The sequence below is a fragment of the Microbispora bryophytorum genome (genome assembly GCF_006874465.1).
Taxonomy (GTDB): domain Bacteria; phylum Actinomycetota; class Actinomycetes; order Streptosporangiales; family Streptosporangiaceae; genus Microbispora; species Microbispora bryophytorum.
This window is the reverse complement of the sequence record NZ_VIRL01000031.1, coordinates 1-56014: the sequence shown is the minus strand read 5'-3', so window position 1 is coordinate 56014 and position 56014 is coordinate 1. Positions and strand designations below refer to the sequence as shown.

Below are 56014 nucleotides of genomic sequence, written 5' to 3'. Positions count from 1 at the left end.
GATCCTCCTGCGACGGGTGGACGATGCGCCGCACGATCTCGCCCGGCGAGATCCAGGGCAGCGGCAGGCCACGGTTCGCGAGCCGTATGCGGGCCCACGGCAGAGGCTCGGGGCGCCGCCATCCGCCCGGGCCGCGCGCCACGACGTACGCCGCGACCCCGAAGACCAGAGAGACCGGCTCGACCTGGCCGTGCGCGGAGGCGACGAGGATCGCGAGGGGGTTGCAGGCGTACTGGAAGGCGCGCAGTTTCTCGGTCCGTGCACCCGCCAGTTTGCCGACCAGCGGGATCAGCACGACGTCGGCGACGACGGTGACGATGCGGCCGGCGTACTCCCACGGGATGCCCAGCCACAGCAGCAGGCCGTACATGTACGGGATCGTCGGGAGGAAGTGCCATCCGCCGTTGCTCTCCAGCACCGGATCACGGTGGTCGAGGATCGCCACGCCGGCGGGCTGGAAGCTGTTGACGTAGTCGACCGGCTGCCAGTGGGTGTCCCTGGCCGACAGGACCATGATCAGCACGCGTACGGCGATGCCGAGCGTGAGCGTGACGGCCAGGGACGGCCGCCAGCCCTTCCATTGGGCGGCGAGCGCGAGCACGACGCCGGCGACGAGGACGATGCTGGTGGGGATCGCGTATTCCATGACGAGCCAAGCCTGCCCGACGAACGGCGAACAGGCGACTCGATCCCCGATTCGGCCATCCGGCCGTCGCGATCCGTCACGATTCGGGGTAGTGTGACCACGGAGCGTTACATCCAGGAGACTTCATGAAAATTCGCCTGTGGACCACCCTCGCCGTGGCCGTGATCGTCGGGATGCTGATCGGCCTGCTCGCCCCCACGCATGGGGGCGACCGGCGCGGCGGGTAGGGGGGTCGTCCCCGCCGGACCGGTCGCCTGATCATGGGCGCGCGACTCGCGTCGGTCCGCGCTTGCATCGCCTGGGACGGTGAGGGATCCGGTCCGGCGGGCCGCGCCCGGATCCCTCTGACCTCCCTATGGCCGTCGGCAGGTGGACGAGTCAGAAGCCCGCGGTGATCCTGGTGAAGTCCCAGTCGTTCTGCGCGATGCCGCTGCAGTTCGACACCACGCCGCCGCCCGGGCAGCCGCGGTCGCGGTTGACCGCCCAGAAGGCGAGCCGACCCAGGCCCTTGGACTTGGCCCAGTCGCGGATCTGGGTCCAGGTGGCCACCGAGGTGAGCTCCTGCTGGTCGGACAGGCCGTTCATGCCCGAGATGCCCATGTGCGCGTACGCCTGGGCGTCGCTCCAGCCCCAGGCCGCCTTGAGCGCGTTCTTCAGGCCCTCGGACGCGTTGACCGTGTTCTGGTACATGTTCGCGCCGCCGCCGAAGTCGAACGGCATGATCGTGTAGTTGTCGATGTTGACGCCGAGCGCCTTCGACTGGTTGATCAGCCGCGTGCCCCACCAGGTCGGGCCGGTCGTGCTGGTGCCGAAGGTGACGACGACCTTGACGTTCGGGTTGTTCTGCTTGACGATCTTCAGTCCGCCGAGGATGCGGTCCTGGACGGCCTCGTTCTCGAACTCGTCGCTGTTCTCGATGTCGAAGTCGACCGCGGCCGGGTTGTAGGCGTTGACGACCTGCTGGACGGCCGAGGCGAAGGCGGACGAGCTGGAGCAGTTGGGGCCGAGCTTGTTGCCCGACCAGCCGCCGAAGGAGATCTGGACGTTGCCGCCCGCGGCCTTGATCTGCGAGATCGCGGAGGCGTCGGCGCTGCCGGACAGCGGGCGGGAGCCGTCCCAGGCCGGGGTGCAGCCGCCGCCGGAGAGCATGAAGGCCATCGTGAACTGCTTGACCCCGGTGGCGTTCATGACCGTGGCCGGGTTCGGCGGGTTGCCCCAGCCCTCATACAGGTACGGCGCGCCGGGGAGCTTCCCGCCGCTCGTGGGGCAGCCCGTGGTGGCGCCGGTCACCGACCCGCTCGCCGCGGACTCGCCGTTCGAGTTGTACGCCTTGACCGTGTACGTGTGGGTGGTGCAGGTGCCGAGGCCGGAGATCGTGGCACCGGCGCCGCCGACGGTCGCCTTGACCGAGGTGCCCTCGTAGACGCGGTAGCCGGTCACCGTGCCACTTGACGCCGACCACGACAGCGAGATCGACGAGTTCGTGGTGCCGGTGACCGACGGGTTGCCCGGCTTGCCCGGCGCGCCGGACGGAGGCGTCGGGCTCGGGGACGGGCTCGGGGACGGGTTGCCTCCGCCGCTGACCTTCTTCCACAGCGCCGGGACGATCGGCGGCTCCCAGCCGGTCAGGGATGTGTGCGCCTGGATGCACTCGTAGTCGGCACCGTTGTAGGTCACCCGGGCGCCGATGGCGTACCAGGTGTTCGGGGCCCAGGCCGGATAGGCCAGCATGACCACGCTGTTCGGGGCCGCCGAGGCGGACGCGGCCGTTCCCGCGACCAGTCCTGCGACGGCCAGGAGGAGGGAGGCGAGCAGGGCGAGGGCCGCCCTGGCGGGCCGGCCCGTACCGAAGCGAAGCTGCATTCTTCCTCGCAATGGTGGTTGGGGGGTTGGATGGGGGGTCGGATGGGAGGTTGGGTGGCGGATCGCTTCAGGGCGTCGAGATACGCCCTGTGGAGGCGGGAGAACTCGGAGCCCGTGTGCCTGTCCCAGTCGACGGACCACGCCATGAGGCCGCGCAGTCCGGGGAAGACGCCGTGCGGCCGGTGGGAACCGCAGCCCGTCGCCTTCGCCCGGCAGCCGAAGCAGCCGAAGGCGCTGTGCACCTCGGCCGTGCTCGTGTAGCCGTCGCCGGCGTACGGCGCGGGCGGCACACCGCGTTCGGGCCGAGCCTCGGTGCGACCCCGCCCATCGCGGCGAGCGCACGCCAGAGGTGCCTGGTTCGCATGGACACAACCTCTGTGGGGGTGAACGGGGAGGTCATGGGAGTCCGTACGGCCGGCGCCTGACGGGTGCGGCCAATCGGAACAGCACCGGCCCTACTGCGCTGAAGGGCGTCTGGTGGCGGGATGCGAGAGGAAGACGCTAGGGGTGAGGAAGGGCCATTTCCGGCTCCCGATCTTTCTCTTAGGAAAGTTTCCTAACAGTTGTACGGATCGTAGCTTCGCGGTCGCTGGTTCACAAGACCCAATCTGACAGCGTTCCTAACGAACCTTGTCATCGCCGGTCTACGTGCTGAGCCGGGTTATGCGCGCGTTAGGGCCGGCTACTCGTCCGTTGGGGTGAGTACGGTCAAAGCGAGCGCGGTCAGCGCAGGATCGCACCCTCGCGGACGGCGTGCCGGCCGTCGCTCTGCACGTTGACGAAGTCGACGAGGCCGACCAGCTTCTGCAGGTCGAAGCCGGCGTCGATGCGATCGTGGTCGGCGGGAAGGTAGACCGACAGCGGATAGTGGCGGCCGGTGGCCGCACCGAGCGCGTCGAGTTGCGCACGGAACTCGGCCAGCAGGGCCGTCAGGTTCCGCCTGTCGCCGATGCCCGTGTGGTTGCCCAGGTGCCCCTCACCGCCGGGCCATTCCCAGTCGACGTCGACGCCGTCGAAGACGCCCGCCGCGCTGCCCGGACCACCCCTGCCCCCGGCGCCCGGAAGATCACCCCTGATGTACGCGTCGAGGCACGACTTCACGAACCTCTGCCGGGTGGCGGCGGTCCGCGCGACATCCGAGAAGTATTTGGAGTAGGTCCAGCCGCCGATCGAGATCAGTGCCTTCAGGCCGGGGTGGCGGGCCTTGAGCTTCTTCAGCTGGTTGAAGTTGCCGGCGAGCGGGGCGTCCGGTGGGTCGGCCACGCCGTCCAGCGACTCGGCGGCCGTGAAACCGCGCTGGTAGTCGGCCCAGGCGTCGCCCGCGCCGTCACCCTGGTCGGGGTCGTTCGGGTCGGGCGCGAGCGGCCGGGTGACCCCGGTGAGACAGGTCAGCGAGCCGGGGTCGATGTTCGCGAAGGCGTAGAGGACGTGGGTCAGCCTGCCCGCCAGCCCGCTGGTGTCGAGGTCGCGCACGGTGGACGTGGCGCCGTACGCGCCGCGCTGGGGGACGTAACCCACCCTGATGCGGCCCGGCGAGGGGGACGGCGACGGCGTGACGGTCACGGTGACGGTCACCAAGGGCACGGGAGGAGCGGCTTGCGCCGGTGCTGCCTGCGCCGGTGCGGCCTGCGCCGGTGCTGTCTGCATGGGGGCGGCGGCCTGCGCGGGGGCGACCGTGGCCCGCGCCGGTGCGGCGGCGGCCGGCCGCACCACGACACGTGACCTGGCCTGCGTCTGGCTGAGGGCCCCGACGGCGGTCCCGGCGGCGGTCCCGGTGGACTCGGTGGCGGACTCGGTGGCGCGGGCCGGGCCGAACCAAGCGACGAACAGCGCGGACAGCACGGCGCTCAGGACCACGACGGCGAAGGTGCCACACGTGATCGCTCCCATGGTGGGCTCCGAACAGGGACGAGCCTCCGCGACGGACGCGGAGGAGAGAAGAGGAATGTCGCCGGAGCGTAGTGGCGGCGCCGTCGGGCGGACAAGGAGCGCAGTCTTAAGCCCGGGTTATGCGCGGCTCATGTCGCAGGCGGGCACGTTCCAGTGGCGCCACCTGCGGTGATCCATGATGCCTCACTTGTCTGCACGTTTCACCCTTCGCGGCTGCCCTCGGCGAGGCGGCCGAAGCCCTACCGGCGACCCTGCCGGCCCAGCGCCGACCCAGCGCCGACCCAGTGTCAGTACGGTGCCAGCCCTGCCAGCCCCGTGCCAGGCTCGTGCCAGCGCGGGCGGCGACCGTCGGAGCATGACGTACGCGATAGAGACTCACGGCCTCGTGAAGAGATACGGCGACAAGGCCGCGCTGGCCGGGATCGACCTCGCCGCGCCGCCAGGCTCGGTGCTCGGCGTGCTCGGCCCGAACGGCGCGGGCAAGACCACCGCGGTCCGCATCCTCGCCACGCTCGTCTCCCCCGATGGCGGCCGGGCGGCGGTCGGCGGGCACGACGTGGTGAAGGCACCGGCCGAGGTGCGGAAGCTGATCGGGCTGACCGGTCAGTACGCGTCGGTGGACGAGAAGCTGACCGGGCGGCAGAACCTCGTGATGATCGGGCGGCTCCTCGGCATGCGCCGGGCCGAGGCCCGGGGCAGGGCGGCGGCGCTGCTCGCGGAGTTCGTGCTGGAGGACGCCGCGGACCGGGCGGCGGGCTCCTACTCGGGCGGCATGCGACGGCGGCTCGACCTGGCCGTCAGCCTGGTCGGCCGGCCGTCGATCGTCTTCATGGACGAGCCGACGACCGGGCTCGACCCGCGCGCCAGGGCGGACCTGTGGCGGATCGTGCGTGAGCAGGTGGCGAGCGGGGCGACCGTGCTGCTCACGACGCAGTACCTGGAGGAGGCCGACCAACTCGCCGACGAGATCGTGCTCATCGACCACGGCGTGGTGGCCGCGCGGGGCACGCCTCGCGAGCTGAAGGCCAGGGCGGGCGACCGGCGGCTGGAGATACGGCCGGAGCACGACGCGGAGAAGGCGGAGCTGATCCTCGCCGAGGTCACCGGGCAGACCCCGCACCGCGGCGAGAACGGGCTGCTCAGCGTGCCGTTGCTGGACTCGGCGGTGAGCCCGGCCGTGTTCCGGCGGCTGGAGGAGGCCGGGGTCTCCCTCGCCGAGCACGCCGTGCGCCGGCCCACGCTCGACGAGGCGTTCCTCGCCCTCACCGGCACTACGACCTCGGGAAGGACGCGATGACGGCTGCATCGGCGACACGAGTAGGACCGACCGACGACAAGCGTAGGGAGAACGCGATGACCGCCGTACCGTCCACGACCGGGCACCGGGGCGCGCTCGCGCAGGGCATGACCCTCGCCTGGCGGAGCCTGGTGCCGCTGCGGAACGAGCCCGGCCGGCTCGTCCAGTTCCTGCTTCAGCCGGTCTTCATGGTCGTGGTCTTCGTCCTGATGTTCGGGGCCATGTCCGGCGACACCGAGCACGCCGCGCGCTTTCTGCTGCCCGGCGTGCTCGTGCAGGTGGCCCTCATCTCGACGAACGCCACGGGCATGAACCTCGCCGAGGACATCGTGAACGGCGTGTTCGACCGGTTCCGGAGCATGCCGATCGCCCGCTCCGCCCCGCTGGTCGGGCGGGTGACCGCGGACGCGCTGACGACGGCGGTCACCATCGCGGTGGCCCTGCTCGCCGGGATCGCGGCCGGGTTCCGGATCACGGCCTCGCCCCTGGGCACGCTGGCCGGCCTGGCCCTCCTGCTGCTGTTCACGCTGGCGCTGAGCTGGGTGTCGGCATGGCTGGGGCTGAAGGCCAAGTCCGTCGCCTCGATGCAGGGCGTGGCGACCGCCGTCCTGCTGCCGCTGACGTTCGGCAGCAGCGCGTTCATCCCCCCGGCCAACCTCCCGGGCGTGCTGCGCTGGTGGTCGTCGGTCAATCCGGTCTCGCATCTGGCCGACGCCGTCCGCGCGCTGCTCACCGGCGCTCCCGTGGGACCGCACGTCTGGGTCACGCTGGCGTGGGCCGCCGCCGTCACCGCGTGTTTCGTCCCGCTCGCCGTGCGCGCCTACACCCGGAGGATCCGGTGAACGCCCCGGTGAACCGCTTCCTGTCTCCCGCCCGAACGAGCCGGTGAGCTCCCGGACGGGCTCCTGCCGGGCCGTCGAGACGGCGGGACGCGGAAGCTTGGGCGGGGGCACCGGGGGCGGGTGGAGGTGGCGGGGTCGAGCTTCCCCAAGTACGCCCGGCACTCCGGCAGCGCGCGGATCACGATCGGCGCGCCGTCCTACCTGCTGCTGCCGGTGGCGGGCAGACCGAGGTCCTCGCGCGGCGACGCGCGGCCTCGCTCGTAGGCGGCGTCGAAGTCCAGGCCCGCCGCCTCACGCGCCGTCGTGACCGCCTCGGCGGCCTCAGCGTCCGCCCGCCAGCCCTGGTGCGCGGCGTCGGCCGCGCCGAAGAGCGTCGCGGAGCGCGTCGCGTCGCCCCCTGTCAGGGCGATCATGGCCAGCCCGGCCAACACCGTCGCGAGGACCGGCGGGTCGGGGGCGGTGCCGAGGGCGCACAGCGCCTCGTGGTGCCGCGCGAGCGCGCCGTCGAGGTCGCCCCTGGCCAGCAGAGTCCTGCCGTACTCCGCGTAGGCCGACGCGAGTTGCTGCGGGACGGCGGGGTGGGCCTCCAGCACGGCCAGGACCTCCTCGTACGCCGCCACCGCGGCGTCGAGATCGCCCCGGCTCCGCGCCACCTTCGCCTCGCCCATGCTCACCTGCACGAGCGCGTACGGCGAGACGCGGGAGGACACGTGGGAACGGGCGGCCGCCACGTCCGCCGCCGCGCCCTCGGCGTCGCCCGCCAGAAGGCGCAGCTCGGCCAGGCGGGTCAGCGTGGAGATCGTGTCGTCCGGGCTGGCCCATCCGGCGGTCAGCCCGGCGATCTCGTCGATCAGGTCCGCCGTCGGCGCGCCCCGGCGGGCGCGGAGTGTGGCCAAGGTGAGCAGGGCCTCGCTCAGCCCCCAGCGCTCTCCCAGCGTCCGGAACCTGCGCACCGCCTCCGCGACGTCCTGTTCACTGCCGCCCGGCATGCCGAGGGACCCGCCCCTGATCATCAGCGCCGAGCCGGCCAGCCAGGGATCGCCGGAGCCGGCATAGGCGTCGAGCATCGCGGCCGCCTCCTCCCTGCGTCCGGCCATCGCCGTCACGACCGCCCGCAGGATCGGCAGCATCGGATGCACCGGGCCCTCGCGGAGGGCCTCGTCGATGAGGTCGCCGAGCTCCCGGCGGATCTCCTCGACCCAGGCGGGCTCCGTCCAGATCGCGCCGAGCCGGGTGACCGTGACCGCGAACCGGCACCCGGCGTAGGCGCGCACCAGCCCGGCCGGCGGGCCCTCGGGGACGAGTTCGAGGACCTGTCCGGCCCAGGCGGCCGCCTGTCCGCGATGTCCGCGCAGCCACCAATACCAGCTCAGCGTGCCGCACAGGCGCAGCGCGGTCTCCGCCTCCCGGAAATCGACGGCCCAGCGCAGGGCGGCGTTCAGGTTGTCCTGCTCGGCGGTCAGCCTGGCCATCCACTCCAACTGGCCGGCTCCGCGCAGGCGCGGCTCGGCCTCCTCGGCGAGCCGCAGGAAGTGCGCCGCATGCCGCCGCCGGTAGCGGTCGAGCTCACCGCTGTCCGTCAGCCGCCGCAGCGCGTACGCGCGGAGCGTCTCCAGCATCCGGAACCGGCCGTCGCCCGGCGTCTCCAGCAGGGACTTGTCGACCAGGGACGGCAGCACCGCCACCACGTCGAGGCCGTCGCCCCCGCAAACCGGCTCCGCGTCGTCCAGCGTGGCGCCGCCGGCGAACACCGCGAGCCGCTCCGCCAGCGTCCTCTCCTCGGGCGTGAGCAGGTCCCAGCTCCACTCGACCACCGCGCTCAGCGTCCGGTGCCGCGGCAGTGCCGTACGGCTCCCGCCGGTCAGCAGGCGGAACCGGTCATCGAGGCGGGCCGCGAGCCTCTCGGGGCCGAGCGCCCTGATCCGCGCCGCGGCGAGCTCGATGGCCAGCGGCATCCCGTCGAGGCGGCGGCAGATCGTGACGACGTGCGGGGTCGTGTGGTCGTCCAGGGCGAAGCCGGGGCTCACCGCGCGGGCGCGGTCCACCAGGAGGCGTACGGCGGGATACTCGCCCGCCTCGCGGGGGGTGACGCTGGTGACGCCCTCCGGAGGCAGGCCGAGCGGCGGGATCGGGGCGAGCATCTCCCCCGGCACGCCGAGCGGCTCGCGGCTGGTCGCCAGCACACGCACCCCCGGGCAGCGGCGCAGCACCAGCTCGGCCAGACCGGCCGCGGCGTCGATGACGTGCTCGCAGTTGTCGAGGATGAGCAGCACCTCGCGCCCGGCGAGGGAGGCGACCAGGAGCTCGGCCGGGTCCGGCGGGTCGCGCCGCCAGTCCCCGCCCACCCGCGGCTCGGCGTCGGCGCCGAGCGCGTCGAGCACGGACCGCACGACGTCCGCGGGGTCCGTCAGGGGGGCCAGCTCGGCGAGCCACGCGCCTTCGCCGTGCCCGCTCTCGCCGTAGCTGCGGGACCCGCCCGCATCGTCGCCGTCCTCCCCGGCGGCGCCTTCCCCGGTGGCGCTTTCGCGGGCGGCGCTGTCTCGGGCGGCGCTTTCTCCGGCGACCCGATTCGCGGCGGCGGCGTCGCCGGAGGCGCGCAGGGCGGTCTCGACCGCAAGGCGCGTCTTGCCCGCCCCTCCCGCCCCGACGATCGTGACCAGCCGGGACTCGCGCAGCAGGGCCGCGAGGTGCGTGACCTCCTCCTCCCGGCCCACGAACGTCGTCGGCGGCGCCCACACCCTGCCCGCACGCCGGCCCGCGCCGTCGACGCTGCCACCGGGGGTGCCGGAAGTGCCCGTGCCGGAAGTGCCTGGGGCATCTGGCGTGCGGGCCGGCCGCTCATACGCCGGCGTGGTCTCCCGTCCGCGCAGCACGTCGAGATGGGCGGCCCGCAGCTCCGGGCCCGGATCGACGCCGAGTTCGTCCGCGAGCGCCCTGCGGACCCGCTCGTACAGGGCCAGCGCCGCCGCCTGCCTGCCCGAGCGGGCGAACGAGCGCATCGCCAGGGCGGACAGCCGCTCGCGCAGCGGATGGGCGGCCACCTCGGCCGACAGGTCCACCTCACGCCCGAGCGCGAGGTAGGCGGCGGCGCGGGCCTCGACCACGGCCAGCCGCCGCTCCTCCAGCCGCGCTGCCGCGGCCGCCAGGTAGGCCACCGCGCGCAGGTCGGCCAGGGCGGGCCCGCGCCACAGCGCCAGCGCCTCGTCCAGCTCCGCGCACGCGTCGTCCAGCTCCGCGCCGGGAACCTCGCCGTCCGCCATCCGGTCCGGCAGCGCGCCCGTCGCGTACGACAGGGTCAGCGCGGTGAACACGTGGGCGTCGACCTGCCCCGGCTCGACGTCGAGCACGTAACCGCCGTCGCGCCAGACCACCGCGCCGGGCCGCCCGAGCGCCGCGCGCAGGCGTTTCACCAGCGTCTGCAGCGCGTTCGCGGCATTGGCCGGCGGGTCGTCCTCCCACAGCGCGTCCACGAGCCGGTCGGCGGGGACGAGACGGCCGGGCCGCAGGGCCAGCAGGGCGAGCAACGCGCGCACGCGCGTGCCCGCGACGGCGACCGGAGCCCCGTCGTCGTCGAGAACCTCGAGCGCGCCGAGGAGACGAACCCGCACGCCGGTCAATGCTGCCAGGCACCCGGGACCCCGCCGTCACCGGCCTGTCCCCCGGTCACCTTCAGATGGCGCCCACGAGGGTGACGACGCCCGCCCCCACCAGGGCGAACGCCCACATCCTGTCGAGGTTGAACCAGGCCCGCCGCAGGACGGCCACGCCGAGGAACTCGTACACCACGACGGCGACGACGGTCGCCGTGAGGAACATCGCGAGCGTGTGCACGCCGGCGACGAGCATCCCGCCCGACAGGACGTGCCCATGGTGACTCGCCGGTATGCGGGTCAGCACGGGCAGCAGCATCAGGCCCGCGCCGTGCACCGACGACATCAGGAACGACCAGGCGGCCAGTTGCGGCAGCGACAGCCGCATGCCGACCCAGCGGAAGTGCCGCCGGGCGAGCAGATGCCACAGGCCGAACCCCACGAGCACGACGCCCGCCCCGATCGAGAGGGCCGTGGCCGTCACGATCGACCCGGTCGCCGACACGGCGAGCACCACCAGGGCCACCGACGCGAGGTGGCCCAGCGCGATGACCGGCAGCGACTGCAGCAGCAGGTCGCGGCTGCGCTCCTGCAACCCACGGGCGACGGCGAACAGCCAGCCCATCGCGGGGTTGATCCCGTGGAAGGCGCCGAGCAGGATGACCGCGGTCAGCGTCACGGATAGCAGTAGGAGTCGGAGGACGCGTCGCCGCCCTGTAGCCGGGTCTGGTGCACGCGGAGGCCGCGGAAGTCGTCGCCGTGCGGGAAGAACCGCTCGTCCAGTGTGAACGGCTCGGCGTCGATCTTCGCCATCCAGGCGCCCACGCCGTCGGGGTAGAACTGGTCGTCCCAGGCGCCGTACAGGGAGTTGGTGACGTAGACCCGGCGGCCGTCGCGGCTCACCTCGACCATCTGCGGCCCGCCCGCGAGCCGCTCGTCCGGCGCGGCCGGGTGCGCGTCCCGCCGCACGATGCCGCCGAGGCGGACCGAGCCGATCTCGACCGGCTTGAACGGGTCGGACACGTCATACTGCTTGAGCTCGCCGGTGCCCCAGCACGACACGTACAGGCGCTGGTCGTCCACCGACAGGTCGATGTCGGTCACCAGCGGCGGCACCGCGCCGAACGGCTTGAGCACGTCGGGCAGGTCGTCGGGCGAGGCGGGCTCGGCCGGGATGGTGATCACCTTCTGCGCCGCCCAGCGGGAGCCGTCCCCGTGCCTGACATCTCTGTGCCACAGCCATACGGAGGCCGACAGGTCCTCGACGCTGACCACGACCCCGGCGAATCCGTACGTCTTGGTCGGATCGTGGGCGGGGCGCAGCTCCAGTGTCATCTGGTGTTGGTCGCCGAGGTCCACCTCCTGGACGTGCCGGCGCTTGCGCAGGTCCCAGAAGTGCAGCTTGTGGCCGTATTTACGGCCGAGCAGCAGCTCGCCGACAACGCCGTCCTCGATCATGGAGGGCGTGCCCCACTCGGAGGTGACCATCACGTCGTGGTTGATGTGCCACCAGAAGTCGTACGCCAGATACTGCGGGCCGCGGTCCACCTCCCACCGGCCGAGCACGTCGAACGAGTTGTGGTCGAGGATCGCGATGCCGCCGGGGCCGTCGTCGCCGTAGCCGCCGAGCGCGCTGACGTACAGGCCCTCCGGGCCGCAGTGCACGGTGTGCGGGCGGGAGTAGCCGGCCCGCTTGCCCAGCTCCTCGGCCTCGACGATCTTCACGAGCTGCGGGCTGACCCGGTCCTTGGTGTCGTAGACATAGATCCGCGACGACCGCAGGCCGGGGACGATCAGGTAACGCCGCTCGACGTGCGGGTGCGGCGCGTACGGGCACAGCGCACTGCTGCAGGCGTTCCAGCCGAAGTGGTGCAGCTCGTCGCCCGTGTACGGCAGGTCGGTCCAGCCGACCACGGTCCCGTACGACGGGGAGCCGGGGTCGGTGTCGAGCACGGCGAGCGCGTCGGGCCGCTGGGCCGACCGGTCGAAGGCGGCCACGTAGGCCAGTTTCTCCGGCGGCGCCTCGGCGGCGTCCCTGGGCGAGGGGTAGAAGGTGGGGTCAGGCTTCCACAGCGTCATGCATCCCAGAATTCTCCCGAGTTCCCTACCAAGTCAATAGGAATCTACCGGCTGTGACCGACGCGTGGATAGGGCTATAACAGGACATGCAGTTTCGTGACGGGAGCGGGCATGTTCTTCGGGATCACCAATATCTGGACCTACATCGCAGGATCGTTCCTGATCATCCTGCTGCCCGGGCCGAACTCGCTGTTCGTGCTGTCCACCGCCGCCCAGCGCGGTGTGCGGCAGGGCTATCGGGCGGCGGCCGGGGTCTTCGCCGGCGACTCGGTCCTCATGTTCCTGTCGGCCGCGGGGGTCGCCTCGCTGCTGAAGTCCACACCCGTCCTGTTCTCGATCGTGAAGTACTCAGGCGCGATCTATCTGGCGTGGATCGGCTTCGGCATGCTCCGCGACGCCTGGCGCTCCCTGCGGGCCTCCCGGAGCGGGGCGCCGCAGGTCGTGGAGGCGGCACAGATCACGGAGGCGGCCCAGGTCGTGGAGGCGGCTCAGGAGGCCGTCCCGGCGCCGGTGGGCAGCCCGATCCGTAAGGCGTTCACGATCAGCCTGCTCAACCCCAAGGCCATCTTGTTCTTCGTGGCGTTCTTCGTGCAGTTCGTGGACCCGTCGTACGGCGCGCCGGCGCTGTCGTTCCTGATCCTGGCGCTGATCGTGCAGGTCTTCAGCGTGACCTACCTGAGCACGCTCATCTTCGGCGGCACGTTCCTCGCGGGCCATTTCCGGCGTCGTCGCAGGCTGGCCGCTGGGCTCACCTCGGGGGTCGGCGCGCTCTTCCTCGGCTTCGGCGCCAAGCTGGCCACCGCGACACTGAGCTGACGCCGCTCCCCGGCCGGCGCGCTCATTCGCCGTGCAGGTCGGCGAGGGCGTTCTCGAAGGCGTCCATCGCCCGCTGGACCCAGTCGTATCCGGCCGACGGCAGCCACGCCATCACCCGGGCGACCCCGGCCTTCTCGCACTGCTCAAGCGCGCCGGGGTCGGCCGGCGTGGACAGCATCACGACCGCGATGTCCCTGCCCGCCTCCTCGGCCCTCCGGAACAGCTCGGGGACGCGGTCCAGGATCCCGGGGCCGTAGTTGGGCAGCCACGCGTCGCCGTAGGCGAGCACGCGGTCGAAGACGCGCGGCCCGGCGCCGCCCACCAGGATCGGCGGGTAGGGCCTCTGTGCCGGTTTGGGCCATGACCAGACCGGGTCGAAGGACACGAAGTCGCCGTGGAACTCGGCCTCGTCACGGGTCCAGATCTCCTGCATCGACTGCACGCGCTCCCGCAGCACGGCGAAGCGGCGGGCCGGGTCGACGCCGTGGTGGCGCAACTCCTCGCGGTTCCATCCGGCGCCGATGCCGAACTCGAACCGCCCGCCGGTCAGGTTGTCCACGCTCGCGACCATCTTCGCCAGGCCGAGGGGCTCGTGCTCGGGCACCAGGCAGATGCCCGTGCCCACACGCAGCCGGGTCGTCGCCGCGCCCGCGGCCATCGAGGCGACGAACGGGTCGTACGTGTGCCAGTAGCGCCGCGGCAGGTCACCGCCCCATTCGTCCTTCGGCGTCTGGCCGTCGGGCGGCACCGGGATGTGCGTGTGCTCGGTGAACAGCAGCGCCGTGTGGCCGCGCTGCTCGACGAGCCGGGCCAAGACATCAGGACGAACCGCATCATCCGTTGCGAAGTAGCCGAAACCTGAGTCCATGCCGTCAACGTAACCCGCGCCCACCGGCCGCCGGGGAAAGCGCCCAGCGGCCCCGGGTAAAGCGCTGACCAGGGATTTCCCATCTACCATGACGTCCGCGAGACGTGTGTCGTACCGTTGTGGAGCGCGAGGACGGTTCGCGCATTCGGCCTCCGCAAGCCTGACGGTCAGGTACGGTAAGCCACCGACGAGGCCGCCTCACTCGGGTGTTTCCATCCGCTATGTCCGGGTAGGCGCGTTGCCCAACTACAGCGTCGGTCTCCTCCACCGGCCCGTTGGAGTCACCATGAACCACACACCCTTCGCATTGCCACGGCTCACCGCTCTGATCAAGCAGGCGGTGCCCCGGCTCCTCGAAGGCGTGGTGGCTCCCCTCGTGGTCTTCTACACGGCCCTCGCGGTGCTCGGCCTGCGCGGCGCGCTGATGGCCGCGGTGTCCTGGGTCTACCTGGGCGTCCTGTGGCGGATCATCCGGCGTCAGCCCGTCCCCGGGACGATGATCATGGCGGCGATCGCGATCACTTTCCGCACCGTGATCGGCCTGTGGACCGGCAGCCCCGTCCTCTATTTCATCCAGCCGGAGCTCGGCACGATCTGCATCAGCATGGTGCTCCTGGCGTCGGTGCGGATGCGCCGCCCGCTGGTGCAGCGGCTCACCCTCGACTACATCCACCTGCCGTCGTTCGTGCTGCGGCACGAACGCGTCCGCATCTTCTTCGCCCGGATCACCCTGCTGTGGGCGTTCGTGCTCCTGGGCAACTCGGCCATGAGCATCTGGCTGCTGCTGCACGAGTCGATCGGCGACTACCTGATCATCCGCACCGCCGCCGTCGCCGTCGTCACCGGCCTGGCCTTCGTGGCGTCCGTCTGGGCGTTCCGCCGGGTCCTGCGGCGGCTGCACACCGAGGCCCCGGCGATCACGCGTTAGTCCTCCAGCCTGTGCGTGCGCACCGCCTCGTCGCCGCGGGAGTGCCAGGCGTGGAACGCCAGCGCCGTGACCTTCCATCCCTCGGCCTGCCGTACGAGCCCGAGCCGGTAGACGCCCCACACCTCGAACATGCCGCCGCCCAGCGCGGCGTCGAGCAGGTTGTAGGAATACCCCTTGGTGGTCACGTGCGCCTCGGCGCCGTCCACCGTCACCGCGAAGTTGCTCACGCTGTGGAAGCTCTGCTTGCGGGCGTGCAGGCCGGTGCGCCACCCGTCCACGAGGGCCTCGGCGCTGATCCGGGCCGGTCCCCCGCCGTTGAGGCTGCTGAAGTCCGCGTCCACCTCGTCGTCGAACAGCTCCAGGCACACCGGCCAGTTCTTGGCGTCCACCGTGTCGAAGACGGCGGTGACGACGTCCACGATCTCGGCCCGGTCCACCAGTGCGGCGATCTCATCCATGGCCACCATCCTGCCCTACGCGATCTGTGATAGGCACGGTTCCCATGAGTACCGCACTGGTCACGGGCGCCTCACGAGGTCTGGGCGCCGTCATCGCCGAACGGCTCGCCGCGGACGGCCGGCACGTCGCCGTCAACTACGCCAACGACACGGCGGGGGCGCGCGCCGTCGTCGACCGCATCACGGCCGCCGGCGGCTCGGCCCGCCTGGCCCGGTTCGACGTCACCGACGAGGAGTCCGTACGGGAGGGCGTGGCCGCGCTCGGGCGTGTCAAGGTCGTCGTCAACAACGCCACCGGACCCCAGCCGCTGATACCGGTCGAGAAGCAGACCTGGGAGGACCACCTCGGCCAGCTCCGCTTCTTCGTCAAGGCCCCGCTGCTGATCCTGCAGGCCGTGCTGCCCGGCATGCGCGAGGCCGGTTCCGGCCGGATCGTCAACGTGGGCAGCGAGGTCGCCGATCTCGGCAACCCGGAGTTCGGGCACTATGTCGCCGCCAAGGCCGCGATGCACGGGCTCACCCGGTCGTGGGCCCGGGAGCTGGGGCCGTACGGGATCACGGTGAACACCGTCGAGCCGGGCTGGATCCCGGTGGAGCGCCACGCGGACGTCCCCCCGGACGACTACACCGGCTACCTGCGCGACGTCCCGCTGGGGCACATGGGCGTGCCGGCGGACGTGGCCGAGACGGTGGCGTTCCTCGCCTCCCCCGGCGCCCGGTTCGTCACCGGCCAGCGGCTCGCCGTCAACGGCGGCAGGACGATGAGCTGACCCGGCCCACGCCGCTGAACATCGACAATCCTGCGATTCACGAGCGGTTTCGGCACAAAATCGGTTAATGTCCGTTCATGTCCGGCGCGTATTTTCCCCGAATCCAGACCGTCACGGGCGCCGTCCCCGTCTCCGAGATCGACGGGCCGGTGCTGCCGTACGAGCACCTGCGCACCGACACCCGCTGGGGGATCGGCGTGGACTCCGATCCCCGTCGCTGGCTGGACGAGGAGCGATACGTGCTGGCCGAGGTCAAGGACCTCGGCAGGGAGCAGGCGCTGGGCCTCGTCGTGGAGCACAGCTGCATCGGGATGGCGCGCGACCCCGCGGCGCTCGCCCGGATCTCGATGGCCGCCCGGGTCCCGATCGTGGCCGCCACCGGGTTCGCCGCGCAGCCGTTCGCGGGTGAGGCCATCACCCGCTACGACGTGGAGGACCTCACCGCCGACCTGCTGCACGAGATCGGCGCCGGACTCGACGGGACGGGCGCGCGGCCGGGCGTCATCGTCGCCGCCGCGTGGGACGAGACGCCCACGCCCGCCGAGGAACGGGCCGTCACCGCCGTCGCCCGCGCCTCGCTGCGCACCGACCTCCCGGTGGCGACGGGCGGCCTGGAGCTGCTGGAACTCCTGCTCTCGCAGAACGTCCCCGCCCGGCGTCTGTCCGCCCGCGCCGGCGACCCGCTGGTCCAGCGCAAGATCGCCGAGACCGGAGCGTACGTGAGCGTGGACGACGCCGAGGACGTCCTCACCCTCCTCGACGGCGGGCACGCCGAGCGCATCCTGCTCAGCAACGGCGTGCGACTGCGGGAGCACCTGTCCGGCTACGGCGGGCAGGGCTACGGCCGGCTGTTCTCATCGGTCCTCCCGGTCCTGCGGGAGGCCGGCGTGGACGACGACACGCTGCGTCTCATCACCCACGACAACCCCCTTCGCTGGCTCACCGCCTGACCACGGGCCGCCTCATCCGCCGGCGTCCGCGCGCGTACGGCGCAGGGTGAGGCGGAAGGCGCAGCCCGGAACGGTGGGAGTCCCGGACGTGACGGTGAGGTCGCCGCCGTGGGCCCGCGCGATCTGCCGGGCGATGGGCAGGCCGAGACCGGTGCCCGGCACGTCGCGGTGGCCGCGCCAGAACCGCTCGAACACCCGCTCCCGCTCCTCCTCGGGGATGCCCGTCCCCCGGTCGGTGACCGTGACCACGGCCAGCTCCGGCGTGAGGCCGACTGCCACGGTCACGGACGTGCCCTCAGGGCCGTAGCGGACGGCGTTGTCCACGAGGTTGGCGACGGCGCGGGTCACCGTGGCCTCGTCGACTCCGCACACGGCCTCCTGCGGGCCCTCCAGAGACAGCGTCATCCGCCTGCCCGCGGCCAGGACCTCGGCGTGCCGGAGCACGCCACGCGCCACCTCCATGAGGTCGGCCGGCCGGCGGTCGAGCGTACGGGCTCGTCCGCGGGCCTCGGTCAGCAGGTCGTCGATGATCGCCCGCAGCCGCGTGGCCACGCTCCGCGAGCGAAGCAGCCCGTCGCGGTAGACCTCCAGAGTGGGCCGGGGATGGGCGAGCAGGACCTCGGCGTTGGTCATCAGCACGGTCAGCGGGCTGCGCAGCTCGTGGCTCGTCTCCTCCAGCAGCCGCCGCTGGGTCGCCGCGGCCAGCGCCAGCCGGTCCAGCATCGCGTCGAATTCGGCGGCCAGCGCCAGCACCTCCGGCGGCCCGTGATCGAGCCCGATCCGGCGGCTCAGATCGGTGCCGCCGATGTCCTGGGCGACCTTCCGCACCCGGTTGATCGGCGCCACGGCCCGGCCCGCCCACCACCAGGCCGCCGCGGCCGCGGCCGGGGCCAGCGCCAGGAGGGTCCAGGAGATCCACGGGGAGCGGTGGCCCGAGATGCTGCGCACCTGCTCGGCCCCGTCGAGGGCCTGCGCGACCGTCTCGGTGTCGGTCACCAGGACCACGCCGAACAGCAGTAGCGGCGGGACGTAGAACCCCAGGAAGGCCAGCACGGCCAGCCGTACGCGCAGCGAGCGCCAGTGCCGGCTCACGCCCGCTCCAGGCGGTAGCCGGCGGCGGTGACGGTGGTGATGACAGGCGGATCGCCGAGCTTCCTGCGCAGCCGGCTGAGAATCACCCGCACCGACGCGGTGAACGGGTTCGCGTTGGCGTCCCACACGTGCTCCAGCAGGTCCTCCGCCGACAGCACCCGCCCGGGGTGGTGCATGAAGTATCGCAACAGGGCGAACTCGCGCGACGTCAGCTCCAGCTCGGCACCCCCGCGCCAGGCCCGGTGGGCGGCCTGGTCGAGCTCCAGGTCACCCACCCGCAGCAAGGGACCGTACTGGTCGCCGCGGCGGCCCAGCGCCCGCAGCCGGGCCACGAGCTCGGCGAAGTGGAACGGCTTGACCAGGTAGTCGTCGGCCCCCGCGTCCAGTCCGGCGACACGGTCGCCGACCGCGTCCCTGGCGGTGATCACGAGCGTCCGCCGGGGACGGCGCAGGTGCGGGTCGCCGGCGAGCCGGCGCAGCAGGTCCAGGCCGTCGCCGTCGGGCAGGCCCAGGTCCAGGCAGGCCATGTCGTAGGCGGTGACCCGCAGCGACTCCTCGGCCTCCCCGTACGTCGCCGCCACGTCCACGGCGTAGGACTCGTTGCGCAGGCCGAGCGCGACCAGCTCCGACAGCTCGGGGTCGTCTTCGACGAAGAGAACGCGCATGGCCGGGTCAGCCGGACCGCTCGGCGGTGACGGCGCCCGGCCCGCCGGTGACGGTCATGTGGCGGCCCTCGAACGCGATCTCCACCCGTGGGCCCGTGCCGGTGGGGTCGTCGGGGCGGAACCGCCCGGCTCCCGACGGCACGAACGTCAGCGCCGGCGGCTTCGCCGGGACCTCGGCGGCCTGCACCCCGCCCTGGTCGTTGACCGCGTACCAGGCAAGCACGGGCCCCTTAGCCGTGGTGAGCATGACGTACGTGCGGGTGTCGGCGCCCTTGGCGATCGTGCCGGCCAGGGTGAGGCCCGACACCGCACCGAAGGCACCTTCGAGGGAGGCCCGTTCCCGGCGGCCCTCCTGGGTCCGCCCGTTCAGCAGCGCCAGCACCCGCTGTTCGTGCGCGCGCAGCGCCGCCCCCGTGCCGCCCGACTCCGTGCCGCCCGCCCCGGGCGGCGCCAGAGCGCGGACCGCGTCGGCCCCGGTCGCGGAGACGGTCAGTCTGCCCCCTTCGGCGGCCACCTGGAACCTGCCTCCCCCGTCGAGCCGATATGTCCCGACGATAGCGCCGAGGTCGCCGCCGCGGGCGGCGGCCGGAGGCGTGGGCAGCGGACGGCCGGCCAGCAGCGCCGGCCCCACCGCCTTCAGCAGCGCCTCGGCCGTGAGCGCCGCGGTGTTGGACGCGATGGCGACAGCGCGCCGCTGGGCCGGGATCCAGGCGACGACCGCGTTGTGGCCGACGTCGCCGCCACCGCCGGCGGCGCTCAGGAACCGCTCGCCGTACAGCGACCGGTCGTAGGCGACCCAGCCGGGCGTCTCCGATTTTCCGTCGCCGAGCGGCCACCCCGGCCGGGCGGCGAGCGCGGCCGACGCGGGCGAGACCACCTGGCCGGTGAACAGCGCGTGCGTCCACGACGCCAGGTCCGACGTGGTCATCGCCAGCCCTCCGTTGCCTTCCAGGCCCCAGTAAGGCCCGGGGGAGCCGCCCTGGTGTCCCGGCCTCCCGTCGTCCAGGTATCCGACCGCTCTCGGGCCGGGCGCGGCCGGGCGCCCGTCCCAGAACCCGCCCGCCACCCGCCCGCCGGGGAGCCGCAGAACGGCCGAGCCCAGGTAGTTTCGGTAACCCCGGTCCGACAGGCGCTCGACGACAAGGGCCAGCAGCGTGTATCCGGAGTTGGAGTAGACGTATCCGGTCCCCGGGGGGAAGGCGAGCTTCAGCGTGCCGATCGCCGCCATCGCCGCGTCCGGCGACAGCCGTTCGTAGTCGTCTCCGTGCGTGCCGTTGAGCCCGCTGGTGTGCAGCAGGAGCTGCCCGACCGTCGCCTCGGCCACCGGCCCGCGCAGCCGCGGCAGAATCCTCCCCACCCGGTCGTCGAGCGACAGTTTCCCCTCGTCGGCGAGCCGGAGGATCGCGGCCGCGGTGACCGCCTTGGTCACCGACCCGATGCTGAACACCGTTTCGGGCGTGTTCGGCCGGCGAGCGGCGGCATCGGCCATGCCGTAGGCGGCACGGCACTCGAACGCGCCGTCTTTGAGTATCGCGATCGACCCGCTGAACCCGGCCGCGGCCCAGGCCGTGAACGCGGTGTCCAGCGCGGGGTCGCACGCGGGCGCCCCGGACGTACGCGCCGGCCGCGCGGGCCCGGCGGCGCACGCCGCCGTGAGCAGGGCGATGAGGGTCGTTCCGGCCAAGAATCTACGCATGCGGGAAACGTAGGGAGCACCCCGCAAACCTGGTGTGAACGGAACCCGGGCGGCGGGGCGGCGAGACGACCCTTCCCCGTCAGGAGTCGAAGCCGACGCCGAAGGCGTCGAGGGTGCGCAGCCAGGCGTTGCGGCGGCCCTCGTGCTCGTCGGCCCGGGCGATGGCCCAGCGGGTGAGCTGGATGACGCCCGACCGCACCGGCTCCGGCGGGAAGGGCACCGGCTTGTGCCGCACCATGTGCAGGTCCGTACGCTCGGTCACCCGGCCCTGCAGCAGGTCGAGCATCACGTTCGCGCCGAACCGGGTGGCCCCCACGCCAAGGCCGGTGTATCCGGCGGCGTAGGCGAGGCGCGAGCCGTACGCGGTGCCGAAGAAGGCGCTGAACCGGCTGCAGGTGTCGATGATCCCGCCCCACCTGTGCGTGAAGCGCAGGCCGTGGAGCTGCGGGAACGTCTCGAAGAAGTGCGTGGCGAGCTTCTCGAAGGTGGCGTCGCGCTGGTCGTACTCCTGCCGGACCAGGCCGCCGTTGTGGTAGACGGCGTCGTAGCCGCCCCACAGGATCCGGTTGTCGTCGGTCAGCCGGTAGTAGTGGAACCGGTTGGCCGAGTCGCCGACGCCCTGGCGGCCCCGCCAGCCGATCTCCGCCAGCAGGTCGTCCGGCACCGGCTCGGTCATCAGCACGTAGTCGTACACCGGCACGAGGAAGTGCCTGAGGCGGCGCAGCAGCGGGGGGAAGGCGCCGGTGCCGAGCGCCACCCGTCCGGCCCTGACCCGCCCCTTCGGCGTGTCCAGCTCCAGCACCAGGCCGTCGTCGTGCAGGGAGCGCACCGGCGTGTGCTCGAAGACGCGCACGCCGAGCCGCACGCAGACGTCGCGCAATCCCCACGCCAGCCGCGCGGGGTCGACCATGGCGACGCCCTGCCGGTCCCACACGCCGCCGAGGTAGGTCGGAGAGTCCACCTCGGCCCGCACCTGCTCACGGTCGAGCCGCTCCAGCCGCAGGCCGAGCGAGGCCGCACCGCTCACCTCCTCGTCGAGCCCCGGGAGCTGCCACTCCTCGGTGGCGACCCGCAGCTCGCCGGTCCGTTCGTAGGAGCAGTCGACGCCATATCGGGCAAGGGTGCTCTCGATCTCGTCGAGGTTCTCCCGGCCGAGCCGTTCCAGCGTCGCGATCTCCGCGGGCCAGCGGTCCTGGCCGTTGCCGAGCCCGTGGGTCAGGCTCGCCGCGCAGAACCCGCCGTTGCGGCCGGAGGCGGCCCACCCGACCGCGCGGCCCTCCAGGAGGACCACGTCGAGCGAGGGGTCGCGCTCCTTGGCCATCAGGGCCGTCCACAGGCCGGTGAAGCCGCCGCCGACCACGGCCAGGTCCGCCGTGACGTCTCCCGTGAGCGGGGGCAGCGGCTCGGGCGCGATCGACCGGTCCAGCCAGTACGGCTTGCGCTCCGCGTCAGCGAGAGCTTTCTGCGGACTCACACATTTCACTTCCCCTCGAGATCCCGGGGATCTCACAGGTTCTCAATGGGTCCTACGTCAGGTCCGGCGTCGGGCCACGAGGGCGTTGGCCACGGCGATCAGCACGCCGGCCGCGAAGATCAGCGTGCCCATCACGTTGACCTGGGGCGGGATGCCCACGCGGGTGGCTCCCCAGATCCACAGCGGGAACGTCACCGTCCCGCCCGCGTTGAAGTTGGTGATCACGAAGTCGTCGATGGACAGCGCGAACGCCAGCATCGACCCGGCCAGCACACCCGGGAAGATCATCGGAAGGGTGACCAGGCGGAACGTGGTCCAGGTGCCGGCGCCGAGGTCTCTGGCGGCCTCCTCGAGCGAGCGGTCCAGCGTCATCACCCGGGCCCGCACGGTCACGGCCACGAACGAGATCGAGAACATGACGTGCGAGATCACGATCGTCCAGAAGCCCAGCGGCACGGCGAGGGTGACGAACAGCGAAAGCAGCGAGGCGCCCATGACGATCTCGGCGCAGGAGATGGCCGCGAACATGACGACGTTCGTCGTCGCCGACCCGCGGAACCGGTAGCGGCCCAGCGCCAGGCCGATGAGCGAGCCGAGCACCCCCGCGATGATCATCGTCAGCACGGCGATGAGCAGCGAGTTCACCAACGCCTGGGTGAGGTCGCCGATCTCGAACAGCTTGCCGTACCACTTGAAGGTGAAGCCCTGCCAGGCGGTGTTGTACCGGCCGTGCGTGTCGTTGAACCCGAACAGGATCATGACCGCGATCGGCACGACCAGCCAGGCGATCACCAGCCAGGTGTAGATCTGGAGGCCGCGCCCCCTCAGCAGACCCTGCCTCATCGGGCCGCCACCTCCAGCACGTCCTCGGTGCCCAGCGCCCTGGCGTAGACGAAGATGCCGACGAGCAGCAGCGCCATCAGCGTGAACGACAGCGCCGAGGCCGTCGGGTAGTCCTGCGTGACCAGGTACTGGTTCTGGATGACGTTGCCGATCATGGTGGTGTTCGTGCCGCCGAGCACGGACGCGTTGACGTAGTCCGACGTCGCCGGCACGAACGTCATCAGCACGCCGGCGAATACGCCGGGCAACGACAGCGGGAGCACCACGCGCAGGAACGTCTGGAACCGGCTCGCGTAAAGGTCCTGCGCCGCCTCCAGGACGCGCGGGTCGATCCGCTCCAGCGCCACGTACATCGGCAGCACCATGAACGGCAGGAAGTTGTACGCGAGGCCGGCGATCACGGCGAACGGCGTGGCGAGGACGCGGAAGCCGTCCGGCAGCAGCCCGATGTCCTTGAGCGGGCCGAGCAGGATGCCGTTGTCCGACAGCAGGAACTGCCAGGAGATCGTCCGCAGCACGAACGACACCAGGAACGGCAGCAGCAGCAGGAACAGGTAGACCGACTTGCGGCTGCCGCCCTTGAACGCGATCCAGTACGCCACCGGGAACCCGATGGCGATCTGCAGCGCGGTCGAGGCCAGGCCGTAGAGCAGCGACCGGATGATCTGGTCGTGGTAGTTCGCCAGCCCGTCGGCGTACGAGTGCCAGTTGAAGGTGAAGGCGTAGCCGTCCTCGACGCTGCCCGACTGCAGCGACAGGGACAGCATGACGATCATCGGGACCACGAAGAAGATCGCGAGCCAGAGACCGCCCGGGAAGATCAGCGCGTACGGCGTGAGCGCCGCCCTGAGCCTGCTCATGAGGTGGTGATCGGCTGGAAGACGCTCTCGAACTTCTTGTGCTCCTCGCTGTTTCCGAGGGTCACGTAGGTGCGCAGCTTGGCGTAGTCCTCATCGCTGGGGAACACCAGCGGGCTCTCGGCGATCGTTTCGAGGGTCTTCCTGTCGGCCCCGGACGCCTTGGCCGCGTCGGCGACGATGGCGTCCTTCGCCGCCGGGACCGGGGTGACGTAGTTGATGTACTCCGCCAGGCTTCCCGCGATCGCGGGCTCGTAGAAGAAGTCGATCAGCGTGATCGCGTCGACCGGGTTGGCGGCGGTCTTCGGAATCATGAAGTTGTCGGTCCAGATCGTGGCGCCCTCCTCCGGGACCACGAACTTCAGGTCCGTGCCGTCGGAGAGGTTCTTCTGGAAGATGTCGCCGGACCACGCCTGGCAGATCCAGATGTCGCCCTTGGCCAGCGGGTCAATGTACGACTGGTCGTAATATTTACGGACGATTCCGGAGTCGCGCTGCTCCGTGAGCTTCGCGGCCGCCTTCTCCCAGTCGGCCGGTGTGGACTTGTCCGGGTCGACGCCGATCGCGAACAGCCCGAAGTTCGCGATCTCCTGGGAGTCGGAGAACATGCCGACCTTGCCCTTGTACTTCGGATCCCACAGCGCCGAGTAGCTCGTCGGCGGCGTGTCGACGTACTTCGGGTTGTAGGCGATGCCCGTCATGCCGGACGCCCACGGAACGGTGTAGACGTTGCCCGGGTCGAACGCCTCCTGCGTGTACCGCGGCCCGACGTTCTTCGTGAAGTTGGGCAGCCGGCCGTGGTCGAGCGGCACCAGGTAGCCGAGCTTGATGAGCTGGGTGAGCTGGATGCTGTTGGTGACGACCATCAGGTCGTAGTCGATCGACTGCCCCGCGGCGAGCTGCGGCTGGATCTTGGCGTACCAGCTCGTGGTCTCCTGGATGACCTCCTTGTAGGTCACCGAGATCCCCGTGCGCTTGGTGAACTCCTTGAGCTCGGGCTGCTTGGGGTCCATGTAGAGCGGCCAGTTGGCGAAGTCGACGTGGCCGTTCTTCGCCTTGCCCGACCAGTACTTCTCCACCTCGGACTCCACCTGGGCGGAGGAGGACGGCCTGGCCGTGCCCTTGCCCTGCACGCCGCAGGCCGCGAGGGCGAGCCCGGTGGCCGACAGGCCCGCGAGCCGGAAGGCGTCGCGCCTGCCGAGGCGGCGCTGGGTCATGCCGCGGAGGAGGGCGGCGTCCTGCCTGTATGGGTCGTTCATACGAGATCGTGCTCCGGGTTCGCTGTACCGGGTTCGGGGATTCGTCGCGGGGATTCGACGGGAGGAGTTCACGCGGCGAGCTACCGCAGCGCGTAGGAGTGCCAGGACTGCCAGGAGAGCCAGACGGTGTCGCCGCGCTCGGCGGTGATCGTGCTGTCGTGGGCGTTCTGCTCGAACACCGTGATCTCGGCGCCGTCGCCGAGCGCCACGACGTAGCTGTTGGAGGTGCCGAGGTAGACGACCTCGGAGACCGTCCCCCGCACCACGCTGAGGTCGCCTTCCGGCCGGTCCTTGGCGATCTTGATCTTCTCCGGGCGGACCGTGAGGTCGACCGTGGCGCCGGCCGCCAGTTCGCCGCCCGCGGGGACGAGGATCCGGTCGTTCGCACCGAGCGCGAGCACGGCCGTGTCGCCGACGACCTGCTGCACAGTGCCGCTCAGCAGGTTGGAGGTGCCGATGAACCCGGCCACGAACTTGCCGGCGGGCCGCTCGTAGATCTCCCGGGGTTCGGCGAGCTGCTCCACGAGGCCGTCGTTCATGACCGCGATGCGGTCGCTCATCGTCAGCGCCTCGCTCTGGTCGTGCGTCACGTAGACGAACGTGATGCCGACCTCGCGCTGGATGCGCTTGAGCTCGATCTGCATGGCCTGCCGGAGCTTGAGGTCGAGCGCGCCGAGCGGCTCGTCGAGCAGGAGCGCGCGGGGCCGGTTGACCAGGGCGCGGGCGAGCGCGACGCGCTGCTGCTGGCCTCCCGACATCTCCTTCGGCCGGCGCTTCTCCCGGCCGACGAGGTCCACGACCTCCAGGATCTCGCCGACGCGGCGTTTGATCTCCGCGTCGGCGACCTTCTTCCGCTTGAGCCCGAACGCGACGTTGTCCCAGACGTTCATGTGCGGGAACAGCGCGTAGGACTGGAACACCATGTTGATGTCACGCTTGTTCGGCGGGACGTTCGTGACGTCCTCCCCGTGGAGCCTGACGATCCCCTGGGTGGGGTCCTCGAACCCGGCGATCATCCGCATGCTGGTGGTCTTGCCGCAGCCCGAGGGGCCGAGGAGGGAGAAGAACTCCCCCTCCGTGATGGCGAGGCTCACGCCCTTGACCGCTCGTACGACCTCGCCGTGTGAGACGTACTCCTTGACCACGTTGTCGAGCTCGATGGCGGGCACGGCTCCTGATACGGGGGCAGCCGTGACGGCTGCCCCCGGGCCCGCCTGGATCTCTGTCATTCCAGGCTTATCCCTCTTTTTCGATAGGTGTCCGGCCGGAGCCGGCCGTACCTATTCGCCGATGTAGTGCATGACGTGCTTGACGCGGGTGTAGTCGTGCAGGCCGAAGACGGACAGGTCCTTGCCGTAGCCCGAATGCTTGAAGCCGCCGTGCGGCATCTCGGACACGAACGGGATGTGGGTGTTGACCCAGACGATGCCGAAGTCGAGCCGCTTGGACATCCGCATCGCGCGGCCGTGGTCGGAGGTCCACACCGAGCCGGACAGCCCGTAGCGGACGCCGTTGGCCTTGGCCAGCGCGTCGGCCTCGTCGGTGAACGTCTGAATGGTCATGACGGGACCGAAGATCTCGTCCTGAACCATCTCGTCGTCCTGCTTCAGCCCGTCCACGACGGTCGGGGCGAAGAAGAAGCCCTCGTCGCCGACGCGGGATCCGCCGGTGAGGACCTTCGCGTGCTCGGGGAGCCGCTGGAAGAAGCCCTCGACCCGGGCGAGCTGATCGGGGTTGTTCACCGGCCCGAAGTAGGCGTCCTCCACGTCGTGGCCGCCCAGCTTGGTGGCGGCGGCGGCCTCGGTCAGCGCCGCGGCGAACTCGTCGTGGATGCTCTCCTGCACGAGCACGCGGCAGGCGGCGGTGCAGTCCTGGCCGGCGTTGTAGAGGCCCGCCTCGGCGATCGCCCCGGCGACGGCCTTGATGTCCTTGACGTCCTCGAAGACCACGACCGGCGCCTTGCCGCCCAGCTCCAGGTGGACGCGCTTGAGGTCCTCGGCGGCGGTCCTGGCGACCGACATGCCCGCGCCGATCGAGCCGGTGATCGCAACCATGCTCGCGGCGGGGTGGCCGACGACCAGCGAGCCGGTCTCCCGGTCGCCGGTCACGACGTTGAAGACACCGGCCGGCAGGACGTCACCGAGGATCTCGGCCAGCTTCAGCGTGGAGGCCGGAGTGCTGTCGGACGGCTTGAGCACGATCGTGTTGCCCGCCGCGAGAGCGGGGGCGATCTTCCACACCGCCATCATCATCGGGTAGTTCCACGGCGTGACCTGACCGATGACACCGATAGGCTCATGCCGGATCATCGAAGTGTGGTCGGCGAGGAACTCACCGGCGGTGGGGCCCTCCAGAGTGCGGGCCGCACCGGCGAAGAACCGGAAGTGGTCGGCGGCCACCGGGGTCTCGTCCTCGGCCATGCGGGCGCGGGGCTTTCCGGTGTTACGGCACTCGGCCTCGTTGATCTCGTCAGCGCGGGCCTCGATCGCGTCGGCGACCTTCAGCAGCAGCGCCGCGCGCTCGCCAGGCGTCGTCTGGCCCCATGTCTCGAAGGCGGCCGTCGCGGCGGCGTACGCGGCGTCGACGTCCTCCTGGCCCGACACCGGCGCCTGGGCGTAGGCCTTCCCCGTCGTAGGGTCTACGACGTCGGAGAAACGGCCGCTCGCAGCGTCGACGAACTTCCCGTTCACGAAGTTCTGGAAACGGGTGGTCACCGTTGACCTCCTGTTGGTGGCTGAGTTGTCGCGACTCTGGCAGAGGAAAGAGCCAACGACAAGGGATTTCGTCGCTAAGATACCAAATTGCTACGGAATCGCTTGACGCAAGCCATGGAGCTGACAACATGTCAGACCACAATCGCAACATGTCAAAAACGCTGCCGTAACGCCAGGTCGCTACGGCGATCGAAGCCCGCCAAGAGAGGACACCCCCCGAGGATGACGACTCCGCCTAAGGCTCGCGCGGCTGCCGTGAAGGGTGGGCCGGTGGTGCTCGACGAGATCTCCAAGCAGATCATCGAGCAGCTTCAGATGGACGGGCGAAAGCCGTACGCCGCCATCGGGAAGGCGGTGGGGCTGTCGGAGGCCGCCGTGCGCCAGCGCGTGCAGCGCCTTCTCGACCTCGGTGTCATGCAGATCGTCGCCGTCACCGACCCGCTCACCCTGGGCTTCCCCCGCCAGGCCATGATCGGCATCAAGTGTGAGGGCGACCTGGAGCGGGTCGCCGACGAACTGTCGCAGATCCCCGAGATCGACTACGTGGTGCTCACAGCCGGCTCGGTCGACATCATGGTCGAGGTGGTCTGCGAGGGCGACACCCATCTGCTCGAGATCCTGGGGAAGATCCGGGCGATCTCCAGCGTGCGCGCGACCGAGACGTTCGTCTACCTCAAGCTGCACAAGCAGACCTACTCCTGGGGCACCCACTGATCTGACCCGCCGCGCCCAGCTGTCCGGCCCGTCCGCGCCGATCAGCCGATCCGGGCGACGGCGCGTACGGGAGACCCGTCGGCGGCGTGGAGACGCAGCGGCAGCAGGGAGACCTCGATCGGACGACCGGCGGCCTGGGCCTCCAGGAGCGGGCCGAGGCCGCGCAGGTTCTCCGCGATGACGGCGTGCGCCCCGCACAGCACGCGATGCGCCGGCAGATCGGCGGGAGCCGGGGTGGGGTCGACACTGAGCGCGTCGACGCCCACGGTCCGCACGCCCGAGGCGACGATCCCGCGCGCGGTCTCCGCCTCCATGAAGGGGTGGGCCAGGTAATCGGGCGTGTCCCAGTGCTCGTCCCAGCCCGTCGCGACCAGCAGGACGGTCCCCGGGCCCAGCCGCGCGGCCACCGTGCCGAGCATCGCAGGGGTGATCCGCGCGCGCGGCGGCAGGCCCCGGACGTCGAGGACCGCCGCCGGGCCGAGGAACCGCTCCAGCGGCAGGGCGTCGAGCGTGGGCAGCGCGTCGTCGATGTGACAGGGCGCGTCCACGTGCGTGCCGGACTGCGACCCGAGGTGCAGGCCGAGGACGTTCACGCCGTCGGCCGCCACCGTGAGGGCGGGAGCGATCCGCACCTCCGGATCTCCGGGATAGACGGGCATGCCGCTCACCACCGGCACCGACAGGTCGACGATCATGTGCTTCACCGGGCCTTTCCGAGCGCGAGCAGGCCGATCAGATCGTAGGCCACACCGGGGACGAGCCCAGCCCGCCGAGAGCCCAGCCTGCCAAGAGCCCCCCGGGTCGGTTGAGCCCCCGGGTCGGTTGAGGAGGGTCAGCGCGTCCGCGACATCCCGTACAGATCCGTCCGCCGGTCACGATGGACGTCGTTGCGCGGGCCGGTGGCCTTGTCCCTGGCCGCGACCAGGTCGCAGTCGGCCACCAGCACGGCGGGGCCGTCCCTGAGCACGGGCCCCGCCAGCGGATAGCCGTCCGGCCCGAAGACCGAGGTGCCGCACACCCAGCTCACACCGCGCTCGGCGGCGCAGCGGTCGGCCACGGCGACGAACATGCGGTTGGCGACGGCGGCCACCTGGGCGTGGGCGAGCAGCACCGAGCGTTCCCCGGCCGGGACGGGCGAGACCGGCCAGTTGGTGGAGACGGCGAGCAGGTCGGCCCCGGCCAGGCCCACCGCCCGCACCCATTCGGGGAACTCCAGGTCGTAGCACACCATCATGGCGATCCGGCCGAGTGCGGTGTCCACCACGGGAGCGGCGGCGTCGCCGGGCGCGAACACGTCCTGCTCGTCGTGCCACAGGTGGACCTTGCGGTAGACGGCCCTGGTCCCGGTGGAGTCGACCATGACCTGGCTGTTGCGCAGGACGCCGTCCGCCATCTCGCAGAACCCGCCCACGATGACCAGGTCGTGGTCCTTGGCCAGCCGCCCCCACTCCGTGACGGTCGGGCCGTCGGCGGGCTCTGCCAGATCCCCGGCCTCCTCGGCGCCGGTGAAGACGTATCCGCTGTTGACCAGCTCGGGCAGCACGACCAGGCGGGCCCCGGCCGCGGCGGCCTCGGCGACGGCCTCCGCGGCGGCGGCGCGGTTCGCCTTCGGCTCGCCCACGCGCAGCGGAAGCTGGGCCACGGCGACCCGCGTCAGTGTCATACGTTCCTCCACGGGAGCGCGAGATCGCTTGAGTGTGCCCGACTCCCCCGCATCAGGACAATCGGCGCAGGCACCGAGGTCAGGGACGGCGCTCCAGCACGTTCGCCATCTCGGCCAGGAAGCCGTCCACCTCCTGGATCGCGTAGCCGGGCCGGAACACGACGGTCGCGAACGTGGCCCTCCTGACCTGCTCCGCCGTCAACGGCTCGGCCGCGGTCCCGCGCAGCGTCGCCACCACCCGGTCAAGGAACGCGTCGACCTCCTCCTCGCGGTAGCCCATGCCGAGCCGCCCCGGGCGGAAGGCCACGCGCTCCACCCGGGCCGCCTGCGTCTCCAGCCAGGGCTCCGCGGCGCCGGCGGCCTTCGCGGGGGCCGGGTCCGGACGCGTCCGCTCCTCGGCACGCGTACGGAGGGACGGAGCCGCCGCGGTCCGGGCGGCGGGCGCCTCGACCGCCACGATGAACGCGTCGAGCGCGAAGTCCACCGCCGTCTCGTTGTAACCCCCGAGTTTGACGGCGAATTTCGCGTTCCTTATCTCGTCGCCGGTCACCGGTGGCCCGTCGAGCGGGCCGAGCCCGAGTGTCCGCTCGATCCTGCGCACGAAGTCGTCGACCTGTCCGGGGTCATAGCCCAGGCGCACGGCCATGACACGGGGAAAGCGGTTCACCTCCCACCTCCCTGCCCGTTCCCGACGCCCGTCCATTTTGACGGGAGTCCCGTCAGAAAGGCGAGACCCAAAGATCGTTCGATATTCGTACGACGCGGAGGAACATCCCGATAAGCTCAAAAAACTATGCGGATCGCCAGTCTCTCCTTCCGGTATGGACGGCACGACCCCTGGATCCTGTCCGACGCCGGTCTGGTCCTCGACGCGGGAGACGTGGTCGAGGTCACCGGGCCCAACGGCACCGGCAAGTCGACCCTCCTGCGACTGGTCGCCGGGCTGCTCAGGCCCGTACGCGGAAGCATCGAGGAGCGTCCCAGGGTCGTCGGGTACGCCCCCGAACGGTTCCCCTCCGACCAGCCGTTCACCGTGGCGTCCTACCTGCGGCACATGGCGGCGGTCCGGAGGGTGAGCACGGAGTCGATCGGCAGGTGGAGCGAGCGGCTCGGCATGGATCACCTGCTCGGGCAGCGCCTGCCCGATCTGTCCAAGGGCAGCGCGCACAAGGTGGGGCTCGCGCAGGCGCTGCTCGCCGAGCCGGGGCTGCTCGTGCTCGACGAGCCCTTCGCCGGTCTCGACGCCGCCACCCGGGCCGAACTGCCCAGGATCATCGGGGAGGTCGGCGCGCGCGGCGGGATCGTCGTGGTCAGCGACCACCAGGGTGATCTGCGCGCCTTTCCCGGCCTGCGCCGCTGCGAGGTCCGCGACGGTGCCGTACGGGAACTCGAACCGGTCGAGGAGGCCGGCGAGACGGCCCTGACCGTGCTGGAGGTGGCAGTGGCCGCGTCGAGGGCCTCTGACCTGGTCGATCGCCTGCGCGCCGAGGGCTGCGCGGTGAATATCACCGGCCACACCACGGGGCATATCACCGGGCACACCACGGGGCATACCGCCGGGCGCACCACGGCCCGCGTCGCCGGGGAGGCCGCCGAATGACACCGGTGATCGCGCTGGCGAGGTTCCGCCTGACCGGGTACGTCGCGTCGCACCGGGCGCTGCAACCGCTGATCGCGCTGCTGGCGCTGCTGGCGGTCCTCTACGCCGGCGCCATTCCCGCCGGTCAGGAGATCGGGGCCACCGCGGACTCGGCGGCCATGCTCGTGCCGGTGCTCGCCTGGGCCGCGCGTGGCCTGCTCGACACCGAACCCGACGAGCAGCGCAGCGTCGCCCTGTCCGCGCTGGGGCCGAGGGAGCTGGTGAGCGGCCTCCTGGCGGCGTTCGCGTCGCTGCTCGTCCTGGCCGCGATCGCCGAGACCGCGCTGCTCTTCCGCCTCGTCGGCTCCCCCACCCTCACCGTGCTCCTGACCGGGGTGTGGCTGCACCTGCTGTCCGCGACGGCGGGGCTCACGCTCGGCGCGCTGACCAGCCGCCCGATCCTGCCCTCTCCCGCGGTCTCCACGATCGCCCTGATCCTGGGCTACCTGTCCATGCTGGTGCTCAGCATGGCCGGGGCGCGCTGGCTCACCGTGCCGGTCATGGCCTGGATGCGGGACGCCCATCACGACGCGCTGCTGTCCGGGCTGCCCCTGCTCACGGTGCAGTCGCTGCTGTGGCCCGCGATCGGACTGGCGGCCTACACGTGGCTGCGCCGCACGCGGCCCTAGGTTGCCGTTACTGAGGCGCCGCGGCGAGCTGCCCGCACGCCCCGTCGATCTCCCGCCCGCGGGTGTCCCGGACGGTGACGGCGACGCCGTGGAACTCCAGACGGCGGACGAACGCCCGCTCGTCCTCGGGACGTGACGCGGTCCACTTCGAGCCGGGCGTGGGGTTGAGCGGGATCAGGTTGACGTGCACGAGCTTGCCCTTGAGCAGGCGGCCGAGCAGGTCGGCCCGCCACTCCTGGTCGTTGATGTCCTTGATCAGGGCGTACTCGATGGACACGCGCCGCTTGGTCTTGGCCGCGTAGCTCCAGGCCGCGTCGAGCACCTCGGCGACCTTCCACCGGGTGTTGATCGGCACGAGCGTGTCCCGGAGCTCGTCGTCCGGCGCGTGCAGGGAGACGGCGAGCGTCACCGGCAGGCCCTCGTCGGCGAGCTTGCCGATCGCCGGCACCAGGCCGACCGTCGACACCGTCACGCCGCGCGCCGAGATGCCCAGGCCCTCCGGCGCGGGGTCGACCAGGCGGCGGACGGCCCCGATGACGGCCTTGTAGTTGGCCATCGGCTCGCCCATGCCCATGAAGACCACGTTGGTCACCCGTCCGGGCCCGCCCGGGACCTCGCCGCGGGCCAGCTCCCGCGCGCCCGCGACGACCTGCTCGACGATCTCGGCCGTGGACATGTTGCGGGTGAGCCCGGCCTGGCCCGTCGCGCAGAACGGGCAGTTCATGCCGCATCCGGCCTGGGAGGAGACGCACATGGTGACGCGGTCGGGATAACGCATCAGGACCGACTCGACCAGCGAGCCGTCGAACAGCTTCCACAGCGTCTTGCGCGTCATGCCGTCGTCGCAGGTGATCTCGCGTACGGAGGTCAGCAGCGGGGGCATGAGCTGCTCGACCAGCCGCTCGCGCAGCGGGCCCGGCAGGTCGGTCATCTGCTCGGGAGAGCCGGTCAGCCGGGTGAAGTAGTGGCGGGAGAGCTGGTCGGCGCGGAACGGCTTCTCCCCCAGCTCCGCCACCGCCGCCCTGCGTTCGGCCATGGTCAGGTCGGCGAGGTGGCGCTGCGGCTTGGCCCGGCGAGGCGCCACGAAGGTCAGCTGCCCGGTCTTCGGCTGCTCGCTCACGCAAAACCCTTTCCATCATCCGCGGCCATGGTCTTAACGACGGGCGCATGCGGCTTTACATTCTGTCTGGCGGTCGAATCCCGGAGGCGTACGAGAGGTGAGGTGTGGACACCACTGTCGTGCTCAGCAGCACCAACCCCTACGGGAGCCGCACACTGACGATCGAAGCCGACCGGACCTCTTCCGTAGCTTACCTTCGTGACGCGAAGGGGATCGTCCACGGAGCGGTCTGGCTGGCCAACCACGTCCCCGCGCCCGCCGGGCCCGACGTCGGCCGGGCCGACGCCGGGCTGCCGCCGGTGATGCCCGAGGCGCACACCGCGCACCCCTCCGGCAGGCCGCCCCTGGACGCGGAGTCGCTGTCGGTGCTCTGGTTCGAGGAGGGCGACGGCGTCGCCCTGTACGAGAACGACACCCTCCTGGCGGTCATTCCGGCGTGGGCCGACCTGGAGCGCGGCATGCCCGGGTACGCGCGGGACGCCGTCGGGGAGTCGCCGCTCGCCTGGCCCCTCGGCGAGGCGCTGGAGGGCCTGTCCCCCCGGGTGGCCAAGGCCCGCGCGTACTGGCAGTGGCGGCAGGCGGAGGGCAGCTGGGCCACCTACCAGCAGTTCGTGCTCGGCCACCTGGACAGCAGGCTCGGGACGCCCGGCCGTTACTGGGACGTCGGCGGCGACCGGTTCCCCCTGGTGGGCGTCAGCGAGCGCCCGCCCACGTTCACGCGGGACTACACGGTGCTGTCCACGGTCGGCATGAGCTGCCAGCGGATGCCCGCCGCGGAGATGTACGACACGGCGTGCCGGGTGGAACTGGCGCTGGCGACCAGGCAGGATCCGAGGGTCGCCGCACGGCTGTTCGCCTGGCTCGGGCAGTATCCGTGGCGGTCGGTGACATGGCTGGGGCACGGGCACACGGCCCGCTGGTTCCAGAACCCGGTCACGTTCCCGTTGGACGGCGGGCACCAGGGGGTGCTCATGCTGACGGACCCGCCCGGACTGCCGGACATGTCGGGATTCACGTTCGGCGGTGACGCCGTACGGTGGCTGTGGCTGCTTCCGCTCACCGAGTCCGAACTCCGCCTCGTGGCCGATCACGGACATCGCGCGATCAGCGAGCGGTTGGCGATGACCGGCCGGATCTGACGCGCCGGGCGCCCGGCCGAGGCCCGGGCGGCCGGTCAGGCGACCGGGACCAGGAGCGTGAGCAGCAGCCACACGGGAACGAGCGTGAACAGCAGCGAGTCGAGGCGGTCCATGGCCCCGCCGTGCCCCGGCAGCAGCGTGCCCATGTCCTTGATGCCGATGTCACGCTTGATCACCGACTCGACGAGGTCGCCGAGCGTCGCGCACACGACTCCCGCCAGGCCGACGACGGCGCCTTCCCAGTACTCTCCCTGCAGCAGGAAGTGGACCAGTAACGCACCGCCCACCACGCAGGCGAGGGTGGACCCGGCGAAGCCCTCCCAGGTCTTCTTCGGGCTGATGAGCGGCGACATCCGATGCTTGCCGAAGAAGATCCCTGCGAAGTATCCCCCGACGTCGCTGCAGACGGTGACCGCGATGAAGACGATCACGCGATCCGGCCCGTCCTCGGGAGCCAGCAGCAGCGGCACGAACCCCGCGAGCAGCGCCGGATAGACCGCGACGAACATCGCGGCGGTCGCGTCCCGGACGAAGCCCTCGGCTCCCTGGAACATGCGCCAGGTCAGCAGCACCATCACGGTCACGCCGAACGCGCCGACCAGGAACGACGTGCCGCCCCAGTAGGGTCCGACCACCATGGCCGCCATGCCGGCCAGCAGGGGCGCCAGCGGCACCCGGATGCCGAACCCGCCGAACGCCTTGACGATCTCGTGGATGCCGACGCCGACGGCCAGCAGGACCACGACAAGGAAGGCGACCTTTACGAAGTAGAGCGAGCCGATGACCGCCGCGCCGAGCGCGACGCCGACCCCCACCGCGGCCGGGAGATTGCGACCCGTGCGGCCCGTACGACCCGGGGGCCTGGCGGCGTCGCCGGGCGTGCCGCCCTGAGCGCCGGTGCCCGCCGGATCCGCATCGGAGGGTCCCGCCGGGTTCCGGTCGCCGGCGGCAGCAGTTCCGTCCACAGCGTCCCACTCTCTATATGCGCGTGATCCTTGCGCCGCCCCGCCTCTCGCGGTGCGGCACAAGGATCACGGTCGTGCCGTACGGCCCGCTTTTCCGGGCCGCGACGTCAGACCTCGAGCAGCTCGGCTTCCTTGTGCTTCAGCAGCTCGTCGATCTTCGCGACGTGCTTCTGGGTGAGGTCGTCGAGCTCCTTGACCGCACGATGGACCTCGTCCTCGCCGGACTCGCCGTCCTTGACGAGCCGGTCGAGGGTCTCCTTGGCGTGCCGGCGGATGCTCCGTACGGACACCCGGCCGTGCTCCGCCTTGTTGCGGGCGACCTTGATGTACTCCTTGCGGCGCTCCTCCGAAAGCTCGGGGAACACCACGCGGATCACGGTGCCGTCGTTGCTCGGGTTGACGCCGAGGTCGCTGTCGCGGATGGCCCTCTCGACCGCGTTCAGCGAGCCCTTGTCGTACGGCTGCACAAGCACCATGCGCGCCTCGGGGACGTGGAACGACGCGAGCTGCTGGATCGGCGTCAGCGACCCGTAGTAGTCAACATTGATCTTGTTGAACATCGATGGCGTCACACGGCCGGTGCGGATGCTCGCGAAGTCGTCCTTGGCGACCGTTACCGCCTTGTCCATCTTCTCCTCGGCCTCGAGGAGGGTTTCGTCGATCACTGCGGCTCCCTACTTCCCTGCCGGACTCACCAGCGTGCCGATCTTTTCACCACGAACCGCCCGGAGGATGTTGCCCTCGCCCATGAGATCGAAGACCACGATGGGCAGGCCGTTGTCCATGCACAGGCTGATCGCGGTGGCGTCCATGACCCCGAGACCCCGCGTCAGCACCTCACCGTAATCAAGCTGGTCGAATCGGACCGCGTCGGGGTTCTTGCGCGGGTCCGAGTCGTACACGCCGTCGACCTGGGTGCCCTTGAGCAACGCCTCGGCGCCGATCTCCAGCGCGCGCTGCGCGGCGCAGGTGTCGGTCGAGAAGAACGGCGAGCCGAGCCCGGCGCCGAAGATGACCACGCGGCCCTTCTCCAGGTGGCGGATCGCGCGGCGCGGCAGGAACGGCTCGGCCACCTGCTGCATCGTGATCGCGGTCTGCACACGCGTGTCGATGCCGCGCTTCTCCAGGAAGTCCTGCAGGGCGAGACAGTTGATGACGGTGCCGAGCATGCCCATGTAGTCGGCCCGGGCGCGGTCCATGCCGCCCTGCGACAGGGCGGCGCCGCGGAACATGTTGCCGCCGCCGACGACGACCGCCACCTGCACGCCCTCACGGACCGCTTCGGCGACCGAGTCCGCCAGTTGGGCGACGACACGCGGGTCGATCCCGAGGGACTCGCCGCCCGCGAACGCCTCCCCCGACAGCTTCAGCATCACCCGCTTCCAGCGCAGCGGCCCGTCGTACGACGAAGCCGCCGGCGTGGCGGGTCTGGTGTTCTCCTGCACGGCGGCGGCCTCCTCGATGTAGCGCTGGTCGAAAAGCTCCTGGCTGTAAGCCTAAGCCTGGCCGACCTTGTAGCGGGTGAAGGCCAGGACCTTGACGCCGGCCTCGTCCGCGACCTTCGCGATCGTCTTCTTGTTGTCCTTCACGAACGCCTGCTCCAGCAGGGTGAAGTCCTTGTACCAGCCGTTGACCCGACCGTCGACGATCTTCGGGATGGCGGCCTCGGGCTTGCCCTCCTCGCGGGTCATCTGCTCGAACAGCGACCGCTCCTTCTCGATGACCTCGGCGGGCACCTCGGCGGGGCTGAGGTACTTGGGCGCCATCGCGGCGGCGTGCTGGGCGATGTCCTTGGCGACCTCGGCGTTCGGCGTGTCGAGCTGCACGAGCACGCCCACGGCCGGCGGGAGCTGCGGGTCGGTCTTGTGCATGTAGGAGGTGATGAAGCCACCCTCCAGCAGCGCGAACCGGCGGATCTCGACCTTCTCGCCGAGCGCCGCGTTGGCCATGTCGAGCAGCTCCTTGACGCTCTTGCCGTTCAGCTCGGACTCGAGCAGGGTCGGCACGTCCGCGGGCTTGCTCGCGACGATGTGCCCGACGATGTCGGCGGCGAGCTCCTGGAACCGCTCGTTCTTGGCGACGAAGTCGGTCTCGCAGTTGAGCTCAAGCAGCGCCGCGAGGGAGTCGCCCTCGTGCTTGACGGCGACCAGGCCGTTCGACGCGGTGCGGGCCTCGCGCTTGCCGACGTCCTTGGCGCCCTTCAGGCGCAGGATGTCGACGGCCTTGTCCAAGTCGCCCTCGGACTCCTCGAGCGCCTTCTTGCAGTCCATCATGCCGGCGGCGGTCAGCTCGCGAAGCCGCTTGACGTCGGCCATGTTTACGGAAGCCATTGTCCAATTCCTCTTCGGGACCCGGATGCGAATCGTCTGGGGGGTGGGCACCCGTGCCGAGTGCCCACCCGGTGAAGCCCTCAGCGCGGCGGGCGTCGCCCTACCGCACCGGAACCAGGTCGCTGCCTGGGAGATTCCCCGCCGTCGCGGCCGGCCTGAGGCGCCGCGCCCGGCGGGGATCCGTGGCCGTTCGTCAGGCCTGCTCGCCCTGCTCGGCGGCCGGAGCCTCAGCAGCCGGAGCGTCGGTGGCCGGAGCCTCGGCGGTCTCGGCGGCCGGAGCCTCCTCGACCTCGGCGGCCGGAGCCTCAGCAGCCGGAGCCTCCGCGACCTCGGCGGCGGGGGCCTCGGCGGCCGGAGCGGCCTCGCCACCCTCCAGGAGCTCACGCTCCCACTCGGCCAGCGGCTCGGCGGCGGCGACACCCGCGGGCTTCTCGTCACCGCGACCGGCGCCCGCACGGGTCATGAGGCCGTCGGCGACGGCGTCGGCGATCACGCGGGTGAGGAGGCTGACGGCGCGGATGGCGTCGTCGTTACCCGGGATCGGGTAGTCGACCTCGTCCGGGTCACAGTTGGTGTCCAGGATCGCGACGACCGGGATGCCGAGCTTCTTGGCCTCGTTGATCGCGATGTGCTCCTTCTTGGTGTCCACGACCCAGACCGCGCTCGGGACGCGGGCCATGTCACGGATACCGCCGAGGGTGCGCTCCAGCTTCTCCTTCTCGCGGCGGCGCATCAGGAGCTCCTTCTTGGTGAGCCCGGAGCCGGCCACGTTGTCGAAGTCGAGCTCCTCGAGCTCCTTCAGCCGCTGGAGCCTCTTGTGCACGGTCGAGAAGTTGGTGAGCATGCCGCCCAGCCAGCGCTGGTTCACGTACGGCATGCCGACGCGCGACGCCTGCTCGACGATCGACTCCTGCGCCTGCTTCTTCGTGCCGATGAACATGATGGTGCCGCCGTGCGCGACGGTCTCCTTCACGAAGTCGTAGGCACGGTCGATGAACGACAGCGACTTCTGCAGGTCGATGATGTAGATGCCGTTGCGCTCCGTGAAGATGAAGCGCTTCATCTTCGGGTTCCACCGGCGTGTCTGGTGGCCGAAGTGGACGCCGCTCTCCAGCAGCTGCCGCATCGTGACGACTGGGGCCATGGTCATGGTCCTCCATGGTCGTGTGCCCTCGGGCACGGTCTCGGTTGGTCACGCGGGCGTCTTGCCCGCGCCCTGACGCCCCGGGCCGCTTTCACCGGACACGGTCCGGACCGAGAAGCGGCTCGTGAGTGGGCGTGCGAATTCGGCCCGCCTAGCAGGCCGTCGAACAGTCTACCCGGATCCGCCCCTTCAGTTGACCCTTGCCGGATCAGCACGCCGTCACACCGCCGCGTCCCCCCGCCGGCCACCGTCCCACCACCTCCCCGTGCTTTACCGCGCGTGCCTTCCAGGCATCGCGACGGCCGGACCCGCAGGCGGCGGGCGGCGGTTGTGTCAAAGGGGACCGTTGTCCTCAGGAGTGCGGAGCCCATGCCGCGGGATGCTCCCCCTGGCGGGGCGGCGGGCTCGTCCAGTGTGGCCGCCTCCCGTCGATGGCGCCGGGCGGGGTCACATAGGTGAGCGTGCCGAAGGGGCTGTCCATCGTCGCCAGCAGATCCTCCACCCGCGGCTGCCGCACCCCCGCCCCGTCGATCCTGCCGAGATCGTCGAGCCACGCCGCGGTCCTCGCCAACGACACCTCGACGCGCCACGAGCCGCCTTCCGCCGCCCGGCGGAGCAGCGCCGCGACCGCGCCGAACGCGGCCAGGTAGCCGGTGCCGTGATCGAGAGCCTGCGCGGGCAACGGGCTCGGCCGCAGGCCGTCGCCGTTCTCGTGGGCGATCCCGCATGCCATCTGGACGAGGCTGTCGAATCCCCTCCTTGAGGCCCATGGCCCGCTGGTGCCGTACGCGGAGATGTCGACGCAGACGATGCCGGGCCGCAGGACGGAGAGGTCGTCCGGTCCGAAGCCCCTGGCCCGCAGCGCCCCGGGCCGGTACGCCTGGATGACCACGTCGGCCTGACGGACGAGCTCCCGCAGCTTGTCCGCCTCGGAACGCAGGTCGATGTGGCACGATCGCTTGCCGAACGCCGTCTCCACCACGAGCCCCGGCACCTCGGGCAGATGTGCGGCGCCCACGCGCAGCACGTCCGCCCCGTACGCCGCGAGCGCCCGTGCGGCCACCGGCCCGGCGATCACGCGGGTCAGGTCGAGCACCCGCACGCCGCCGAGCGGCCGCTCCGCCCCTGCCGGAAGCCCGCCGCCGGGGCCGCCGAGCATCTGACCTGCCCGCGCGTGGCCGTCCCCGCGGCAGTTCTCGCCACTGTCGGCCCCGCCGCGGGTTTCGCCGCGGGTCCCGCTGCGCCCGGTCCCGCTCGCCCGGCCGTCTCCGCCGGACAGCCGGAAGACGCCGACAGGAGGAAGACCGGCCAGCGCCCGCGCCTGGGGGTGTGCGAGCCATTCGGCCCTGCTCCGCATCGCCGCCGCGCAGCCGCCCTCGCGAATCACCGCCTCCTCGATCTCCACCGCCCTGCGACCGGCGCACGCCCTGCCGACGTCCTGCCTGCCCGAGCCGGGCGGCAGCCCGAGCGCGCGCACGGCGGCATCACGGTGATGATCGAAGTTGCAGTGGAGCCGGATCCAGCCGTCCGAGGCGCGATAGTCCCCCGACAGCGCGGCCCAGACGTCCATGGCCTTCCCGTCGGCGCGGAAATGCCTCTCGCTCTGGAAGGCCACGGCGGCGTGCCGGACGTCGATCGTCACATCCGGAGCGCCGAGATCGCCGTGCGTGCGCGGCCCACCGCCGGGCCCTTCCTCACCGCCCTGCCCAGCACGGGCGGCGTACGCCGCGACGGCGGCGGCCAGGGCGCCTGCCGAGGCTGCGGCCATCGTGCCGAGGGGGAAGACGGACGGCAGGACGGGGTCCTCGCCGATGACCCGGACCTCGGGCAGGGTGACGCCGGCCCCCGCACTTAATTGTCTGATCAGCTTCACGGTCACTGCCGGCTCCTCACTGCAGATGCCCTGCGGCGCCCGATGCCCGGCGGCGTGCTCCATGACGGCGCAGCCGCCTCCTGGGAACCGGGGCAAGTATCCATGCCGGTCGCAGTCTGCCCCCAGACCGGTCTTCCGCTTCCGCTCCCGGCCTCGGCTGTGGACGACAAGAGCCTTCTCACCGGGCCCACCTGCGATTTCCCCCGCCCGTCCACAGCCGGCGAATCGTGCGGCGGGCTTTTCCACAGAAACAGGTTCGGTGGCGCGGGCCGGGGGCCGCTTCGGCGAGTGTCTGCGGCGGAGGTGGTCCCATGGCGGCCAAGGATCGGCTGGGCAAGCAGGGCGAACAACTCGCAGTGACCTTTCTCACGGCGAAGGGCATGCACATACTCGACCGCAACTGGCGCTGCGCGGAGGGCGAGATCGACATCGTCGCCCGTGACGGCAACACGCTGGTGATCGTGGAGGTGAAGACCCGCTCCGGGCGGAGCCACGGCACCGCGTTCGAGGCGGTGACCGGCGAGAAACTGCTGCGCCTGCGGACGCTTGCCGTCAGATGGCTGGCCCTGCAGGCGCAGCGTTTCGACACCATACGAATCGACGTGATCGCGCTCGAGCGCTTCGCCGGCGACTTCTCGCTCAGGCACGAACGCGGGGTGGTCTGAGATGCCCGTCGCCCGGACCCATTGCGTCGGCCTCGTGGGCGTCACCGGACGCCTCGTGGAGGTCGAAGCCGATGTGGGCCCCGGCATCGCCGGAACACACTTCATCGGACTTCTCGACACCGCGATCAGCGAAGCCCGGGGACGAGTGAGGTCCGCGCTGATCAACAGCAGGTTCGCCTGGCCCGACGCACGCGTCACCGTGAGCCTGTTCCCGGCCACCTTGCCCAAGCGAGGCTCGATCTTCGACTTGGCCATCGCGATCGCGGTGCTCGGCGCGGCCGGCGCCGTGCCCGCGCAGCGGATCGCGGCGCCGACGTTCCTCGGCGAGCTCGGTCTCGACGGGCGGGTCCGGCCGATCAGAGGCGTGCTGCCCGCCGCACTCGCCGCCGCTGAGGCGGGGGTGCGCACAGTCGTGGTTCCCGCGCTCAACGCCGCCGAGGCCGCTCTCGTACCCGACCTCACCGTGGTTCCCGTCGCCACTCTCGCCGAACTGGTGGGATGGCTGCGCTCGGGCGACCTGCATCGGCTTCCGGTGGTGGCGGACGCCGCCTCGCTGTCGCAGGACGCCGAGCACACCGAGCACACCGAGCACACCGAGCACGACGATCAAACAGAGCGAGCCGAGCACTTTGAGCACACCGAGCGCGGAGAACACCCCGGGCAGACCCGGCACGCCGGACACGGCGGGCACGGTCGGCGCGTCGAAGACGCGTCGCGTCCGTTCGGACCGTACGGCGGCGGCCGGGCCACGCCGGGGCCCGACCTGTGTGACGTGGCCGGGCAGCCGATGGGCCGGAAGGCGCTGGAGGTGTGCGCCGCCGGAGGGCACAACCTCTGGATGCTGGGGCCACCGGGGAGCGGCAAGACAATGCTCGCCGAGCGCCTGCCCACCCTGCTGCCGCCGCTCGACCAGAAGTCGGCCCTGGAGGTGTCGGCCATCCATTCGGTGGCGGGAACGCTGCCGCCGGGGCGTCCGCTGCTCACCCGGCCCCCTTTCATGGCACCGCATCACAGCGCAACGATGGCGGCCGTCGTGGGCGGTGGCAGCGGAGGCGTCGTACGGCCCGGAACGGTGTCGCTCGCGCACCGGGGCGTGCTCTTCCTCGACGAGGCGCCGGAGTTCGCGACGACCGTGCTCGACTCCCTGCGGCAACCCCTCGAGTCGGGCACGGTGACCATCGCGCGAGCTGTCGGTGTGGTCACGTTTCCCGCCAGGTTCATGCTGGTCCTGGCGGCCAATCCGTGTCCGTGCGGCCTGCAGGGAACGGTTGGACACCCCTGCAAGTGCACCCCTGCGGGACGGCGCCGCTATCTCGACCGGCTCTCCGGGCCGCTGCTGGACCGCGTCGACGTGAAGGTGAAGATCGGCCGGGCCACCCGCGCCGAGTTGCTCGCGGACCGCCACTTCGTGGAGACCAGCGCGACCGTGGCCGAGCGGGTGAGGCTTGCGCGCGAGCGGGCCGCCCGGCGGTTGGCCGGCACTCCCTGGCGTACCAACGCGGAGGTGTCGTCATCCGCGCTGCACCGTGATTTCCGCCTGCCCGACGCCGCGATGGCCCCGCTCCATCGAGGTCTCGACGTGGGCACGCTCAGCGCACGCGGTCTGGATCGCGTGCTCCGCATCTCTTGGACGATCGCGGATCTCACCTGCAAGGACCGTCCGGGCCAGGCCGAGACGTCGGCGGCCCTCGCACTGTGGCTCGGAGTGGATTGATGGAAGCGACTGAGTTCTCCACCACCGGCGACGCGCCGACCGGTATCTCGCAGGTGGCAGGCCCCTGCGGCCCGGCTGGGGACGCCGATGACGCGACCGGTCCCGGAAGGGCGGACCGGCTGGCCCGCGTGGCGATCATGCGAATGGCCGAGGCAGGCGACGCGGTGATGGGCCGGTTGATCGCCCGCTATGGTCCGGTGGACGCGATGGAGCAGGCGAGACGCGGCGTGCTCGACCCGGGCTTCGCGCGTGATGAGAAGGACCGCGCCGAGGCTTCCAGGCGCCACCTGGATCTCGGCCGCCATGCGGCCGCCTGGGCGGCCCGCTACACCGACCCGGCAGGCGACCTGGCGCAGGGCATGCGGCGAGGAGCGCGGCTCGTTGTTCCAGGTGACATCGAATGGCCCACCCAGCTCGACGACCTCCAAGACGGAAGGCCCTTCGGATTGTGGGCGGACGGGCAGGCGAACCTGCGTTTCTCCTGCCTGCGCTCGGTCTCCGTGGTCGGGGCCAGGGCCGCGACCGCGTACGGCACGACCGTGGCGGCCGAGTTCGCCATGAGTCTCGGCGGGCGCGGGTGGACGGTGATCAGCGGTGGCGCCTACGGGATCGACGGCGCCGCGCACCGGGGCGCGCTGGCGTCCGGAACGCCGACGGTCGTCGTGCTCGCCTGCGGGACGGACGTGTGCTACCCCAGCGCGCACGAGGACCTGTTCCATGCCGTGCGCCGGCAGGGCGTGGTGATCAGTGAGTGGCCGCCGGGAGCGCACCCCACCCGGCTGCGGTTCCTCATCCGCAATCGGGTGATCGCCGCTTTGTCCCGAGGGACCGTCGTCGTGCAGGCCGCCGCCCGCAGCGGTGCGCTCAACACGGCCACTCATGCCTGGAGCCTGAACCGGCAGCTGATGGCCGTGCCCGGTCCCATCACCACAGAGGTCTCCGCGGGCTGCCACGTCCTGATCCGTCAGGGCAAGGCCGTCTGCGTCACCTCGGCCGAGGAGATCATCGAGTTGGTCGGTTCCATCGGTGACGACCTCGCGCCTGAGCAACGCGGGCCCGTGCAGCCTCGGGACGGGCTCAACGACGAGACCAGGCGTGTGCTCGAAGCGATCCCCGCACGGGGCGCCACAGGTCCCGCCGTGATCGCCGTCGCCGCCGGTGTGGACATCGGGACGGCGCTCGCCTGCCTTGGCGCTCTGGCCGCCGCGGGGTTCGTCGAGAACGTGGACCGAGGGTGGCGGCTGCGGCCCGCCGCGCGCCGCTGAGCGGGCAGCGCGCGTCACCATGGCGTGGGACATGGTGCCATGGACAACACGCAATGAGCCGGCGCGCAGCGGGACACGGCGCAATCAGGCAGGACGCGATAAGACAGGGCGCAATCAGGCAGGGTGCAATCAGGCAGGGTGAGGCGCGATAAGACAGGGCGCGGTAAGACACGGCTCAACGGGATACGGAGGGTCCTCGTCGTCGCGCGATCGCGACAACGAGAGCCGCCAGGCTCACCCGCGGGCGACGTCGGCGCCGTCCGCATCGAACCGGAGGCGAGAGGGAAGGACGACGTCGTGGCAGCGGGCGAAGGGCGGGGACTCGGGGAGTTCGACGCCGTCATCGAGCAGTTCGAGCGACATCTGCGTCTCGAACGGGACCTGTCTCCCCACACGCTGAGGGCCTATCTCGGAGACATCTCCTCGCTGTTCGCGCACATGAAGGCCGCCGGGCACGACGACGTGTCCGCTCTTGACGTCACCCTCCTGCGTGACTGGCTGGGGGACCAGCACCAGGCCGGACGATCGAGGGCGACACTGGCCCGCCGTTCCGCCTGCGCCCGGGTCTTCACCGCCTTCTGCCACCGACGGGGATGGCTGACGAGTGACCCCGGGCTGCTCCTCGGCACGGCGAAGGCCGAACGCCGGCTGCCGAAGGTGCTGGACCAGACCGAGGCCGAGACCGTCCTGTCCACGCAGGGGCCGGGCGACGCGAGGGACCTGCGTGATCGGGCGATGCTGGAGCTGCTGTACGCGACCGGCATGCGGGTGGGCGAGTTGTGCGGCCTCGACGTGGACGACGTGGACCGAGACCGCAGGACGGTCCGCGTGCTGGGCAAGGGACGCAAGGAGCGGACGGTTCCCTTCGGGCTGCCCGCCCTTCAGGCCCTGGACGCCTGGTGCGTGCGGGGCAGGCCCCTGTGGATCCGCGAAGGAAGCGGCCCCGCGCTCTTCCTCGGCGTTCGCGGAGGCCGGATCGACCAGGGCACTGTTCGGCGTGTCGTACATGCCCGTCTGGCCCATGTCGAGGGGACGCCCGACATGGGCCCGCACGGGCTGCGCCATACCGCCGCCACCCATCTGCTCGAAGGCGGGGCCGACCTGCGATCCGTTCAGGAGATGCTCGGGCACGCCTCTCTGGCCACCACACAGATCTACACGCACGTGTCCATCGAGCGGCTGCGGGCCGCCTACCGTCAGGCGCATCCCCGCGCCTGACGGAAAACGGCTGAGAACCGCCTCCGAGCACCGCGCCTGAGCGGCTGAGCGGCATGCCTGAGCACGGTGCCCAAGCGGCTGAGCGCGACGGGTAAGCACCATGCCCGAGCGGTGGAGCGCCGCCACGCCTGAGCCCGGCGCCCTAGCAGCGGGGCGCAACGCCTGAGCACCGTGCCTAAGCGGTGGAGCGCGACGCCTGAGCATCGTGTCCAAGCGGCTGAGCACCACACGTGAGCGACACAGCCGGGCGGCGCCATCATCTGGCCCCGCCCGGACCAGGAGGGCCCGCCTGTCACGCTGCCTCAGCACTCACGACCCTGCTGCCACGACCTGCTGTCACGACCCTGCTGTCAGGAGCCTGCTGTGACGCCTCTCCGTCGTCACGACGGCCGGCGGGCCTCGCCGACGCGCCAGCGGGGCAGAAGGCGGACCTGCCCTCGGCCGAACAGGAGGAGTGGGTCAAGGTAGAGACGTCCGCGCAAGAGTCCCCAGTGCAGGCAGACAGTGGTGCAGTGAGCGACGGCGTCTTCCTCGACGATGCCGATGACCTGACCGGCCGCGACGACGTCGCCAGGCCGGACCAGGGCGCGGACCGGCAGGTAGGTGGTGCGCAGGCCGTCGGAGTGGGAGATGGTCACGACGCCCCGGCCTGCGACCCGCTCCGCCAGGCCGACGACTCCCGGTCCTGCGGCCATGACCCTCTCCCCGGGCCGCACGGCCAGGTCCACGCCTCTGTGGCCGGCGAGCCACCGCTGTAGGGGCGGATCGAAGCCCCTGATCGGACGGGCGGGCATGGCAAGCGGCCACCGCCAGCCGGACGCGTCGCCACGCGGCCCCATCACGTCCGGCGCGACCGACCCATCCGACCCGTCAGGCGCGACCGGCGCGACCGGCGCGATCGACCCGTCCGGCCCCACCCGCTGCGCGTTCCCGCGAGCGCGGGCCATGCCCACCGGCACGGCCTGCTCAACCCGGTCCGGAACGGCCTCCTCAGCCCGGTCCGGGCCGGCCGGTGATCCGTCTATCGGTTCGATGGACCGCGCCGGTCCGAACGTCCCGGCGCCCTCGGATTGGGTTTCCCCCGCCGACAATGCGTCCGCGATTCGGCGCGCCACCACCGGCAATGCGTTCGCGGGCCGGGACGCGCCCGACGGCAACGGATCGGCGGGCCGGTGGGCCAAGACCCGCACAGCTCCGGGCGCCCTCGTCGTCGTGGCCGCGTACGGTGCCACGGTGCCTGTGGCGGCCACGAGCCGGACGGCGCCGGATGGCCACCGGGCGAGAGCCATGGTCACCAGGACCAGTACGAGCACGTAGGCAATGAGACGCATGCCACGACGATGCGCCCCCGAGGCTCACGCAGAGCGGCCGAACGCCGTTCTGGGGACAAGGCCGCGCACGATCAGCTCGAGAAGCCCTCCTTGGGCATCTCAAGGTCGGGCTTGGCCAGTTCCTCGACGTTGACGTCCTTGAAGGTCACAACCCGCACGTTCTTCACGAAGCGGGCCGGGCGATACATGTCCCAGACCCAGGCGTCCTGCATCTTGACGTCGAAGAAGACATCGCCGTTCTCGGCCGTGCGGACGTCCAGATCGACGGAGTTGGTGAGATAGAAGCGCCGCTCGGTCTCGACCACGTAGGTGAACAGGCCGACCACGTCGCGGTACTCCCGGTAGAGCTGCAGCTCCATCTCGGTCTCGTACTTTTCGAGATCTTCCGCGCTCATCCCGGTCCTCCTCTGCCGCTCCCCGTCGGGATCCCACTGTCGAGGCCGTCCCGTTCAGACGACACCGGTCCCAACCTCATTCTCGCGCATGTCCTCATCCTGCCCCGTCCACAGGCTCCCCGCTGGGATCCTTGTCCCACGAGTCACCCTGGCCACCGTCACGAACGAGAACCGATGGTGGGGACTCGGCCCATGCCGCGCCAGGGCCCTGCGATGGCCCAGGGTGACGTAGCCCTTGTGCAGGGCGAAGCCGTACTGCGGATAGACCTCGTCGAGCCCGTGCATCAACCGGTCCCTCGACACCTTCGCCACAATCGAGGCCGCCGCCACGCACGCGGCGACCTGGTCCCCCTTCCACACGGCCAGCGACGGCGCCGGCAGCCCGGCCACCGGGAAACCGTCCACGAGGACGTAACCGGGGACGAGCCCCAGGCCGGCGACGGCCCGCCGCATCCCCGCGACGTTGCACTTGTGCAGGCCGCGCGAGTCGATCTCCTCCGGAGGAATCACGACCACGCTCACGGCCCGGGCCGTCGCCGTGATCCGCTCGTAGAGGCGCTCGCGGACGGCCTCGGTCAGAAGCTTGGAGTCGTTCAGCCCGTCGATCTCCCGTCCCAGCACGACCGCGGCGACGACCAGCGGCCCGGCGCAGGCGCCGCGACCGGCCTCGTCCACCCCGGCGACCGGCGTGAACCCCCGCCGGGCCAGGGCCCGCTCGTAGCCGTAGAGTCCGGAGTCCCGTCGTACGACACTCGGGCGCGGGCGATAGGCAGCTGTCATGACGACAAGCAGATTACGCCCCATTCGGGACCAGCGATACGGCCGGAACCACCGCCGACGGCAAAGGCACAGGTGAGATCAGCGTACGGCGGAGAAAGTATCGGGCCGGGAGAGCAACGAGATCCGGTTCAGCGGCCAGTAGCGCACGAACGCCCGCCCGGTGACGTCGTCCTCAGAGATCGTGCCGTAGTGCCCGTCGTCCGGGTAGAAGCGCGAGTCCGCCGAGTTGTTCCGGTGGTCGCCCATCAGCCACAACCGCCCCATGGGGACCTTGACGTCGAACTCACGGTCGGAGGGCTTGGCTCCGGGGTAGAGGTACTTGCCCTCCTCATCCAGCGGCGTCCCGTTCACGGTGATGCGGTGCTTGGCGTCGCAGCACTTCACGTGGTCGCCGCCCACCCCGATCACTCGCTTGATCGTGTCCTCGCCGTTCCAGCCCTTGAAGACCACGATGTCGCCGCGCTCCACCGGCCCGAGCTTGTACGCGAGCTTGTTGACCACCACGTAGTCGTCGACCAGCAGCGTGTTCTGCATCGACTCCGACGGGATGTAGAACGACTGCAGCAGGAAGGTGTGAACCAGCAGGGCGACGACGACCCCGCCGAGCACGTACAGGAGGGTCTCAAGAAGGCCGGAGCCCTTCCTCTTCGCGGGCCGGGCCTTCTTCCCGGCGGTGGCCCGCTCGCCCTCGCCTGCCCCGCCCGCGGCCGCCTCACTCACGGCCGCCTCACTCACGGCCGCTTCACTCACGGCCACCTCACTCACGGCCACCTGCTCAGCAGGTTCCTCCGGAACGCCGGCGGAGCCGACCGGCCGGGCGGTGCCTAAGCGACTCTCGTCGGACTCTCCCACGGCTGCCTCCTCCGGCTCTGTCACGTCCTACCGTCGCCTCACCAGGCGCCGGCGCAGGGCCACCAGCGGCAGCGCCCCCGCGAAGCCCGCGACGAACGGAGCGGTCCCCAGGGCCGCCTGGAGCGCCGGCTGCGCGAACGTCTCCGGAATCGGCAGGATCTTGGCCCGGTTGAACGGCCAGACGATGACGAAGGCGCGGCCGATCACCTTGTCGGCGGGAATGGTGCCGCCGCCCGGGTCGCCCATGTGCAGGCGGGAATCCCAGGAAACCGAGCGGTGGTCGCCCATCACCCACAGGCGGTCCGGCGGGACGGTGACCTCGAACTCGCGTCCGGACGGCTCATCGCCGGGATACAGGTACGACTTCTCGTTCAGCGGCACGCCGTTCACCGTGACCCGGCCCTGCTCGTCACAGCATTTGACCTTGTCGCCCGGCACGCCGATGACCCGCTTGATGTAGTCCTTCTCCCCCGGCACGACCCCGAACGCGGTGCCGAGCCAGCGCAGCCCGGCCGCGATGGGGTTGGACGGCGCCTCGAGCTTCACCTCGGGGTCCCAGGAATCCACGCCGGAGAACACGACGACGTCGCCGCGCTCGATGTCGCGTACGTGGTAGACCAGCTTGTTGACCAGCACCCGGTCGTTGATGAGAAGCGTGTCCTCCATCGACTCGGACGGGATGTAGAACGCCTGGACCACGAAGGACTTGATCAGCAGGGCCAGAGCGAGGGCGACCACGATCAGGACGGGCAACTCCCGCCAGAACGAGCCTTTCTTCTTTCCGTCCTCGGCGTTCTGCTTGACGTCTTCGGCGACCACGTCCACCCCGTCCTCGGCAGGGCGACGCGTGCCCGGCCCCTGTCCCTCGCTAGTCATCGCTGCTGAGCCTAGATGATGTCCGCGACGGCGAACGCCGGGGACACCGCATCACCGGCAAAAAGAAAGTGGCCCGCGCCTGAGGCACGGACCACGATCTCCAAAGCCTTACTTGGCGGCCGGCTGCGCCTCGCGCTTCTCGCGAATGCGCGCGGCCTTTCCTCGCAGGTCGCGCATGTAGTACAGCTTGGCCCGGCGGACGTCGCCGCGGGTCACCAAGGTGATCTTCTCGATTACGGGGCTGTGAACCGGGAAGGTGCGCTCGACTCCGACGCCGTAGCTGACCTTGCGGACCGTGAACGTCTCACGGATGCCACCGCCCTGGCGGCGCAGGACGAAGCCCTTGAACACCTGGATGCGGGACCGGTTGCCCTCGACGACGCGGACGTGGACCTCCAGCGTGTCACCCGGGCGGAAGGCCGGTACGTCGCTGCGAAGGGCAGCCTTCTCGATCTCCTGGATCTGCGTGTGCATGGCGGCGGTTCCTCATTGACATGGGCACACGGAGGTCCACCCGGCCGGCCTGGAGGCTCGGCGACGAGGGGGACACGCGTGCTTGGCTTGATACGTCTTGTCTGCCACATTCAGCCGGGCGCACCCGGCCATACCCAAGTAGGCAGCAGCGATTCAGTCTGCCACATCTTCGGGCGCTGCGCGAAACCCGGGGCGAGACTCGGCGTGAGACTCGGCATGAGACTCGGCATGAGACTCGGCGGCGGAACGGCGCTCCTCGAGACGTTCCTCGAACTCCTCGATGACGCGCCGGTCGTGCTTGTCGAGGCCGTCCCGGTCGAGCCTGGCGACCAGCTCCGGCCTCCGGTCCAGCGTGCGGCGCAACGCCTCGTCGCGCCGCCACCGGGCGATCCTGCCGTGATGACCCGACAGCAGGACCTCCGGCACCTCGTGCCCCCGCCAGACGGGGGGCTTGGTGTAGACGGGGCCTTCCAGCAGGTTGGCCATGGCCCCCGGCGCGAAGGAGTCGTCGGCGACGGAACGCGCGTTGCCGAGGACCCCCGGCAGCAGCCTCCCCACGGCCTCGACCATCACCAGGACGGCCGCCTCTCCCCCGGCTAAGACGTAGTCGCCGATGCTGACCTCGTCGGTGCGCAGACGCTCGCCGTACTCGGCGACGACGCGGGAGTCGATGCCCTCGTACCGAGCGGGGGAGAACAGCAGCCACGGCTCGTCGGCGTACTCCAGCGCCACTTCCTGGGTGAACGGCCGGCCGCTCGGCGTGGGGACGATCAGCCGGGGCAGCGCGTCCTCACCGCGGGCGGCGCGTCCGTCCTCGATCACCGCGTCGACGGCCTCGCCCCAGACCTCCGGCTTCATCACCATGCCGGGGCCCCCGCCGTACGGCGTGTCGTCCACGGTGTTGTGGACGTCGTGCGTCCAGTCGCGGAGCTGGTGGAGGTGGATGTCGAGGATGCCGCGCTCGCGGGCCTTGCCCATGAGGGAGACGTCGAGCGGAGCGAAATACTCCGGGAAGATCGAGATGATGTCGACGCGCATCTGCGGCCTCTACTCCACCTCTGCGGCGTCGAGCAGGCCGGGCGGTGCGTCGACGACGAGGATTCCCTTGCCGAGGTCGATCTCGGGCACGAGTGCCTTGACGAACGGGACGTACGCCTCGTCGCGGGAGGGACGGGCCACCACGAGCAGGTCCTGTCCGTGATGGAGGACGTCGCTGACCTCGCCGACGCGCTCCCCCTCGGTGGTGACCACCGTCAGGCCGATCAGTTCGTGGTCGTGGAACTCGTCGGGGTCCTCGATCGGCGGCAGGTCCGTGGAGTCCACGACGAGCAGCGTGTCGCGCAGCGCCTCCGCCGCCTCCCTGCCCTCCACACCGGCCAGGGTCAGCAGCAGGATGCCCTTGTGCCACCGGGCCCGCTCCACCGTCAGCGGACCGGCCGGCGCCGGGTCGGTGACCAGCGTCACCCCCGGAGCGAAGCGCAGATCGGGCTCGTCGGTGCGCACCTCGACCGTGACCTCGCCCCGCACGCCGTGCGGGCGGCCGATCCTGCCCACGACTAGCTGCACTTGTCGCCTACCTCCGCTGCCGCTTCACCGCGACTTCTACCCGACGGTCCGGACGCCACCGCCCAGACCGGTCTTTCACCGTGAACCGCCCGGAAGAGGCCGGTTCGAAGCCGGAAAACACGTCCGGGGGACCCCGGTGCGGGGTCCCCCGGACACGTCGTTCGGCTCAGCGCGCCTCTTCCAGGTCGACCAGGTCGATCCGCACGTACTTGCCGTTCGACAACGCGTTCACGACGGTGCGCAACGCCTTCGCCGTACGGCCGCCGCGGCCGATGACCTTGCCGAGGTCGTCGGGATGCACCCGGACCTCGAGAACGCGCCCGGTGCGAATGCGCCGTGCGCGGACCCGGACGTCATCCGGATGCTCGACGATGCCCTTGACCAAGTGCTCGAGGACCTCCTCGAGCACCTCAGGCCTCGCCTTCCGACTTCTCCTCCGCGGCCGGGGCCTCGGTGGTCTCTTCGGCCTTCACGGTCTTCTTGGCCTTCTTCGGCGTGGTGGCCGCGGCGGCGGCGTCGCCCGACAGCGACTCCTTGGCCGCGGCCTCGTACGCCGCGTGCCGGTCCGGCTTGGGCTCGGCGACCAGGAGCGGCGTGGCGGGGGCGGGCTCGCCCTTGAACTGCTGCCAGTCGCCGGTCAGCTTGAAGATCTTCAGGACCGGGTCGGTCGGCTGCGCGCCGACGCCCAGCCAGTACTGCACCCGCTCGGAGTTCACCTCGATGCGCGAGGGGTTCTCCTTCGGGTGGTACAGGCCGATCTCCTCGATGGCGCGGCCGTCCCGCTTGTTCCGGGCGTCGGCGACGACGATGCGGTACTGCGGGTTGCGGATCATACCGAGCCGCTTGAGCTTGATCTTGACTGCCACGGGTGTGGTCTCTCCTGCATTAGAGCGTGGGTGAGCGGTGTCTCATCGAGTGGGGCACGATGGGAGCCCGCCCGAGGGACAGGCGCGACCGGCGGGGGTGAGAGGGCACCCGCGTAGTCACGATGTTCCAGCCTGACATTCTGCCAGATGATTCCCCATGCTCCGCAAAGAACGGTCCCGACCCCGCCCTGATTTCGGCACGGATCCGCCCATGGCTCCGGAACGCGCCTGCGAACTGATCGCGCGTACGGGCCGTCCAACTTGTCATGCGAGTTGCGAACAGTACCCTCACGGCCGCAGCGGCGGCCCTCGCCCTGCTGGCCGCCGGCTGCGGCACGGGCACCACGCCCTCCGCGGCCGCCACTCCCCCCGCCAAGACGACGACCCCGCACACGACCACACCGCACACGGCGACCCCGCCCGCCGCGGACCCGGGACGGGCCACCGCCGCGAGCGCGGCGTCCGCCCGGTACGGCGCCGCGGCGCGGACCACGACCACAGGAAGCACGCCCACACAAAGCGCGGGCGCCGCCTCCCAGCGGTGCCGTACGACCGGCCTGCGGGCCCGGGTGGGACGGCAGGACCCGGGCGCGGGCAACCGCTACGCGCCGCTCGTGCTGACCAACACGTCGGGCAAGACCTGCTGGGTGTACGGCTTCGTCGGGCTCGTCCTCATCGACGGCCGGGGCGACGTGCTGCGCACGCGCACCCGTCGCGAGAGCGTCACCCCGCATCGGGTGTCGCTGCGCCCCGGGGCGAGCGCCCATGCCCGGCTCCACTGGACCGTGGTGCCGAGCGGGCACGAGACCCGGTGCCCCTCCTCGGCCCGGCTGATGATCATTCCGCCGGACGAGGTGGCGCATCTGGAGGTTCCGTTCCCCGCGACGGTGTGCGACGACGGCAGGATCGACGCCAGGCCGATGGCCCCGGGCGCCAGCCTCTGACGGGCACCGCGCCAGCCTCTGACGGGCACCGCGCCAGCCTCTGACGGGCACCGCGCGAGCCCCTGACGGCACCACACAAGCCCGCGCCGGCCTTTGGGGGAACTGCGCCGCCGGCCTTGAGGGACTCTGTGCGAGCCTCTGACGGCACCGCGCGACCCTCGGAGGGGCGCAGGATACGACGAGACCGCGGCGCCGCCCGCCGACAACCGGCGAGCGCGCGGTCCGGTCGTCAGTTCTGGCCGGGCAGCTTCAGCTTCGACGGGTCGAAGCCGGGCGGCAGCTCCAGGCCGGGAGGCAGCTGGCCGCCGCCGAGGTTGCCGAGCAGGCCCTTGGGCGGCTTCGGAGTGTCCGAGGACGACGCGTTCGCGCCGGTCTTGCCGAGCGCGGCCTTGCGCGGGTCGCCGCTGACGCGGCGGCCCTTCTTGGGCTTCTGCGCCTTCTGCTTGCGCCCGCCGGGCATGCCCGGGATGCCCATGCCCTGGGTCATCCGCTTCATCATCTTCTGCGCCTCGAAGAAGCGGACCACCAGGTTGTTCACCTCGGTGACCGTCACGCCCGAGCCCTTGGCGATGCGGGCCCGGCGCGAGCCGTTGATGATTTTCGGCTCCTGCCGCTCGCCGGGCGTCATGGAGCGGATGATCGCCGCGATGCGGTCCAGGTCGCGGTCGTCGACCTGGTTGAGCTGATCGCGCATCTGCCCCATGCCCGGCATCATGCCGAGCAGGTTCTTGATGGGTCCCATGCGACGGACCATCATCATCTGCTCGAGGAAGTCCTCCAGCGTGAAGCCGTCCCCGGAGACGAGCTTGCCCGCCATCTTGGCGGCTTCCTGCTCGTCGAACGTCTTCTGCGCCTGCTCGATCAGGGTGAGGATGTCACCCATGTCGAGGATCCGGCCCGCCATGCGGTCGGGGTGGAAGGCGTCGAAGTCCTCGAGCTTCTCACCGGTGCTGGCGAACATGATCGGCCGGCCGGTGACGTGCCGCACCGACAGGGCGGCGCCGCCTCGGGCGTCGCCGTCGAGCTTGGTCAGCACCACGCCGTCGAAGCCGACGCCGTCCATGAACGCGCGAGCCGTGCTCACCGCGTCCTGACCGATCATGGCGTCGAGCACGAACAGGACCTCGTCGGGCGTGACCGCGTCGCGGATGTCGGCGGCCTGCTTCATCAGCTCCTGGTCGATGCCGAGGCGGCCGGCGGTGTCGACGACGACCACGTCGTGCTGCTGACGGCGCGCGTGGTCCAGCGACTGCCGGGCCACCGCGACGGGGTCGCCCACACCGTTGCCCGGCTCGGGGGCGTACACCGCCACCCCGGCCCGCTCGGCCATGACGGCGAGCTGCTGCACCGCGTTGGGCCGCTGCAGGTCGCAGGCGACGAGCAGCGGGGCGTGCCCCTGGTCGCGCAGCCACTTGGCGAGCTTGCCGGCCAGGGTCGTCTTACCGGAGCCCTGGAGACCGGCCAGCATGATCACGGTCGGCGGGGTCTTGGCGTAGCGCAGTCGCCGCGTCTCGCCGCCCAGCACCTCGATGAGCTCGTCATTGACGATCTTTACGACCTGCTGTGCGGGGTTGAGCGCCTGGGAGACCTCGACGCCGCGGGCCCGCTCCTTGACCCGGGCCACGAATTCCTTCACGACCGGCAGCGCGACATCCGCCTCAAGCAGCGCGATGCGGATCTCGCGGCAGGTCGCGTCGATGTCGGCGTCGGAAAGCCTGCCTTTGGACCGAAGGGAGGAGAAGACCGAAGTCAGCCGGTCGGAAAGCGTCTCGAACACGTGTTTGGCCAGCCTCGAAGCGAGTGGACGGGTCGGTGAACCATCAGTCTCCCCAGACTATCCGCCCGCACGCCCTTCACGCCCGTGCCGACGGGGCGAGATCGCCGGTCCGGCCCGTTCGGTCCTCACCGGACCGCGCTCACGTGGGAGGTCAACGCGTGTTCGACGAGGGTGATCAGGGCGCTCTTGACCGATTCGCGGTCGCGGGCGTCGGTGCGGACGATCGGGACCTGGGGCGACAGCGTCAGGGCCTCGCGCAGTTCACCCTCACCGTGGGTGTACTCCCCGTTGAAGCCGTTGACGCCGACGACGAAGGGCAGACGCGCCTCCTCGAAGTAGTCCACCGCGGGGAAACTGTCGGCCAACCGCCGCGTGTCGACCAGCACCACCGCACCGATCGCCCCCCGCACCAGGTCATCCCACATGAACCAGAACCGATGCTGACCCGGCGTACCGAACAAATACAAAATCAGATCCC

At 71.0% G+C, this 56014-nt stretch carries 54 protein-coding genes (1 of these 54 cut by a window edge); 15 read left to right on the top strand and 39 right to left on the bottom strand.

Annotation, left to right across the window (positions count from 1 at the left end):
• From FLX07_RS34100 to FLX07_RS34090, 3 genes are all read right to left on the bottom strand, one after another.
• On the bottom strand, positions 1–646 hold the 5' end (the start) of the coding sequence (locus FLX07_RS34100; RefSeq protein WP_142575806.1) for a hypothetical protein. 728 nt of this gene lie to the left of the window's left edge; only the first 646 of its 1374 coding nucleotides appear in the window; the start codon lies at positions 644–646; its stop codon lies beyond the left edge, outside the window.
• A gap of 378 nt (positions 647–1024) precedes the next feature.
• Complete coding sequence (locus tag FLX07_RS34095; protein ID WP_142575805.1) at positions 1025–2509, bottom strand: carbohydrate-binding protein; 1485 nt, start codon at positions 2507–2509, stop codon at positions 1025–1027.
• A 723-nt stretch (positions 2510–3232) separates the two neighbouring features.
• Entirely contained in the window at positions 3233–4399 is a 1167-nt protein-coding gene (locus FLX07_RS34090; RefSeq protein WP_189105099.1) for a glycoside hydrolase family 18 protein, read from the bottom strand.
• A 355-nt stretch (positions 4400–4754) separates the two neighbouring features.
• Between FLX07_RS34090 and FLX07_RS34085 the strand changes: the two genes are divergently transcribed.
• Positions 4755–5696 (top strand): ATP-binding cassette domain-containing protein, encoded by a 942-nt coding sequence (locus FLX07_RS34085; protein WP_142575804.1) that lies wholly within the window; start codon positions 4755–4757, stop codon positions 5694–5696.
• Between the two features lie 56 nt (positions 5697–5752).
• Positions 5753–6538 (top strand): ABC transporter permease, encoded by a 786-nt coding sequence (locus tag FLX07_RS34080; RefSeq protein ID WP_167748495.1) that lies wholly within the window; start codon positions 5753–5755, stop codon positions 6536–6538.
• Between the two features lie 197 nt (positions 6539–6735).
• Here FLX07_RS34080 and FLX07_RS34075 read toward each other — a convergent pair whose 3' ends face one another.
• The 3 genes from FLX07_RS34075 to FLX07_RS34065 all read right to left on the bottom strand — a co-directional run bounded on the left by FLX07_RS34075 (position 6736) and on the right by FLX07_RS34065 (position 12207).
• Complete coding sequence (locus FLX07_RS34075; RefSeq protein ID WP_142575802.1) at positions 6736–10146, bottom strand: AfsR/SARP family transcriptional regulator; 3411 nt, start codon at positions 10144–10146, stop codon at positions 6736–6738.
• A gap of 61 nt (positions 10147–10207) precedes the next feature.
• A complete protein-coding gene (locus tag FLX07_RS34070) occupies positions 10208–10816 on the bottom strand; it encodes a hypothetical protein (RefSeq protein WP_223854362.1) in 609 nt (202 codons plus the stop codon).
• A complete protein-coding gene (locus tag FLX07_RS34065) occupies positions 10804–12207 on the bottom strand; it encodes a selenium-binding protein SBP56-related protein (protein ID WP_142575800.1) in 1404 nt (467 codons plus the stop codon). Before FLX07_RS34065 ends, FLX07_RS34070 begins: the two co-directional genes overlap by 13 nt.
• A 111-nt stretch (positions 12208–12318) precedes the next feature.
• Between FLX07_RS34065 and leuE the strand changes: the two genes are divergently transcribed.
• Positions 12319–13023 carry a leucine efflux protein LeuE gene (leuE, locus tag FLX07_RS34060; protein ID WP_142575799.1) on the top strand — a complete coding sequence of 235 codons (705 nt, stop codon included), beginning with the start codon at positions 12319–12321 and terminating at the stop codon, positions 13021–13023.
• A gap of 22 nt (positions 13024–13045) precedes the next feature.
• Here leuE and FLX07_RS34055 read toward each other — a convergent pair whose 3' ends face one another.
• On the bottom strand, positions 13046–13837 hold the full coding sequence (locus FLX07_RS34055; RefSeq protein WP_223854349.1) for an LLM class F420-dependent oxidoreductase: 792 nt from the start codon (positions 13835–13837) through the stop codon (positions 13046–13048).
• A gap of 340 nt (positions 13838–14177) precedes the next feature.
• Between FLX07_RS34055 and FLX07_RS34050 the strand changes: the two genes are divergently transcribed.
• Positions 14178–14819 (top strand): VC0807 family protein, encoded by a 642-nt coding sequence (locus FLX07_RS34050; protein ID WP_142575797.1) that lies wholly within the window; start codon positions 14178–14180, stop codon positions 14817–14819.
• Here the strand turns inward: FLX07_RS34050 and FLX07_RS34045 are convergent.
• Positions 14816–15277 carry a nuclear transport factor 2 family protein gene (locus tag FLX07_RS34045; protein ID WP_167748494.1) on the bottom strand — a complete coding sequence of 154 codons (462 nt, stop codon included), beginning with the start codon at positions 15275–15277 and terminating at the stop codon, positions 14816–14818. The two genes, FLX07_RS34050 and FLX07_RS34045, sit on opposite strands and share 4 nt — an antisense overlap.
• Positions 15278–15321: 44 nt before the next feature.
• Here FLX07_RS34045 and FLX07_RS34040 point away from each other — a divergent pair, with 44 nt between their 5' ends.
• Both FLX07_RS34040 and FLX07_RS34035 read left to right on the top strand, forming a co-directional pair.
• Entirely contained in the window at positions 15322–16047 is a 726-nt protein-coding gene (locus FLX07_RS34040) for an SDR family oxidoreductase (RefSeq protein ID WP_142575795.1), read from the top strand.
• A gap of 77 nt (positions 16048–16124) precedes the next feature.
• A complete protein-coding gene (locus tag FLX07_RS34035) occupies positions 16125–16997 on the top strand; it encodes a phosphotriesterase family protein (RefSeq protein WP_142575794.1) in 873 nt (290 codons plus the stop codon).
• Positions 16998–17009: 12 nt separating this feature from the next.
• Here the strand turns inward: FLX07_RS34035 and FLX07_RS34030 are convergent, their stop codons facing one another.
• From FLX07_RS34030 to FLX07_RS33990, 9 genes are all read right to left on the bottom strand, one after another.
• Positions 17010–18089, bottom strand: coding sequence for a HAMP domain-containing sensor histidine kinase (locus tag FLX07_RS34030; RefSeq protein ID WP_167748493.1), 1080 nt, complete (start codon positions 18087–18089; stop codon positions 17010–17012).
• Complete coding sequence (locus tag FLX07_RS34025) at positions 18086–18754, bottom strand: response regulator transcription factor (protein ID WP_142575792.1); 669 nt, start codon at positions 18752–18754, stop codon at positions 18086–18088. The genes FLX07_RS34030 and FLX07_RS34025 overlap by 4 nt, the downstream gene beginning before the upstream one ends.
• A 7-nt stretch (positions 18755–18761) precedes the next feature.
• Positions 18762–20450 (bottom strand): serine hydrolase, encoded by a 1689-nt coding sequence (locus FLX07_RS34020; protein WP_142575791.1) that lies wholly within the window; start codon positions 20448–20450, stop codon positions 18762–18764.
• A 79-nt stretch (positions 20451–20529) separates the two neighbouring features.
• Entirely contained in the window at positions 20530–21924 is a 1395-nt protein-coding gene (locus FLX07_RS34015; protein WP_142575790.1) for an NAD(P)/FAD-dependent oxidoreductase, read from the bottom strand.
• Between the two features lie 57 nt (positions 21925–21981).
• Positions 21982–22767 carry an ABC transporter permease gene (locus tag FLX07_RS34010; protein ID WP_142575789.1) on the bottom strand — a complete coding sequence of 262 codons (786 nt, stop codon included), beginning with the start codon at positions 22765–22767 and terminating at the stop codon, positions 21982–21984.
• Positions 22764–23627: an ABC transporter permease gene (locus tag FLX07_RS34005; RefSeq protein ID WP_142575788.1), complete on the bottom strand. Its 864-nt coding sequence runs from the start codon at positions 23625–23627 to the stop codon at positions 22764–22766. The genes FLX07_RS34010 and FLX07_RS34005 overlap by 4 nt, the downstream gene beginning before the upstream one ends.
• A complete protein-coding gene (locus tag FLX07_RS34000) occupies positions 23624–24883 on the bottom strand; it encodes a polyamine ABC transporter substrate-binding protein (protein WP_208762534.1) in 1260 nt (419 codons plus the stop codon). The genes FLX07_RS34005 and FLX07_RS34000 overlap by 4 nt, the downstream gene beginning before the upstream one ends.
• 80 nt (positions 24884–24963) lie before the next feature.
• Positions 24964–26112, bottom strand: a complete 1149-nt coding sequence (locus tag FLX07_RS33995) for an ABC transporter ATP-binding protein (protein WP_142575787.1) — start codon at positions 26110–26112, stop codon at positions 24964–24966.
• A 51-nt stretch (positions 26113–26163) separates the two neighbouring features.
• Complete coding sequence (locus FLX07_RS33990) at positions 26164–27597, bottom strand: gamma-aminobutyraldehyde dehydrogenase (protein WP_142575786.1); 1434 nt, start codon at positions 27595–27597, stop codon at positions 26164–26166.
• Positions 27598–27819: 222 nt separating this feature from the next.
• Between FLX07_RS33990 and FLX07_RS33985 the strand changes: the two genes are divergently transcribed.
• Positions 27820–28311: an Lrp/AsnC family transcriptional regulator gene (locus FLX07_RS33985; RefSeq protein WP_142575785.1), complete on the top strand. Its 492-nt coding sequence runs from the start codon at positions 27820–27822 to the stop codon at positions 28309–28311.
• A 41-nt stretch (positions 28312–28352) separates the two neighbouring features.
• Here the strand turns inward: FLX07_RS33985 and FLX07_RS33980 are convergent, their stop codons facing one another.
• The 3 genes from FLX07_RS33980 to FLX07_RS33970 form a co-directional block, all read right to left on the bottom strand.
• Positions 28353–29006 carry a cyclase family protein gene (locus FLX07_RS33980; RefSeq protein ID WP_142575814.1) on the bottom strand — a complete coding sequence of 218 codons (654 nt, stop codon included), beginning with the start codon at positions 29004–29006 and terminating at the stop codon, positions 28353–28355.
• Between the two features lie 137 nt (positions 29007–29143).
• Positions 29144–29974 carry a nitrilase-related carbon-nitrogen hydrolase gene (locus FLX07_RS33975; RefSeq protein WP_142575784.1) on the bottom strand — a complete coding sequence of 277 codons (831 nt, stop codon included), beginning with the start codon at positions 29972–29974 and terminating at the stop codon, positions 29144–29146.
• Positions 29975–30053: 79 nt separating this feature from the next.
• The gene (locus FLX07_RS33970; RefSeq protein ID WP_167748492.1) at positions 30054–30641 is read right to left on the bottom strand and encodes a DivIVA domain-containing protein; all 588 of its coding nucleotides are present in this window, start codon (positions 30639–30641) and stop codon (positions 30054–30056) included.
• A gap of 126 nt (positions 30642–30767) precedes the next feature.
• On the opposite strand from FLX07_RS33970, the gene FLX07_RS33965 reads away from it, so the two are divergent.
• On the top strand, positions 30768–31574 hold the full coding sequence (locus tag FLX07_RS33965; protein WP_142575782.1) for an ABC transporter ATP-binding protein: 807 nt from the start codon (positions 30768–30770) through the stop codon (positions 31572–31574).
• Positions 31571–32242 (top strand): hypothetical protein, encoded by a 672-nt coding sequence (locus tag FLX07_RS33960; RefSeq protein ID WP_142575781.1) that lies wholly within the window; start codon positions 31571–31573, stop codon positions 32240–32242. The genes FLX07_RS33965 and FLX07_RS33960 overlap by 4 nt, the downstream gene beginning before the upstream one ends.
• 7 nt (positions 32243–32249) lie before the next feature.
• Here FLX07_RS33960 and rlmN read toward each other — a convergent pair whose 3' ends face one another.
• Positions 32250–33362 carry a dual-specificity RNA methyltransferase RlmN gene (rlmN, locus tag FLX07_RS33955; protein WP_142575780.1) on the bottom strand — a complete coding sequence of 371 codons (1113 nt, stop codon included), beginning with the start codon at positions 33360–33362 and terminating at the stop codon, positions 32250–32252.
• 104 nt (positions 33363–33466) lie between these two features.
• Between rlmN and FLX07_RS33950 the strand changes: the two genes are divergently transcribed.
• Positions 33467–34501: a suppressor of fused domain protein gene (locus tag FLX07_RS33950; RefSeq protein ID WP_142575779.1), complete on the top strand. Its 1035-nt coding sequence runs from the start codon at positions 33467–33469 to the stop codon at positions 34499–34501.
• A 35-nt stretch (positions 34502–34536) separates the two neighbouring features.
• Here the strand turns inward: FLX07_RS33950 and FLX07_RS33945 are convergent, their stop codons facing one another.
• The 6 genes from FLX07_RS33945 to FLX07_RS38155 form a co-directional block, all read right to left on the bottom strand.
• On the bottom strand, positions 34537–35466 hold the full coding sequence (locus tag FLX07_RS33945; protein ID WP_142575778.1) for a phosphatidate cytidylyltransferase: 930 nt from the start codon (positions 35464–35466) through the stop codon (positions 34537–34539).
• A 107-nt stretch (positions 35467–35573) separates the two neighbouring features.
• Positions 35574–36131 (bottom strand): ribosome recycling factor, encoded by a 558-nt coding sequence (gene frr, locus FLX07_RS33940; RefSeq protein ID WP_142575777.1) that lies wholly within the window; start codon positions 36129–36131, stop codon positions 35574–35576.
• Between the two features lie 9 nt (positions 36132–36140).
• Complete coding sequence (gene pyrH, locus FLX07_RS33935; protein ID WP_030511713.1) at positions 36141–36911, bottom strand: UMP kinase; 771 nt, start codon at positions 36909–36911, stop codon at positions 36141–36143.
• 51 nt (positions 36912–36962) lie between these two features.
• Positions 36963–37796: a translation elongation factor Ts gene (gene tsf, locus FLX07_RS33930; RefSeq protein ID WP_142575776.1), complete on the bottom strand. Its 834-nt coding sequence runs from the start codon at positions 37794–37796 to the stop codon at positions 36963–36965.
• A gap of 193 nt (positions 37797–37989) precedes the next feature.
• Positions 37990–38940 carry a 30S ribosomal protein S2 gene (gene rpsB / locus FLX07_RS33925; RefSeq protein ID WP_142575813.1) on the bottom strand — a complete coding sequence of 317 codons (951 nt, stop codon included), beginning with the start codon at positions 38938–38940 and terminating at the stop codon, positions 37990–37992.
• A gap of 352 nt (positions 38941–39292) precedes the next feature.
• Complete coding sequence (locus tag FLX07_RS38155) at positions 39293–40819, bottom strand: CoA transferase (protein WP_229689977.1); 1527 nt, start codon at positions 40817–40819, stop codon at positions 39293–39295.
• 305 nt (positions 40820–41124) lie between these two features.
• Here FLX07_RS38155 and FLX07_RS33915 point away from each other — a divergent pair, with 305 nt between their 5' ends.
• The 4 genes from FLX07_RS33915 to FLX07_RS33895 all read left to right on the top strand — a co-directional run bounded on the left by FLX07_RS33915 (position 41125) and on the right by FLX07_RS33895 (position 45675).
• A complete protein-coding gene (locus tag FLX07_RS33915; RefSeq protein ID WP_142575775.1) occupies positions 41125–41478 on the top strand; it encodes a YraN family protein in 354 nt (117 codons plus the stop codon).
• A gap of 1 nt (position 41479) precedes the next feature.
• The gene (locus tag FLX07_RS38150) at positions 41480–43192 is read left to right on the top strand and encodes a YifB family Mg chelatase-like AAA ATPase (protein WP_223854347.1); all 1713 of its coding nucleotides are present in this window, start codon (positions 41480–41482) and stop codon (positions 43190–43192) included.
• The gene (gene dprA, locus FLX07_RS33900; protein WP_142575774.1) at positions 43192–44457 is read left to right on the top strand and encodes a DNA-processing protein DprA; all 1266 of its coding nucleotides are present in this window, start codon (positions 43192–43194) and stop codon (positions 44455–44457) included. Before FLX07_RS38150 ends, dprA begins: the two co-directional genes overlap by 1 nt.
• Before the next feature lie 297 nt (positions 44458–44754).
• Positions 44755–45675 carry a tyrosine recombinase XerC gene (locus FLX07_RS33895; RefSeq protein ID WP_229689978.1) on the top strand — a complete coding sequence of 307 codons (921 nt, stop codon included), beginning with the start codon at positions 44755–44757 and terminating at the stop codon, positions 45673–45675.
• A 380-nt stretch (positions 45676–46055) separates the two neighbouring features.
• Here FLX07_RS33895 and FLX07_RS38145 read toward each other — a convergent pair whose 3' ends face one another.
• The 10 genes from FLX07_RS38145 to rpsP all read right to left on the bottom strand — a co-directional run bounded on the left by FLX07_RS38145 (position 46056) and on the right by rpsP (position 52815).
• The gene (locus FLX07_RS38145) at positions 46056–47006 is read right to left on the bottom strand and encodes a M23 family metallopeptidase (protein ID WP_223854346.1); all 951 of its coding nucleotides are present in this window, start codon (positions 47004–47006) and stop codon (positions 46056–46058) included.
• Positions 47007–47077: 71 nt separating this feature from the next.
• Positions 47078–47401 (bottom strand): DUF2469 domain-containing protein, encoded by a 324-nt coding sequence (locus FLX07_RS33885; protein WP_030511723.1) that lies wholly within the window; start codon positions 47399–47401, stop codon positions 47078–47080.
• A 54-nt stretch (positions 47402–47455) separates the two neighbouring features.
• On the bottom strand, positions 47456–48181 hold the full coding sequence (locus tag FLX07_RS33880) for a ribonuclease HII (protein WP_142575773.1): 726 nt from the start codon (positions 48179–48181) through the stop codon (positions 47456–47458).
• 78 nt (positions 48182–48259) lie between these two features.
• Positions 48260–48931 carry a signal peptidase I gene (lepB, locus tag FLX07_RS33875; RefSeq protein WP_229689979.1) on the bottom strand — a complete coding sequence of 224 codons (672 nt, stop codon included), beginning with the start codon at positions 48929–48931 and terminating at the stop codon, positions 48260–48262.
• Between the two features lie 129 nt (positions 48932–49060).
• On the bottom strand, positions 49061–49909 hold the full coding sequence (gene lepB, locus FLX07_RS33870; protein ID WP_142575772.1) for a signal peptidase I: 849 nt from the start codon (positions 49907–49909) through the stop codon (positions 49061–49063).
• Positions 49910–50017: 108 nt separating this feature from the next.
• Positions 50018–50383: a 50S ribosomal protein L19 gene (rplS, locus tag FLX07_RS33865; protein WP_142575771.1), complete on the bottom strand. Its 366-nt coding sequence runs from the start codon at positions 50381–50383 to the stop codon at positions 50018–50020.
• A 153-nt stretch (positions 50384–50536) separates the two neighbouring features.
• A complete protein-coding gene (gene trmD, locus FLX07_RS33860) occupies positions 50537–51421 on the bottom strand; it encodes a tRNA (guanosine(37)-N1)-methyltransferase TrmD (RefSeq protein WP_142575770.1) in 885 nt (294 codons plus the stop codon).
• Between the two features lie 9 nt (positions 51422–51430).
• The gene (rimM, locus tag FLX07_RS33855; RefSeq protein ID WP_142575769.1) at positions 51431–51949 is read right to left on the bottom strand and encodes a ribosome maturation factor RimM; all 519 of its coding nucleotides are present in this window, start codon (positions 51947–51949) and stop codon (positions 51431–51433) included.
• Positions 51950–52115: 166 nt separating this feature from the next.
• A complete protein-coding gene (locus tag FLX07_RS33850; protein ID WP_142575768.1) occupies positions 52116–52358 on the bottom strand; it encodes an RNA-binding protein in 243 nt (80 codons plus the stop codon).
• Between the two features lies 1 nt (position 52359).
• The gene (gene rpsP, locus FLX07_RS33845) at positions 52360–52815 is read right to left on the bottom strand and encodes a 30S ribosomal protein S16 (protein WP_142575767.1); all 456 of its coding nucleotides are present in this window, start codon (positions 52813–52815) and stop codon (positions 52360–52362) included.
• A gap of 266 nt (positions 52816–53081) precedes the next feature.
• On the opposite strand from rpsP, the gene FLX07_RS33840 reads away from it, so the two are divergent.
• The gene (locus FLX07_RS33840) at positions 53082–53759 is read left to right on the top strand and encodes a DUF4232 domain-containing protein (RefSeq protein ID WP_142575766.1); all 678 of its coding nucleotides are present in this window, start codon (positions 53082–53084) and stop codon (positions 53757–53759) included.
• 229 nt (positions 53760–53988) lie between these two features.
• Here FLX07_RS33840 and ffh read toward each other — a convergent pair whose 3' ends face one another.
• Together ffh and FLX07_RS33830 are read right to left on the bottom strand one after the other, a co-directional pair.
• Positions 53989–55536: a signal recognition particle protein gene (ffh, locus tag FLX07_RS33835; RefSeq protein WP_142575765.1), complete on the bottom strand. Its 1548-nt coding sequence runs from the start codon at positions 55534–55536 to the stop codon at positions 53989–53991.
• Between the two features lie 125 nt (positions 55537–55661).
• A partial coding sequence (locus FLX07_RS33830; protein ID WP_191049472.1) for a GTP-binding protein occupies positions 55662–56014 on the bottom strand: 353 nt, incomplete at its 5' end.

What these genes read in the sequence shown, in the direction of transcription:
- FLX07_RS33995 (WP_142575787.1), bottom strand. Translation starts at nt 26,112, where the DNA reads ATGACAGAGATCCAGGCGGGCCCGGGGGCAGCCGTCACGGCTGCCCCC.
- rplS (WP_142575771.1), bottom strand. Translation starts at nt 50,383, where the DNA reads ATGCACACGCAGATCCAGGAGATCGAGAAGGCTGCCCTTCGCAGCGAC.
- FLX07_RS33880 (WP_142575773.1), bottom strand. Translation starts at nt 48,181, where the DNA reads ATGACAGCTGCCTATCGCCCGCGCCCGAGTGTCGTACGACGGGACTCC.
- FLX07_RS33965 (WP_142575782.1), top strand. Translation starts at nt 30,768, where the DNA reads ATGCGGATCGCCAGTCTCTCCTTCCGGTATGGACGGCACGACCCCTGG.
- FLX07_RS33985 (WP_142575785.1), top strand. Translation starts at nt 27,820, where the DNA reads ATGACGACTCCGCCTAAGGCTCGCGCGGCTGCCGTGAAGGGTGGGCCG.
- FLX07_RS34010 (WP_142575789.1), bottom strand. Translation starts at nt 22,767, where the DNA reads ATGAGGCAGGGTCTGCTGAGGGGGCGCGGCCTCCAGATCTACACCTGG.
- FLX07_RS34000 (WP_208762534.1), bottom strand. Translation starts at nt 24,883, where the DNA reads ATGAACGACCCATACAGGCAGGACGCCGCCCTCCTCCGCGGCATGACC.
- FLX07_RS34085 (WP_142575804.1), top strand. Translation starts at nt 4,755, where the DNA reads ATGACGTACGCGATAGAGACTCACGGCCTCGTGAAGAGATACGGCGAC.
- FLX07_RS33975 (WP_142575784.1), bottom strand. Translation starts at nt 29,974, where the DNA reads ATGACACTGACGCGGGTCGCCGTGGCCCAGCTTCCGCTGCGCGTGGGC.
- FLX07_RS38150 (WP_223854347.1), top strand. Translation starts at nt 41,480, where the DNA reads ATGCCCGTCGCCCGGACCCATTGCGTCGGCCTCGTGGGCGTCACCGGA.
- lepB (WP_142575772.1), bottom strand. Translation starts at nt 49,909, where the DNA reads ATGACTAGCGAGGGACAGGGGCCGGGCACGCGTCGCCCTGCCGAGGAC.
- FLX07_RS34095 (WP_142575805.1), bottom strand. Translation starts at nt 2,509, where the DNA reads ATGCAGCTTCGCTTCGGTACGGGCCGGCCCGCCAGGGCGGCCCTCGCC.
- FLX07_RS33980 (WP_142575814.1), bottom strand. Translation starts at nt 29,006, where the DNA reads ATGATCGTCGACCTGTCGGTGCCGGTGGTGAGCGGCATGCCCGTCTAT.
- FLX07_RS38145 (WP_223854346.1), bottom strand. Translation starts at nt 47,006, where the DNA reads ATGCGTCTCATTGCCTACGTGCTCGTACTGGTCCTGGTGACCATGGCT.
- FLX07_RS34025 (WP_142575792.1), bottom strand. Translation starts at nt 18,754, where the DNA reads ATGCGCGTTCTCTTCGTCGAAGACGACCCCGAGCTGTCGGAGCTGGTC.
- FLX07_RS34020 (WP_142575791.1), bottom strand. Translation starts at nt 20,450, where the DNA reads ATGCGTAGATTCTTGGCCGGAACGACCCTCATCGCCCTGCTCACGGCG.
- FLX07_RS34065 (WP_142575800.1), bottom strand. Translation starts at nt 12,207, where the DNA reads ATGACGCTGTGGAAGCCTGACCCCACCTTCTACCCCTCGCCCAGGGAC.
- FLX07_RS33915 (WP_142575775.1), top strand. Translation starts at nt 41,125, where the DNA reads ATGGCGGCCAAGGATCGGCTGGGCAAGCAGGGCGAACAACTCGCAGTG.
- FLX07_RS34080 (WP_167748495.1), top strand. Translation starts at nt 5,753, where the DNA reads ATGACCGCCGTACCGTCCACGACCGGGCACCGGGGCGCGCTCGCGCAG.
- trmD (WP_142575770.1), bottom strand. Translation starts at nt 51,421, where the DNA reads ATGCGCGTCGACATCATCTCGATCTTCCCGGAGTATTTCGCTCCGCTC.
- FLX07_RS34040 (WP_142575795.1), top strand. Translation starts at nt 15,322, where the DNA reads ATGAGTACCGCACTGGTCACGGGCGCCTCACGAGGTCTGGGCGCCGTC.
- dprA (WP_142575774.1), top strand. Translation starts at nt 43,192, where the DNA reads ATGGAAGCGACTGAGTTCTCCACCACCGGCGACGCGCCGACCGGTATC.
- FLX07_RS33960 (WP_142575781.1), top strand. Translation starts at nt 31,571, where the DNA reads ATGACACCGGTGATCGCGCTGGCGAGGTTCCGCCTGACCGGGTACGTC.
- FLX07_RS34050 (WP_142575797.1), top strand. Translation starts at nt 14,178, where the DNA reads ATGAACCACACACCCTTCGCATTGCCACGGCTCACCGCTCTGATCAAG.
- FLX07_RS33840 (WP_142575766.1), top strand. Translation starts at nt 53,082, where the DNA reads ATGCGAGTTGCGAACAGTACCCTCACGGCCGCAGCGGCGGCCCTCGCC.
- FLX07_RS34090 (WP_189105099.1), bottom strand. Translation starts at nt 4,399, where the DNA reads ATGGGAGCGATCACGTGTGGCACCTTCGCCGTCGTGGTCCTGAGCGCC.
- FLX07_RS34035 (WP_142575794.1), top strand. Translation starts at nt 16,125, where the DNA reads ATGTCCGGCGCGTATTTTCCCCGAATCCAGACCGTCACGGGCGCCGTC.
- FLX07_RS33885 (WP_030511723.1), bottom strand. Translation starts at nt 47,401, where the DNA reads ATGAGCGCGGAAGATCTCGAAAAGTACGAGACCGAGATGGAGCTGCAG.
- FLX07_RS34045 (WP_167748494.1), bottom strand. Translation starts at nt 15,277, where the DNA reads ATGGATGAGATCGCCGCACTGGTGGACCGGGCCGAGATCGTGGACGTC.
- leuE (WP_142575799.1), top strand. Translation starts at nt 12,319, where the DNA reads ATGTTCTTCGGGATCACCAATATCTGGACCTACATCGCAGGATCGTTC.
- rpsB (WP_142575813.1), bottom strand. Translation starts at nt 38,940, where the DNA reads ATGGCCCCAGTCGTCACGATGCGGCAGCTGCTGGAGAGCGGCGTCCAC.
- FLX07_RS34005 (WP_142575788.1), bottom strand. Translation starts at nt 23,627, where the DNA reads ATGAGCAGGCTCAGGGCGGCGCTCACGCCGTACGCGCTGATCTTCCCG.
- tsf (WP_142575776.1), bottom strand. Translation starts at nt 37,796, where the DNA reads ATGGCTTCCGTAAACATGGCCGACGTCAAGCGGCTTCGCGAGCTGACC.